This is a genomic window from Chromohalobacter moromii, from assembly GCF_023091865.1.
In the GTDB taxonomy this organism is placed as follows: Bacteria; Pseudomonadota; Gammaproteobacteria; order Pseudomonadales; family Halomonadaceae; genus Chromohalobacter; species Chromohalobacter moromii.
In genome coordinates this window covers 513,015-569,983 of the sequence record NZ_JAHXDI010000004.1, presented here as the reverse complement: position 1 = coordinate 569,983, position 56,969 = coordinate 513,015, and the positions used below count along the sequence as shown (strand labels likewise).

The 56,969-nt window shown below is 59.3% G+C and carries 57 protein-coding genes (1 of these 57 only partly in view); 38 read left to right on the top strand and 19 right to left on the bottom strand.

The genetic code is table 11. The features are described from left to right. Positions 1 to 399, bottom strand: partial view of a CAF17-like 4Fe-4S cluster assembly/insertion protein YgfZ gene (ygfZ, locus tag KZO83_RS15675; RefSeq protein WP_247621416.1) — the 5' portion only. Its footprint begins 648 nt before the window's first position; 399 of the gene's 1,047 nt are visible here — the first part of the coding sequence; its start codon is at positions 397 to 399; its stop codon lies beyond the left edge, outside the window. 157 nt (positions 400 to 556) lie between these two features. Between ygfZ and KZO83_RS15670 the strand changes: the two genes are divergently transcribed. The 6 genes from KZO83_RS15670 to KZO83_RS15645 all read left to right on the top strand — a co-directional run bounded on the left by KZO83_RS15670 (position 557) and on the right by KZO83_RS15645 (position 7,465). Beyond that, a complete protein-coding gene (locus KZO83_RS15670) occupies positions 557 to 748 on the top strand; it encodes a hypothetical protein (protein WP_178998629.1) in 192 nt (63 codons plus the stop codon). Between the two features lie 21 nt (positions 749 to 769). Further along, a complete protein-coding gene (locus KZO83_RS15665; RefSeq protein WP_247621415.1) occupies positions 770 to 1,171 on the top strand; it encodes an OsmC family protein in 402 nt (133 codons plus the stop codon). A gap of 54 nt (positions 1,172 to 1,225) precedes the next feature. Continuing rightward, positions 1,226 to 3,256 carry an excinuclease ABC subunit UvrB gene (uvrB, locus tag KZO83_RS15660; RefSeq protein WP_178998631.1) on the top strand — a complete coding sequence of 677 codons (2,031 nt, stop codon included), beginning with the start codon at positions 1,226 to 1,228 and terminating at the stop codon, positions 3,254 to 3,256. A 192-nt stretch (positions 3,257 to 3,448) separates the two neighbouring features. Continuing rightward, entirely contained in the window at positions 3,449 to 4,954 is a 1,506-nt protein-coding gene (locus KZO83_RS15655; protein ID WP_247621414.1) for a fumarate hydratase, read from the top strand. Between the two features lie 90 nt (positions 4,955 to 5,044). Further along, positions 5,045 to 6,469, top strand: coding sequence for a cardiolipin synthase (gene cls / locus KZO83_RS15650; RefSeq protein ID WP_247621413.1), 1,425 nt, complete (start codon positions 5,045 to 5,047; stop codon positions 6,467 to 6,469). A gap of 78 nt (positions 6,470 to 6,547) precedes the next feature. Further along, positions 6,548 to 7,465, top strand: coding sequence for a LysR substrate-binding domain-containing protein (locus KZO83_RS15645; protein WP_178998634.1), 918 nt, complete (start codon positions 6,548 to 6,550; stop codon positions 7,463 to 7,465). A gap of 20 nt (positions 7,466 to 7,485) precedes the next feature. Here the strand turns inward: KZO83_RS15645 and KZO83_RS15640 are convergent, their stop codons facing one another. Next, positions 7,486 to 8,589, bottom strand: a complete 1,104-nt coding sequence (locus KZO83_RS15640) for a bifunctional nicotinamide-nucleotide adenylyltransferase/Nudix hydroxylase (protein WP_247621412.1) — start codon at positions 8,587 to 8,589, stop codon at positions 7,486 to 7,488. A 140-nt stretch (positions 8,590 to 8,729) separates the two neighbouring features. Between KZO83_RS15640 and KZO83_RS15635 the strand changes: the two genes are divergently transcribed. Together KZO83_RS15635 and yccX are read left to right on the top strand one after the other, a co-directional pair. Then, positions 8,730 to 9,689, top strand: coding sequence for a YihY/virulence factor BrkB family protein (locus KZO83_RS15635; protein WP_418904317.1), 960 nt, complete (start codon positions 8,730 to 8,732; stop codon positions 9,687 to 9,689). Next, positions 9,682 to 9,954 (top strand): acylphosphatase, encoded by a 273-nt coding sequence (gene yccX / locus KZO83_RS15630; protein WP_247621410.1) that lies wholly within the window; start codon positions 9,682 to 9,684, stop codon positions 9,952 to 9,954. The genes KZO83_RS15635 and yccX overlap by 8 nt, the downstream gene beginning before the upstream one ends. Positions 9,955 to 10,007: 53 nt before the next feature. Here yccX and KZO83_RS15625 read toward each other — a convergent pair whose 3' ends face one another. Genes KZO83_RS15625 through KZO83_RS15615 form a run of 3 tightly spaced genes read right to left on the bottom strand, consistent with a single transcriptional unit; the run spans position 10,008 to position 12,896 of the window. Beyond that, entirely contained in the window at positions 10,008 to 10,952 is a 945-nt protein-coding gene (locus tag KZO83_RS15625; RefSeq protein WP_247621409.1) for a nucleoside hydrolase, read from the bottom strand. A gap of 53 nt (positions 10,953 to 11,005) precedes the next feature. Further along, complete coding sequence (locus tag KZO83_RS15620; RefSeq protein ID WP_247621408.1) at positions 11,006 to 11,926, bottom strand: ribokinase; 921 nt, start codon at positions 11,924 to 11,926, stop codon at positions 11,006 to 11,008. A gap of 28 nt (positions 11,927 to 11,954) precedes the next feature. Further along, positions 11,955 to 12,896: a D-2-hydroxyacid dehydrogenase gene (locus KZO83_RS15615; protein ID WP_247621407.1), complete on the bottom strand. Its 942-nt coding sequence runs from the start codon at positions 12,894 to 12,896 to the stop codon at positions 11,955 to 11,957. A gap of 214 nt (positions 12,897 to 13,110) precedes the next feature. On the opposite strand from KZO83_RS15615, the gene KZO83_RS15610 reads away from it, so the two are divergent. From KZO83_RS15610 to KZO83_RS15545, 14 genes are all read left to right on the top strand, one after another. Further along, the gene (locus KZO83_RS15610) at positions 13,111 to 13,368 is read left to right on the top strand and encodes an FmdB family zinc ribbon protein (protein ID WP_178998641.1); all 258 of its coding nucleotides are present in this window, start codon (positions 13,111 to 13,113) and stop codon (positions 13,366 to 13,368) included. 66 nt (positions 13,369 to 13,434) lie between these two features. After that, positions 13,435 to 15,219 carry an aspartate--tRNA ligase gene (aspS, locus tag KZO83_RS15605; RefSeq protein WP_247621406.1) on the top strand — a complete coding sequence of 595 codons (1,785 nt, stop codon included), beginning with the start codon at positions 13,435 to 13,437 and terminating at the stop codon, positions 15,217 to 15,219. 103 nt (positions 15,220 to 15,322) lie between these two features. Further along, positions 15,323 to 16,072: a YebC/PmpR family DNA-binding transcriptional regulator gene (locus tag KZO83_RS15600; protein WP_247621405.1), complete on the top strand. Its 750-nt coding sequence runs from the start codon at positions 15,323 to 15,325 to the stop codon at positions 16,070 to 16,072. A gap of 43 nt (positions 16,073 to 16,115) precedes the next feature. Continuing rightward, entirely contained in the window at positions 16,116 to 16,655 is a 540-nt protein-coding gene (gene ruvC / locus KZO83_RS15595) for a crossover junction endodeoxyribonuclease RuvC (protein WP_247621404.1), read from the top strand. Positions 16,656 to 16,735: 80 nt separating this feature from the next. Continuing rightward, entirely contained in the window at positions 16,736 to 17,350 is a 615-nt protein-coding gene (gene ruvA, locus KZO83_RS15590; RefSeq protein ID WP_040241095.1) for a Holliday junction branch migration protein RuvA, read from the top strand. A gap of 9 nt (positions 17,351 to 17,359) precedes the next feature. Continuing rightward, positions 17,360 to 18,415 carry a Holliday junction branch migration DNA helicase RuvB gene (gene ruvB / locus KZO83_RS15585; protein ID WP_178998646.1) on the top strand — a complete coding sequence of 352 codons (1,056 nt, stop codon included), beginning with the start codon at positions 17,360 to 17,362 and terminating at the stop codon, positions 18,413 to 18,415. Then, a complete protein-coding gene (gene ybgC, locus KZO83_RS15580) occupies positions 18,412 to 18,807 on the top strand; it encodes a tol-pal system-associated acyl-CoA thioesterase (RefSeq protein WP_178998647.1) in 396 nt (131 codons plus the stop codon). Before ruvB ends, ybgC begins: the two co-directional genes overlap by 4 nt. 51 nt (positions 18,808 to 18,858) lie before the next feature. Beyond that, the gene (gene tolQ, locus KZO83_RS15575; RefSeq protein WP_175575878.1) at positions 18,859 to 19,536 is read left to right on the top strand and encodes a protein TolQ; all 678 of its coding nucleotides are present in this window, start codon (positions 18,859 to 18,861) and stop codon (positions 19,534 to 19,536) included. A 10-nt stretch (positions 19,537 to 19,546) separates the two neighbouring features. After that, positions 19,547 to 19,987 (top strand): protein TolR, encoded by a 441-nt coding sequence (gene tolR, locus KZO83_RS15570; protein WP_075369320.1) that lies wholly within the window; start codon positions 19,547 to 19,549, stop codon positions 19,985 to 19,987. Positions 19,988 to 19,996: 9 nt separating this feature from the next. After that, positions 19,997 to 21,067 (top strand): cell envelope integrity protein TolA, encoded by a 1,071-nt coding sequence (gene tolA, locus KZO83_RS15565; protein ID WP_247621403.1) that lies wholly within the window; start codon positions 19,997 to 19,999, stop codon positions 21,065 to 21,067. Next, positions 21,067 to 22,353, top strand: coding sequence for a Tol-Pal system beta propeller repeat protein TolB (gene tolB / locus KZO83_RS15560; RefSeq protein ID WP_247621402.1), 1,287 nt, complete (start codon positions 21,067 to 21,069; stop codon positions 22,351 to 22,353). The genes tolA and tolB overlap by 1 nt, the downstream gene beginning before the upstream one ends. Before the next feature lie 41 nt (positions 22,354 to 22,394). Next, the gene (gene pal, locus KZO83_RS15555) at positions 22,395 to 22,928 is read left to right on the top strand and encodes a peptidoglycan-associated lipoprotein Pal (RefSeq protein WP_247621401.1); all 534 of its coding nucleotides are present in this window, start codon (positions 22,395 to 22,397) and stop codon (positions 22,926 to 22,928) included. Positions 22,929 to 22,946: 18 nt separating this feature from the next. After that, complete coding sequence (ybgF, locus tag KZO83_RS15550) at positions 22,947 to 23,744, top strand: tol-pal system protein YbgF (RefSeq protein WP_247621400.1); 798 nt, start codon at positions 22,947 to 22,949, stop codon at positions 23,742 to 23,744. Between the two features lie 24 nt (positions 23,745 to 23,768). Further along, on the top strand, positions 23,769 to 24,548 hold the full coding sequence (locus KZO83_RS15545; RefSeq protein WP_247621399.1) for a YciK family oxidoreductase: 780 nt from the start codon (positions 23,769 to 23,771) through the stop codon (positions 24,546 to 24,548). 9 nt (positions 24,549 to 24,557) lie between these two features. Here KZO83_RS15545 and KZO83_RS15540 read toward each other — a convergent pair whose 3' ends face one another. Continuing rightward, positions 24,558 to 25,247: an HAD-IA family hydrolase gene (locus KZO83_RS15540; protein WP_247621398.1), complete on the bottom strand. Its 690-nt coding sequence runs from the start codon at positions 25,245 to 25,247 to the stop codon at positions 24,558 to 24,560. Continuing rightward, positions 25,244 to 25,981: a bifunctional 2-polyprenyl-6-hydroxyphenol methylase/3-demethylubiquinol 3-O-methyltransferase UbiG gene (gene ubiG, locus KZO83_RS15535; protein WP_247621397.1), complete on the bottom strand. Its 738-nt coding sequence runs from the start codon at positions 25,979 to 25,981 to the stop codon at positions 25,244 to 25,246. The genes KZO83_RS15540 and ubiG overlap by 4 nt, the downstream gene beginning before the upstream one ends. A gap of 280 nt (positions 25,982 to 26,261) precedes the next feature. On the opposite strand from ubiG, the gene galU reads away from it, so the two are divergent. Both galU and KZO83_RS15525 read left to right on the top strand, forming a co-directional pair. Further along, the gene (gene galU, locus KZO83_RS15530; RefSeq protein ID WP_247621396.1) at positions 26,262 to 27,149 is read left to right on the top strand and encodes a UTP--glucose-1-phosphate uridylyltransferase GalU; all 888 of its coding nucleotides are present in this window, start codon (positions 26,262 to 26,264) and stop codon (positions 27,147 to 27,149) included. Between the two features lie 4 nt (positions 27,150 to 27,153). Continuing rightward, positions 27,154 to 28,446, top strand: a complete 1,293-nt coding sequence (locus KZO83_RS15525) for a nucleotide sugar dehydrogenase (RefSeq protein ID WP_247621395.1) — start codon at positions 27,154 to 27,156, stop codon at positions 28,444 to 28,446. A 46-nt stretch (positions 28,447 to 28,492) separates the two neighbouring features. Here the strand turns inward: KZO83_RS15525 and KZO83_RS15520 are convergent, their stop codons facing one another. Continuing rightward, positions 28,493 to 29,074, bottom strand: a complete 582-nt coding sequence (locus KZO83_RS15520) for a superoxide dismutase (protein WP_247621394.1) — start codon at positions 29,072 to 29,074, stop codon at positions 28,493 to 28,495. 238 nt (positions 29,075 to 29,312) lie between these two features. On the opposite strand from KZO83_RS15520, the gene KZO83_RS15515 reads away from it, so the two are divergent. The 3 genes from KZO83_RS15515 to tamB all read left to right on the top strand — a co-directional run bounded on the left by KZO83_RS15515 (position 29,313) and on the right by tamB (position 36,103). Next, entirely contained in the window at positions 29,313 to 30,137 is an 825-nt protein-coding gene (locus tag KZO83_RS15515) for a hypothetical protein (protein ID WP_247621393.1), read from the top strand. 135 nt (positions 30,138 to 30,272) lie between these two features. Further along, the gene (gene tamA / locus KZO83_RS15510; protein WP_247621392.1) at positions 30,273 to 32,099 is read left to right on the top strand and encodes an autotransporter assembly complex protein TamA; all 1,827 of its coding nucleotides are present in this window, start codon (positions 30,273 to 30,275) and stop codon (positions 32,097 to 32,099) included. Then, entirely contained in the window at positions 32,063 to 36,103 is a 4,041-nt protein-coding gene (gene tamB, locus KZO83_RS15505) for an autotransporter assembly complex protein TamB (RefSeq protein ID WP_247621391.1), read from the top strand. The genes tamA and tamB overlap by 37 nt, the downstream gene beginning before the upstream one ends. Here tamB and KZO83_RS15500 read toward each other — a convergent pair. Continuing rightward, a complete protein-coding gene (locus tag KZO83_RS15500; protein WP_178998826.1) occupies positions 36,072 to 36,551 on the bottom strand; it encodes a YchJ family protein in 480 nt (159 codons plus the stop codon). The two genes, tamB and KZO83_RS15500, sit on opposite strands and share 32 nt — an antisense overlap. 14 nt (positions 36,552 to 36,565) lie before the next feature. On the opposite strand from KZO83_RS15500, the gene msrA reads away from it, so the two are divergent. Then, positions 36,566 to 37,201 carry a peptide-methionine (S)-S-oxide reductase MsrA gene (gene msrA, locus KZO83_RS15495; protein ID WP_178998660.1) on the top strand — a complete coding sequence of 212 codons (636 nt, stop codon included), beginning with the start codon at positions 36,566 to 36,568 and terminating at the stop codon, positions 37,199 to 37,201. 24 nt (positions 37,202 to 37,225) lie between these two features. Here the strand turns inward: msrA and KZO83_RS15490 are convergent, their stop codons facing one another. From KZO83_RS15490 to can, 8 genes are all read right to left on the bottom strand, one after another. Continuing rightward, positions 37,226 to 38,254, bottom strand: coding sequence for a hydrolase (locus KZO83_RS15490; RefSeq protein WP_178998661.1), 1,029 nt, complete (start codon positions 38,252 to 38,254; stop codon positions 37,226 to 37,228). 84 nt (positions 38,255 to 38,338) lie between these two features. Beyond that, positions 38,339 to 39,256, bottom strand: a complete 918-nt coding sequence (locus KZO83_RS15485) for a LysR family transcriptional regulator (protein ID WP_247621390.1) — start codon at positions 39,254 to 39,256, stop codon at positions 38,339 to 38,341. 121 nt (positions 39,257 to 39,377) lie between these two features. Next, positions 39,378 to 40,442, bottom strand: coding sequence for an ABC transporter ATP-binding protein (locus KZO83_RS15480; protein ID WP_246921917.1), 1,065 nt, complete (start codon positions 40,440 to 40,442; stop codon positions 39,378 to 39,380). Then, on the bottom strand, positions 40,439 to 41,440 hold the full coding sequence (locus KZO83_RS15475) for an ABC transporter ATP-binding protein (protein ID WP_178998664.1): 1,002 nt from the start codon (positions 41,438 to 41,440) through the stop codon (positions 40,439 to 40,441). Before KZO83_RS15475 ends, KZO83_RS15480 begins: the two co-directional genes overlap by 4 nt. Before the next feature lie 5 nt (positions 41,441 to 41,445). After that, positions 41,446 to 42,387 carry an ABC transporter permease gene (locus tag KZO83_RS15470; protein WP_178998665.1) on the bottom strand — a complete coding sequence of 314 codons (942 nt, stop codon included), beginning with the start codon at positions 42,385 to 42,387 and terminating at the stop codon, positions 41,446 to 41,448. Beyond that, a complete protein-coding gene (locus tag KZO83_RS15465) occupies positions 42,384 to 43,433 on the bottom strand; it encodes an ABC transporter permease (protein WP_178998666.1) in 1,050 nt (349 codons plus the stop codon). The genes KZO83_RS15470 and KZO83_RS15465 overlap by 4 nt, the downstream gene beginning before the upstream one ends. 121 nt (positions 43,434 to 43,554) lie before the next feature. Next, the gene (locus tag KZO83_RS15460; protein WP_247621389.1) at positions 43,555 to 45,141 is read right to left on the bottom strand and encodes an ABC transporter substrate-binding protein; all 1,587 of its coding nucleotides are present in this window, start codon (positions 45,139 to 45,141) and stop codon (positions 43,555 to 43,557) included. A 148-nt stretch (positions 45,142 to 45,289) separates the two neighbouring features. Next, the gene (gene can, locus KZO83_RS15455) at positions 45,290 to 45,928 is read right to left on the bottom strand and encodes a carbonate dehydratase (protein ID WP_178998668.1); all 639 of its coding nucleotides are present in this window, start codon (positions 45,926 to 45,928) and stop codon (positions 45,290 to 45,292) included. 129 nt (positions 45,929 to 46,057) lie between these two features. On the opposite strand from can, the gene gorA reads away from it, so the two are divergent. The 10 genes from gorA to yidD all read left to right on the top strand — a co-directional run bounded on the left by gorA (position 46,058) and on the right by yidD (position 55,097). Further along, a complete protein-coding gene (gorA, locus tag KZO83_RS15450) occupies positions 46,058 to 47,422 on the top strand; it encodes a glutathione-disulfide reductase (RefSeq protein ID WP_082021266.1) in 1,365 nt (454 codons plus the stop codon). Positions 47,423 to 47,706: 284 nt separating this feature from the next. After that, positions 47,707 to 48,285, top strand: a complete 579-nt coding sequence (gene ectA / locus KZO83_RS15445) for a diaminobutyrate acetyltransferase (protein WP_040241148.1) — start codon at positions 47,707 to 47,709, stop codon at positions 48,283 to 48,285. 20 nt (positions 48,286 to 48,305) lie between these two features. Further along, on the top strand, positions 48,306 to 49,577 hold the full coding sequence (gene ectB / locus KZO83_RS15440) for a diaminobutyrate--2-oxoglutarate transaminase (RefSeq protein WP_040241149.1): 1,272 nt from the start codon (positions 48,306 to 48,308) through the stop codon (positions 49,575 to 49,577). Between the two features lie 114 nt (positions 49,578 to 49,691). Then, positions 49,692 to 50,087, top strand: coding sequence for an ectoine synthase (locus KZO83_RS15435; protein ID WP_040241151.1), 396 nt, complete (start codon positions 49,692 to 49,694; stop codon positions 50,085 to 50,087). Positions 50,088 to 50,415: 328 nt separating this feature from the next. Beyond that, positions 50,416 to 51,249, top strand: a complete 834-nt coding sequence (locus KZO83_RS15430) for an ATP-dependent zinc protease family protein (protein WP_246921925.1) — start codon at positions 50,416 to 50,418, stop codon at positions 51,247 to 51,249. Between the two features lie 78 nt (positions 51,250 to 51,327). Further along, a complete protein-coding gene (locus KZO83_RS15425; RefSeq protein WP_246921927.1) occupies positions 51,328 to 52,836 on the top strand; it encodes an inactive transglutaminase family protein in 1,509 nt (502 codons plus the stop codon). Position 52,837: 1 nt separating this feature from the next. Beyond that, on the top strand, positions 52,838 to 53,800 hold the full coding sequence (locus tag KZO83_RS15420) for an alpha-L-glutamate ligase-like protein (RefSeq protein ID WP_246921929.1): 963 nt from the start codon (positions 52,838 to 52,840) through the stop codon (positions 53,798 to 53,800). An 84-nt stretch (positions 53,801 to 53,884) separates the two neighbouring features. Then, a complete protein-coding gene (locus KZO83_RS15415; RefSeq protein WP_246922219.1) occupies positions 53,885 to 54,334 on the top strand; it encodes a transcriptional repressor in 450 nt (149 codons plus the stop codon). Positions 54,335 to 54,363: 29 nt separating this feature from the next. Next, a complete protein-coding gene (hisI, locus tag KZO83_RS15410; protein WP_178998675.1) occupies positions 54,364 to 54,804 on the top strand; it encodes a phosphoribosyl-AMP cyclohydrolase in 441 nt (146 codons plus the stop codon). A 5-nt stretch (positions 54,805 to 54,809) separates the two neighbouring features. Then, the gene (gene yidD / locus KZO83_RS15405) at positions 54,810 to 55,097 is read left to right on the top strand and encodes a membrane protein insertion efficiency factor YidD (RefSeq protein WP_178998676.1); all 288 of its coding nucleotides are present in this window, start codon (positions 54,810 to 54,812) and stop codon (positions 55,095 to 55,097) included. A gap of 38 nt (positions 55,098 to 55,135) precedes the next feature. Here the strand turns inward: yidD and KZO83_RS15400 are convergent, their stop codons facing one another. Together KZO83_RS15400 and KZO83_RS15395 are read right to left on the bottom strand one after the other, a co-directional pair. Beyond that, entirely contained in the window at positions 55,136 to 55,546 is a 411-nt protein-coding gene (locus KZO83_RS15400) for a SufE family protein (protein WP_178998677.1), read from the bottom strand. A 27-nt stretch (positions 55,547 to 55,573) separates the two neighbouring features. Next, complete coding sequence (locus KZO83_RS15395; RefSeq protein ID WP_247621388.1) at positions 55,574 to 56,794, bottom strand: tyrosine-type recombinase/integrase; 1,221 nt, start codon at positions 56,792 to 56,794, stop codon at positions 55,574 to 55,576. Positions 56,795 to 56,969: the final 175 nt, after the last annotated feature.

The window sequence follows — 56,969 nt, the reverse complement described above, 5'->3', positions numbered from 1 at the left end:
GGTCTCTGGCCGCGTGATCTCGACCTTGTAAAAGGGTGCGTATTTCGCGAGATGTGCGTGAAGCGGGTCGGCCACGCCAATATCCAGCAGGAGCCAATAGCGTGTCTCGTCCACACGCATCAATTGCCCGTTGGCCAGCACACGTCCCTTAGGAGAGCAAAATGCCGTCAAAGGCGCGAACTCGCCATTGGCAAGTGTCACCTGGGCGCTGGTTTGGCCCTGGAGAAAACGTTCGGCATCGAGACCGGCAATTTCCATGATCGAGTACTGCGGCAACGGCGCAATTGCCGTGGACGACAAAGGCACGCGAGCCTGGGACAGGACCTCGCCGAAGTGCCACTCATTCTCCGCTGCGCGCACTAGCCCTTGCGTTTCAAGATGCCTGATCCAATCGTTCATGGAATAACTCCGTATCGCGAACGCGACGGTCGCTCGACCGTATTCAAATGTCACACCTGAATATCAGGGCAGGCAAGGGATTTTCCAACCATCGCGGCACCGCCGTTGTGCCATGATAAACTTGCACTGGCAAACGAATGAACGAATGGAGACCCCCATGGCGCATGTAGCACTGACCTTCGAACAAGTCGACAGTGCCGAGGATGTCAATCGCATTACCACGGCTCTAATGGAGATGGACGGCGTCGAGGAGGCCGAAGTCGGTCGTCATGGTGCCGAAGTAGACGGGCGCGTGCGGCGCGAGGCATTGCTGCAAACCGTCCGGGCGCTGGGATACAAGGCACATTGATTGCCACATGGGAGAGGAGCTATGACAATCACGGTTATTACGCAGCGCGATGGCTCGCTTCGCCAACAGGCGACGGTAAGGGAGTTTTCAGCGTTGACTGTGGATGTCCCGCGAGAGGTGGGCGGGGATGAAAGCGCTCCTGATCCGCATGACTATTTCGACCTGTCGCTCGGCGCGTGTAAGGCCATGACGGCACTGATGTACGCCCGGCGCAAGCATTTGCCCGTGGAGGCGATCACTGCGACCGTCGAGCGCGACGCCAGCGAGGAGGCGCGAGGCCACTACCGGCTTACCGTGACTTTGGCGTTCGAGGGCATCAATGATCCTGAAACGCTGAACCGTCTGCTCGAGATTGCCGATCGCTGCCCGATACAGCGCCTGATGACCGTCAGCGACGTGGATATCACTACGCGCCCGGCCTGACCGCGAGTGCGGTCGAGGCTTGAACGGCCCTTACCTCGCCCTTATGTGAGACTCATGAGCAAACCCTTTCGTATTCAGTCGCAATTCCAGCCTGCGGGCGATCAGCCGACGGCGATCGAAGGCCTGATACATGGCTACAACGCCGGGCTTGCGCATCAAACGTTGCTCGGTGTCACCGGGTCGGGGAAAACGTTCACCATGGCCAATGTGGTAGAGCGGCTACAACGTCCGACCATCGTCATGGCTCCGAACAAGACGCTGGCTGCCCAGCTTTACGGCGAATTCAAGAGCTTCTTTCCTGATAACGCGGTCGAGTATTTCGTTTCGTATTACGATTATTATCAGCCGGAAGCCTATGTGCCGTCGTCGGACACCTTCATCGAGAAGGATGCCTCGGTCAACGATCATATCGAGCAGATGCGCCTCTCAGCGACCAAAGCGCTCCTGGAGCGTCGTGACTCGCTGATCGTAGTCTCCGTCTCGGCCATTTACGGCTTGGGGGACCCCGACCAATATCTGAAGATGCGCCTGCACTTCAACCGTGGCGAGCTGATCGATCAGCGCACCTTTTTGCGGCGTCTAGCTGAGCTTCAATATACGCGTAACGATATGGATTTTCGTCGCGGGACCTATCGAGTCCGGGGCGATGTCATCGACGTTTTTCCGGCGGATTCGGAAGACGAAGCGGTGAGAGTGGAGCTTTTCGACGATGAAATCGAGACCATCAGCCTGTTCGATCCGCTGACCGGCGAAGTGCGTGGCAAAGTGCCGCGCATGACGATTTATCCCAAAAGTCACTATGTGACGCCACGCGAGACGATTCTCGGCGCCGTGGACGACATCAAGGCCGAGCTGGCCGAGCGGTTGGACTGGTTGCGCAAGAACGACAAGCTCGTCGAGGCCCAGCGACTTGAGCAGCGTACGCTCTATGATATCGAAATGATGCTCGAACTGGGATATTGCAACGGCATAGAGAACTACTCACGCTATCTATCCGGTCGTGCGCCAGGCGAGGCCCCCCCGACGTTCTTTGATTACCTCCCGGACGACGCGCTGTTGTTCATCGATGAATCACACGTCAGCGTTCCCCAGGTGGGCGGCATGTATAAAGGGGACCGTTCGCGCAAGGAAACGTTGGTTGAATACGGGTTCCGGTTGCCATCTGCTCTGGACAACCGACCCATGAAGTTCGAGGAATGGGAGCGTATTTGTCCGCAGGCAACCTTCGTCTCTGCGACGCCGGGCAAGTATGAGGCCGAACATGCCGGCCAGGTCGTCGAACAGGTCGTGCGTCCCACCGGCTTGGTCGATCCCGAAATCGAAGTGCGGCCGGCAGGTACTCAGGTAGACGATCTGCTCTCCGAGATTCGGCTGCGTACTGAGGTGGGGGAGCGCGTGCTGGTCACCACGTTGACCAAGCGCATGGCCGAAGATCTCACCGAATATCTCGGTGAGCACGATATCCGCGTCCGCTACTTGCACTCGGATATCGATACCGTCGAGCGCATAGAAATCATCCGCGATCTGCGCCTGGGTAAATTCGATGTGCTCGTAGGCATCAACTTGCTGCGCGAAGGGCTGGATATACCGGAAGTCTCATTGGTGGCGATTCTCGATGCAGACAAGGAAGGCTTCCTGCGCGCCGAGCGATCGTTGATCCAGACTATCGGACGTGCGGCGCGTAACGCACACGGTAAGGCGATTCTCTACGGTGATCGGATAACGGATTCGATGCGTCGAGCGATGGACGAAACCGAGCGCCGTCGTGACAAGCAGATCGCGTTCAACGAAGAGCATGGCATCACGCCCAAGACGGTGACGAAGTCGGTTGCCGACATCATGGAAGGGGCTCAGACACCGGGTAAGAAAGTAGGACACAAGCGTCCCGACAAGCGTGTTGCTGAAGCTCCCGGCGATTACAGTGCCGAGCAGCTCAATCAGATGGATGCTGCGGGACTGACCCGGGAAATCGGCAAGCTCGAGGATGCCATGCATGAAGCTGCGCAGAACCTGGAATTCGAGGAAGCCACACGGCTACGTGATCAATTGCAATCCTTGAAAGCACGACTGCTTGAGTTGGGTTAAATGACAAGCTTGTATCTTATACCGTTATCTATCTAAGAAGCCTTTAACGCAAAGAAACATTCATTCAGATAGACTTTGGGCGATTACTCCAAGCGTAATCGCCCATTTTCGGTATAATCCTATGTTTGTGTTTCTCGCGATGCTTTCTTAAGGGCGCCTCGCGGGTGTTAGCCATAATAAGGAGTCTTTTTCATGACCGTGATACGCCAGGATGATGTAATCCAGAGCGTGGCCGATGCCTTGCAGTTTATTTCTTACTATCATCCCAAAGACTTCATCGACGCCATGCACGAGGCGTATCAACGTGAGGAAAACCCTGCCGCCCGCGATGCCATCGCACAGATCCTGATTAATTCTCGAATGTGTGCCGAAGGCCATCGGCCGATCTGCCAGGATACAGGCATCGTAACCGTATTCGTCGAGATCGGTATGGACGTCCGTTGGGAGGCAGACATGAGTCTCGACGATATGATCAACCAGGGCGTCCGCCAAGCCTACAAGCTCCCCGACAATGTACTGCGCGCTTCGGTGCTGGCCGATCCTGACGGCAAGCGGCAGAATACCGGCGATAATACGCCAGCCGTCATCCATCACAAGCTGGTCCCCGGTGATAAGGTCGAGGTCCACGTCGCAGCAAAAGGGGGCGGTAGCGAGGCCAAGTCTAAGTTCGCGATGCTCAATCCTTCCGACAATGTCGCCGAGTGGGTCCTGGAGCAGTTGCCCAAGATGGGAGCGGGTTGGTGCCCGCCAGGTATGCTGGGCATCGGCATCGGTGGCACCGCCGAAAAAGCCATGGAACTCGCCAAGGAAGCCTTGCTCGATCCCATCGATATTCAGGATCTCAAGGCACGTGGTGCCGAGAATCGTGCCGAAGAACTGCGTCTCGAGCTCTTCGAGCAAGTCAACCGGACCGGTATCGGCGCACAAGGGTTAGGTGGGCTGACCACTGTACTCGATATCAAGGTCAAAGATTATCCCACCCACGCTGCCAACAAGCCGGTCGCTATCATTCCCAATTGCGCGGCCACGCGGCATGTGCATTTCACGTTGGACGGTAGCGGTACAGCGTCACTGCCCGTTCCGACGCTGGAAGACTGGCCGCAAATCACGCGTGAAGCGGGTGACAATGTTAAGCGGGTAAATCTGGATACGGTCACGGCTGAAGAGGCGGCTTCCTGGCAGCCGGGCGATACGCTGCTACTCAATGGAAAGCTGCTGACAGGGCGTGATGCCGCGCACAAACGCATGGTCGATATGCTGGCCAAAGGCGAGTCTCTGCCGGTCGACCTGCGTGGGCGCTTCATCTATTACGTAGGGCCTGTCGATCCGGTTGGTGACGAAGTCGTCGGGCCTGCTGGCCCCACGACGGCTACGCGCATGGACAAATTCACACGGACTATGCTCGAGCAGACCGGTCTCCAGGGAATGGTTGGCAAAGCCGAGCGGGGACCGATGGCGATCGAGGCAATCCGTGACAACGGGGCCGTTTACCTGATGGCAGTGGGAGGTGCTGCGTACTTGGTGGCGCAAGCGATCAAGAAATCCCGCGTGGTCGCCTTCGAGGATCTCGGAATGGAAGCGATTTATGAGTTCGACGTCGAAGACATGCCAGTGACCGTTGCCGTCGATAGTCAAGGCGAGTCGGTCCACCAGATCGGTCCGGCGAAGTGGAAAGAGATTATCGCCGCGAGTGCATGATCATGCGATGATCGTCGCTTCAGGCCCCGTTCCACGCGGGGCCTGATTTTTAACCAGCGAGCGCTTCGAAGGTTTCAGGGAGGAACCGACATGACATCCGGACTGATCGGTATCCTGATCGTGACGATCCATGTGCTGGGCGTGTTGTCCGCCGTCATGGCATTGATGTCGAGTCGTACCTCGCAAGGGGCGGTTGCCTGGATCGTTACGCTTTTGACCTTTCCCTACCTGGCCGTTCCCATCTACTGGATCTTCGGACGTCCGCGTTTTTATGGTTACACCTCTGCGCGCGGCGAACGCGACACCGTACTACGTCAGGTCCTATTGCGTTTCAGGCCCCGGCTCGAGCCTTTCTTTTCTCGTCCCTCATTTGACACCACGCGCATTCAGGCCGTCGAGCGTCTGGCCATGATGCCCATGAGCACGGGCAATCGCGCCGAACTGCTCATCGATGGGGAAGAAACCTTCCAGAGCTTACTAGAGGGAATCGATGCCGCGCGCGAATACATCCTCGTGCAGTTTTTCATTTTCCGCGCCGATGAAATAGGCACCTTGTTCAAGCAGCACTTGATGCGTCGGGCAGAGCAGGGGATTCGGGTTTGCTTGCTTTACGACGAAATCGGCAGCCGCAGTCTACCCAATGACTACTTGCACGAGTTATCGCAAGCGGGCATCGAGGTCACGGCCTTCAACTCGTCGCGCGGCTGGCGTCACCGTTTCCAGATCAATTTCCGCAATCATCGCAAGATCGTGGTCGTCGACGGGCGTGAGGGGTGGACCGGTGGCTTCAATGTGGCCGATGAATATCTAGGGCGGGTGGCGCGTTACGGCCCCTGGCGCGATACTCATCTCAAGCTCACCGGACCGAGCGTCATGGGATTGCAGGAAGCCTTCTGGGAAGACTGGTACTGGGCCACTGAAGAGATCCTGTCCCTCAACTGGGAACCGTCGATTACCTGCGATGAGTGCCAGCACGTGGTGATCGTGCCTTCCGGGCCGGCTGATAACTGCGAGACGGCAAGCCTATTGATTCAACATGTCATCCACGGGGCCCATGAACGACTGTGGGTGACCAGTCCATACTTCGTCCCGGATCAGGGAGTGCAAGATGCCTTGAAGCTTGCCGCCTTGCGTGGTGTCGATGTACGCGTGATGATTCCCGAGCGTCCCGATCACTTACTGGTTTTCCTATCGGCTTTTTCCTTCTTGCCCGAGATGATTCGTCACGGCGTACGTATTTTTCGCTATCAGCCGGGGTTCCTGCACCAGAAAGTCGTCCTGGTCGACGACGAGACAGCGCTGGTCGGTTCGGTCAACCTCGATAACCGTTCGTTTCGGCTCAATTTCGAGATCACCGCGTATGTACCCGATGCTACGTTTGCCGGCCAGGTTGAGGGCATGCTACGTCGGGATTTTGCGGCATGCCGAGAGGTATCGCTGGATGAACTCAACAATCGCCCCATCTGGCGTAAACTCGTCTCGCGGGCGGCCTATCTGCTAGCCCCCATACAATGACATCCGTTGCGTATCGAGACGCGATGTTCGTATGCTCGCGGCTGTCGTACATTTATTGCGTGACCACCAGGAGTGCCGGTGAATCTTGAAACCAAGTGGCTCGAAGATTTCGTTGCCCTCGCCAATACACGCAGTTTTTCCGCGTCGGCGAGACAACGGCATGTCACCCAGCCTGCTTTTAGCCGACGCATCCGCTCCTTGGAACAAGCCGTGGGTGCCACCTTGGTCGATCGTTCCACGACGCCTATCGGGTTGACCCCGGAAGGGCAGTTATTCCTGGTCACGGCACGCAGTATGGTCGAGCAGTTGAGCGAATGCCTTGCCCATTTGCGCGGTCTGTCGATGGCCAACGAAGCACTCGATATCGTCGCCGCGCATTCGCTGGCGTTGACGTTTTTCCCGCGCTGGATTTCACGTTTACAAAAGGGCGTGGGTGAACTTCCGACGCGGCTGGTCGCCATGAACGTCGGGGATGCCATTCATGTGTTGCGCGAAGGCAACTGCGATCTGATGCTGGCCTATTACGATCCCTACGCTAGCATGCAGCTAGATGGCGAGGCTTTTCCTTCATTTTCCATCGGTCAGGTGAAAATGCTGCCGGTTTGCGTACCTAACGCCGATGGCACCCCACGCTTTGCACTGGACGATGAGGCGGGTATCCCGTTTCTCGCCTATACCCAGGGCGCCTTTCTGGGACGTAGCGTACGCATGCTGCTCAAGAACGATCCGCTACGCATGCGCCTCAAGACCGTCTATGAGACTGCCATGGCGGAAGGCCTCAAGGGTATGGCCCTGCAGGGGGTCGGTATGGCATGGATTCCCGATTTTTGCATACGAGAAGAACTCGCCGCAGGGCGCTTGATCCGCGCGGGAGATCCGCAGTGGGACATTCCACTCGAGATACGTCTTTACCGGTGTTCGCTGGTACACAAGCCCGGCGTCGAGAAGCTCTGGCGACAGATGATGAAGTTACCGCGCGACTTCCTGCAGGCATGAATAGGTGGCAGCGACTCGCGTCATGGCGTGGCCATGCCGGCCGGCAGGCCTAGAAAGTTCTGAATGATGAAGAAATGGTCCTCGAACAACGCCTCGGGGTCGAGGTCGGCCAGCGCTACCCAATGGGCTTGCTCGCCACTTCGCGAAGGCTTGAGCTGGGGGAGTTGCTGTTCAGGCCGCAGGGCAAAATAGAAAGCCTGCGCCAAGGTACGCCCGCGCCAGCTACGATGGGGGGCATCGAACAAGCGCTGGCCGCGTAGCGACCCTTTGAGCACGGCTTCGGGAATCTTGAGACGAACCCGCTCACGCAGCTCGCGCAAGCACGCATCCAGCAAGCGCTCCTGGGACTGAATGAAGCCTCCCGGCAAGGCGAGCAGCCCTTTACCGGGTGCCGCTCGACGCTCGACCAGCAGCACATGCCCGGACTGCACCACGACGGCATCGACGGTCACGAAAACCGGAGGATAGGGCGCCTGAGCCCAGGCCTTACGATACTGCTCGAACAGATGCTGTTCTTCCCACAATTGCGCGCATTCAGGCGTTTCGAGAAAGCGCCTTAGTGCGTCGCGGACCGGCGCCAAAAGACCGCTGCTTTCATCACGCGACAAGTAATCGCCTGCCAATGCCGGTTGGCCGAACAACGCCTCGCGAATTCGATGGGCCGAGACATCGCTGACCAATGGAACACTGACCGATTCCCATTGAGGGAAGAGTGTTAAGTAGTAACTCGATTGACCGCGACTGGCACCGATCAAGCCGATTCGGGGTAATCGGCCTTGTTGAGGAACGACCACATCGCGCACCCGACGCTGCACGTCGCGAACCCAGACATCGTCATTGTAGAGCGCATCCAATAGCGGCGTGATTTCGAGACGCCCGTTGTCATCGGCGTCGAAGCATTCGCGCAGCATGTCTCGGCGCTCCTCGAAGCGCCAGGGGTTGCGTAATGAGCGAGCCTGCCAGGCGGATCCCACCATGACGATCACCTGCCGTGCCTGCCGCAACGCTTCGCGTATGACGCTGATATGCCCTCGATGCGGCGGTTGGAAACGACCAATGAAGACCAGGCAATCGAAGGGATAGGGGGCATCGGAGGAAGCAGAGGGCATGATGGCGTTGGACATGAAGGCTCCGTCAGTAGGGCCGGGCCATTATGAGCAGCCACTCAAGGCTCTGCAATATAAGCAGTGGCCGGGGCATCTGCGCTATCCTGAGACCAAGCGTCGTTGTACCCATCATTCATCATTTCCGACAAGGGGTGTCTGTGATCAATCTTTCGCCGCGTTATTGGTACCGAATCGTCGTCAATGCCGCGACCTTATGGCTTGAGCACAATGCGTTCAGCTTCGCGGGCTCTCTAGCATTTTATACCCTGTTTTCACTGGCACCGACGATCATCATCGCCGTCACCGTGATTGGGTTGGTATTGGGAGAAGATGCCGCGCAAGGCCAGATCGTCGCGCAGTTGCAGGACACGATGGGGCAGGACGCTGCCATGGCGATTCAGCAAGCGGTGGCGCAGTCACGTATTGAAAGCTCTGGCATCTTGCCGACGTTGCTCGGCATCGGCGCGTTGGTCGTTGGGGCCACGACTGTCTTCGCGCAGATGCAATTCTCACTCAATACACTATGGGGCGTGACGGCGCGTCCCGATCGTAACGGGCTTTGGCTGTTCATCAAGAAACGTCTTCTGTCGCTGACCGTGGTGCTAGCGGTGGGCTTCATCCTCATGGTGTCATTGGTGCTGAGCGTGATGCTGCGCGCCTTTTTCCGATATGCCAGCGACTGGCTACCGGGTGTCAACGCGCTCTTGGGCAGCGCCGAATTCCTCGTCTCTCTGGCGGTGATTGCACTGTTTTTCGCCGCTATCTTCAAAGTGTTGCCGGATGTCGTGGTGAGTTGGCGAGATGTTATGGTCGGCGCGATCGTGACGGCAGTGCTGTTTGCGATCGGGCGCTACGCCATCGCCGCGTATCTAGCCTATACCGCCACGGCGTCGACATACGGCGCGGCGGGGTCGGTCGTTCTCGTATTGCTCTGGGTTTACTACAGTTCGCTGATTCTGTTGTATGGCGCTGCCTTTACCCGCACTCATCTTGAAGCGCGTGGCAAGCGTATCGTACCTCGCAACTCTGCAGTCTCGGTCAAGCGCGAATTCGTGGATTCGCCTGAATATTCCGCTACCCAAGCGACGTCCGCAAGCAGAGGAGAGGGCCATGCATGAATATTGTCTCAAGGCCTGGGTTACCGGCCGCGTGCAAGGCGTCGGATTTCGTGCCGCGTCACGCGAGCAAGCATTAAAGGAAGCGCTCACGGGGCATGCCAGGAACCTCAGCGACGGTCGCGTCGAAGTGCTGCTATGTGGCGAGCGATCGGCCGTCGACCGTGTCGTGCGCTGGTTGTGGCAAGGGCCACCGGCGTCGCGCGTTACGCATGTCGAGTGTGAAAAGGTCGACGCCACGCCCCCGAATACCTTCGAACTCAGTTAAAACTGCCCCCGAACCGCTCCGGTATGGGCCGGAAAGGCGGGGGGCAATTGCCCTCAGCGGGTCAGTGTTTCGACGATCCAGTCCACGACGGCTTCCCCCTCGGCGTTCATGCACACATCGACGAGCGGCGTGCGTGCCCAACGCGGATCGATGAAGGCACGCTCTTGCGGCGCAAACAGCGTCTGGCCTTCGGCGTCGCCCTCTGTGACGACATTCAAGTGCCCGCGTACAGTCGTGAAGAGTTCTGGACGCATCAACCATGCCAAGGCACAGCTGTCGTGCGGGCAACAACCATCGATATCCAGCGCCGTGCGGTAGAATGCGCGATAAAATGCATAGCTACCGGCCAGGACTTCGCCCAGCTTACCTTGGGCCGCGGCTATCTTGTCCATCTGCGCAGGGCCCAGCACGCAGCGGTGCGTCGCATCGAGCCCCACCAGGGTCAGTGGCCAGCCCGCCGTCAATACACGTGCGGCGGCATGCGGATCATTGAAGATATTGGCCTCAGCGACGGGCGTGACGTTGCCTCCCTCGCGAATCGACCCACCCATGACGACGACCTGCTTGACACGATCGATGATGCTCGGATCAAGCTGCAGCGCGGCAGCGAGATTGCCCAGCGGGCCCACAGCGACCAGCGTGACCTCGCCGGGGCGAGCATTGACCTGCTCGACGATGAACTGTGGTGCACTGATCGTTTCGGCGCGATGGCTCGGCGTTGGCAAGGGGTGGTTGCCCAGCCCGTTGTCGCCATGGATATGCGCCGGCGCCGGATGCTTGAGCTTGACCAGGGGAGCCGCCGCACCTTGCGCGACAGGGATGCGTTGGTCGGCGAGCTCCGCGAGCAATAGCGCATTGGTGGTGGCGGTCTCGATATCGACATTGCCGTAGGTCGTGGTCATGCCGAGAAGCTCGATCTCGGAATGCGCGAGGGCGATGGCAATGGCTTGGGCGTCGTCTACGCCAGGATCGGTATCGAAAATCAGAGGTGTGGTCATGAAAATCCTGTGTCAAAAACGGACAAGTAATCAGTAAACGGTGTCTAAGATGATCAGTGGCGCAAGACATCGCGTGCTGGCCAGTCACGAGAAGTCGCGGCTACCTCGCTGGCAAGCGGGATGCTTGGCGCTGCGCCGCTGCGTTGCACGCACAAGGCCGCGGCAGCGCTCGCTTCGTGCAGACAGGTTTCGATGGCAGCATTCCGCTGGCGTGCGGCCATGAAGTAACCGATGAAGGTATCGCCGGCTGCGGTCGTATCCACGGCGTCAACAGGAAAAGCAGGAAGCTCGAGGCGCTGGGCACCATATTGATAGCGTACACCGTCGCGTCCTAGCGTTAACACCAGCTCGACCTCGGGCAACCGTTGATAGAGAGCATCTATGAGTTCGGCGACCCCAGCGTGTTCGTCGAGCCCCGCTAGGGCCGCGGCCTCGCCACGATTGAGGAACAGTATCTGGCATAATTCGAGCGGCAACGCGTGCACATTGGCGCCTAGAGGCGCCGGATTGAAAGCGATCTGCATGCCATGGCGTGCGGCACGTGTCATGACGCTCTCGAGCGCATTGCACTCGTTTTGCAGCAAGAGCCAATCGTTCGGAGTTACCGAGGTCATTAGGGCGTCGAGATGACGTTCCTTGAAGCCATGGTTAGCCCCTGGGCTGAGGATAATGGCGTTCTCGGCGTGGTCGTCGACCTGAATGACGGCATGTCCGCTAGCGTCTGCAGTAAGTTCGATCAGGGATGTATTGACGCCCGCCTGGTTGAGGATTTCCAACACCCAGCGGTCGTTCTGAGACACACGCCCCCAATGCGTAACGTCACCGCCTGCACGCGCCATGGCGAGTGACTGATTGGCGCCTTTACCGCCCAGCACCTGCGTAAAACTCTGGCTGGACAATGTTTCGCCGGGCCGCACCAGATGACTGACGCGGTAGACATAATCGATATTGATGGAACCGTAGTTGTAAAGCATGCAAGCTCCCGGCTTTAAAGCTTATGTATTAAGCGCGCGAGGCGAGCCATTGATGCAGGTTGTCGCGCGTCAGGCTGACGACGTTGGCGCGAGCTTCCGGCGAGATCCAAGCGCTATGTGGGGTAACGATGAGGTTGAGTGGCTCATCCATGGCCTCGATGAGTTCATGCCCCTGACGTGGCGGCTCTTGAGGTAGGCTATCGACGCCGAGCCCGCCAATCGATCCGCTCCGAAGCGCCTCCAATGCTACCTTTTCATCTATGATACCGCCCCGTGCGCAATTGATCAGCAAGGCATCGGGCTTGAAACGAGTCAGCATTTCGGCGTCGACGAGATGCCGGGTCTGCTCGGTCAGCGGGCAGTGTAAGCTCAATACATCGAGCTCGCTCGCCAATGACGCTAGGGAAGGGCGCGAATCCTGCGCTTCATTGCCGGGGCGCGCGGCAAAAGTGACGCGCATGCCGAAGGCCTCGGCCAAGCGCGATACGGCGCGACCGAGCTCGCCATGACCGACGATAACGAGGTGCTTGTCGGCCAGTTGCAGAGTGCGATGATCGAGCAAGCAGAACAATGCACTTTCGTTCCAGCGGCCGGCGGCGACATCGCGCATGTAAAGCGGCAGGCGATTGGCGAGGGCAAGCATCAACATCAGGGCATGTTGAGCCACGCTCGCCGTGCCGTAGGCGGAGACATTACGCACCTCAATGCCGCGATCTCGAGCAGCTTGCATATCGATATTGTTGGTACCCGTCGCTAACACGCAAATCAATTTAAGCTCGGGCAGGGACGCGAGCAGGTCGCCGTCCAGTACCACCTTATTGGTGATGGCGATATCCGCATTGTCGAGACGCGATTGGCGCTCATCGATGGCGGTATGCGCATGAACTTCGAGGGTGTCGACCGCCGCGTGCAACGGCGAGAGATCAATATCGTCGCCGAGGCTGGCGGCATCGAGAATCACGGCTTTCATGCGACATCCTTTTTTAACGGAATAAAGTGAGTCTGGCATCGTGGCGGCAAGCTGCATGATATCGAGCCCCGATACGCTTGCCCGCTGGGTGGCGCAACGCGCTATAATGACCGGCTTTCGGAAAAGGCTTGGAAAGTGCGATCTCCGGCCCTATATCCCTGCCACCGCGCGAGCGTCGCGCGGGCGCTTCTTGATGACATGAATGGTGAGAACCATGCCCATCTACGAGTATGAGTGCAAGGCCTGCGGCCATCGCCTGGAAAAGCTGCAGAAAGTCAGCGCGGCAGCGCTGACCGATTGTCCGCGCTGCGAGCGCGCAGAATTATCACGCTTGATCTCCGCGGCGGGCTTTCGCCTGGCCGGCGGCGGATGGTATGAAACCGACTTCAAATCGGGGCAAAAACGCAATCTCGCGGGAGAGGCTTCCGCGCCCTCTACGTCTAGCGAGAACGGCAACAAGACGCCCGCCTGACGTGTTCGGCGCCGTTCGGACGGCGCCGAATCGCCCCACGAAATACGCAACGAAACAGGATAAGACATGCGCAGTCACTATTGCGGTCAATTGAACGAAACCCTGGTGGATCAGGAAGTCGCTCTCTGCGGCTGGGTACATCGTCGGCGCGATCACGGGGGAGTGATTTTCCTCGATTTGCGCGACCGCGATGGTATCGCCCAGGTCGTGGTCGATCCCGATACTCCCGAGGCCTTCGCCAATGCCGATCGTGCCCGCAACGAGTTTGTACTGCGCATTCGCGGACGCATTCGCCTGCGCCCCGAAGGTACCCAGAACCCCAACATGCCCACCGGCATGATCGAGGTGCTGGCATCAAACGTCGAAGTGCTCAACACGGCGGCCACACCCCCGTTCCAGCTCGACGAGCACGGCAAGGTCGGCGAGGAGACGCGTCTCAAGCACCGTTACATCGATCTACGTCGCCCGGAGATGATCGACAAGCTGCGGCTGCGTTCGCGGATCACGCATAGCGTGCGCGCGTATCTCGAAGCCCAAGGCTTCCTGGATATCGAGACACCGATCCTGACGCGTGCCACGCCGGAAGGGGCTCGCGATTATCTGGTGCCGAGCCGTACGCATCCGGGTGAGTTCTTTGCCCTGCCGCAGTCACCGCAGTTGTTCAAGCAGCTATTGATGGTGTCGGGCTTCGACCGTTACTACCAGATCGCCAAGTGCTTCCGTGACGAAGACCTGCGTGCCGATCGCCAGCCTGAGTTCACCCAGATTGACCTCGAGGCCTCGTTCGTCGAAGAGAGCGACATCATGTCCTTGACCGAAGACATGATCCGTCAGCTGTTCCGGGACGTGCTCGATGTCAGCCTGCCGGCATTTCCCAAGATGCCGTACAGCGAAGCGATGAACCGGTACGGTTCGGACAAGCCCGACCTGCGTATCCCGCTTGAGCTGGTCGATGTCAACGATCTGATGCGTGATGTCGACTTCAAGGTGTTCTCCGGTCCGGCCAAAGCCGATGACGGGCGTGTTGCAGCGCTCAAGGTCACCGGTGGCGCCAAGCTGTCGCGCAAGGAAATCGATGCCTACACCGATTTCGTCAACATCTACGGTGCCAAGGGGCTGGCCTGGATCAAGGTCAACGAGCGTGCCAAAGGCATCGAAGGCTTGCAGTCGCCGATCGTGAAGTTCATGGACGGCGTGGTCGACGAGCTGCTAAACCGTGTCGACGCCCAGGATGGCGACATCATCTTCTTCGGTGCCGACAAGGCACGTATCGTCAATGAGGCGCTGGGCGCTCTGCGCGTCAAGTTGGGCGAAGACCTCGATCTCTATACGCAGGAGTGGGCGCCGCTGTGGGTCGTCGACTTTCCTATGTTCGAAGCCGACGACACCGGTCGCCTGGCCGCCTTGCACCATCCGTTCACCGCGCCATCTAGCTCGCCGGAGGCATTCAAGGCGGATCCCGCCAATGCACTGTCGCGTGCCTACGACATGGTCCTGAACGGCACTGAGCTGGGGGGCGGCTCCATCCGTATTCACGATCAGGCGATGCAGCGGGCGGTCTTCGAGGTACTGGGTATCGGTGAAGAAGAAGCCGAGGAGAAGTTCGGCTTCCTGCTCGACGCCCTCCGGTTCGGCGCGCCGCCTCATGGTGGCCTGGCCTTCGGCCTCGACCGTCTGGTCATGCTGATGAGCGGGGCCAAGACGATCCGCGAAGTGATCGCCTTCCCCAAGACGCAGAGTGCCGCCTGCCTGATGACAGATGCGCCGGGCGAGGTCAGCGCCGAGCAGCTCAAAGAACTCAACATTCGCTTGCGTCAGAAGGCGCAGCAAGGTGGTAACGGCGAGGCCTGATACGCGCGCCGCTTGCCCACGTTCTTCTCGTTTTCCCGGCGTCGCCTCGGCGTCGGGTGTCCTGCAAACACGAACGCCTGTTTTTTCAAGGAGTGACGTCGATATGGCAGGCCATAGTAAATGGGCGAACATCAAACACCGTAAGGCCGCCCAAGATGCCAAACGCGGCAAGATTTTCAGCAAGCTCATTCGTGAGTTGACCGTTGCCTCCCGCCAGGGGGGTGGCGAAGTGGCGGATAATCCGCGCCTGCGTGCCGCCATCGATAAGGCGCTGGCCAACAACATGACCAAGGACACCATCCAGCGTGCCATCGAGCGTGGCGCCGGCAATACCGACGGCGACGAGATGGAGGAAACCATCTACGAGGGCTACGGCCCCGAAGGCGTCGCGGTGATGGTCGAATGCATGACCGACAACCGCAATCGCACGGTCTCTGAGGTGCGTCACGCCTTCAACAAGAACGGCGGTAATCTGGGTACGTCCGGGTCCGTCGCCTTCATGTTCCATAAGCAAGGAAGGTTGACGCTGCCGGAAGGTACCTCAGAGGAGGCCGCCATGGAGGCTACGCTAGCCGCCGAACCCGACGACATCATCACTCAGGACGATGGTACGCTCGAGATCGTGACGTCCGTGGAAGGCTTCGGTGAGGTCAAGGATGCACTGATCGAGGCGGGCATCGAGCCCTCCGCGAGCGATGTCGGGTCCTATCCCGATAACTACTCTCCCATCGACGACACCGATACGGCGCGCAAGGTCCTCAAGTTATTCGACATGCTCGAAGATCTTGACGACGTACAGAATGTCTATTCCAACGCCGATTTCTCCGATGCCGTTATGGCGGAACTCGAGTGAGTGGCGTGACGTGGGTAAGTAGCACCACGGAGATAGTGAGTCGATGATTCTCCTGGGAATCGATCCTGGCTCGCGCATCACCGGCTATGGCGTCGTCGATGTCGCCTCGGCGACGCCACGTTACGTCGCCAGCGGCTGCATCCGCATCAAGAGCGATCAGTTGCCCCAAAAGCTCGCCCAGGTGTATGCCGGCATCGGCGAGTTGATCGGCGTGCATCGTCCGCATGAAGTCGCCATCGAGCAGGTCTTCATGTCCAAGAATGCCGACTCCGCACTCAAGCTGGGACAGGCACGCGGCACGGCCATCGTCTGTGCCGCCAATCACGGCCTCGAGGTCTTCGAGTACGCGCCCACCCAGATCAAACAAGCCGTCACCGGTACCGGCGCGGCGACCAAGGATCAAGTACAACATATGGTAACGGCGATTCTGGGGCTCGACGGCACGCCACAGGCCGATGCCGCCGACGCACTGGCCATCGCTTTGACGCATGCCTATGCGCGCCAGGGCCGCTCGTTGTCAGCCGCGCGCGGGCGGCGGCGAAGCGGTTCCCGTCAGCGTTGGCGCGACTTTCGCCCCGACTGAGACGCCGCATGTCGGGTGCTGGTCAGTTGCGAGGCGGATCAGTATAGTGTCAACCCAGTCAATCGAAGGACTCGATGTGCATGATTGGACGCTTGCGTGGCACCCTGTTGGAAAAGCAACCGCCGTGGATCGTCGTCGATGTCGGCGGCGTCGGCTATGAGCTGGAGACCTCTATGACCACCTTGCTGGCATTGCCGGCGGTGGGAGAAGAGGTCCAGCTCCACACGCATATGGCGGTGCGCGAGGACGCGCATCTACTGTATGGCTTCGCACGCGGCGAGGAACGTCAATTGTTTCGCGCCCTGATCAAAGTCAACGGGGTAGGGCCCAAGCTCGCCCTGGCGATCCTCTCCGGCATGGATCAGGAAGCCTTCATCCGCTGCGTCATGGAAGACGACAGCAAGGCGCTGACACGCCTCCCCGGCGTTGGCAAGAAAACCGCCGACCGCTTGGTCGTGGAAATGCGTGACCGCTTTCCCCATTGGCAGCTCGAGCAGGAAAACGGACTGCATGCTCTTGAGTTGGGTGCCTCACCCGCGGCACCTGCGGCCGACCCTTTCGCCGATGCGGAATCGGCCCTCGTTGCCTTGGGCTACAAACCTACCGAAGCCTCGCGCATGCTGTCCGGGCTGGATGATAGCCTCTCTACGGAAGGCCTGATCAAAGCCGCCCTGACACGCAAGATGGCAGGTTAAGGACCGCGAATGATTGATACCGACCGTCTAATCGCGGCACAACCTCAGGGAAGCGAGGTGCATGTGGATCATGCCATCCGTCCGCAGCGGCTTACCGAATATATCGGTCAGCCTCGCGTACGCGAGCAGATGGATATCTTCATCAGCGCGGCCCGCCAGCGCAGCGATAGCCTCGATCATACCCTGATCTTCGGACCGCCTGGCCTTGGCAAGACCACGTTGGCCAACATCATCGCCGCCGAGATGGAGGTCGATATCAAATCGACCTCCGGCCCTGTGCTCGAGCGCGCCGGCGACCTCGCCGCCATGCTCACCAACTTGCAAGCCGGCGACGTTCTATTCATCGACGAGATACATCGCCTTCCCGCCTCGGTGGAAGAGGTGCTGTATCCGGCGATGGAGGATTATCAGCTCGACATCATGATCGGCGAGGGGCCCGCCGCGCGTTCCATCAAACTCGACCTGCCTGCCTTCACCCTGGTGGGTGCTACCACGCGTGCGGGGCTGCTCACATCGCCGCTGCGCGATCGTTTCGGTATCGTGCAACGGCTGGAATTCTATGCGGTCGACGAGTTGACCGAGATCGTAGTGCGTTCGGCGCATTTGTTGGGGGTCGAGGCCGACCGTGACGGCGCGGCCGAAATCGCCCGTCGTGCGCGCGGCACGCCACGCATCGCCAATCGTCTGCTGCGTCGCGTGCGTGACTTCGCCGAAGTACGTGGCGATGGTCGTCTGAACGAAGAAATAGCCGATCAAGCCCTCAACATGCTGCATGTCGACCGCCATGGCCTCGACCATATGGACCGACGCCTATTGATGGCGATGATCGAGAAGTTCGATGGCGGCCCGGTCGGCGTCGACAGCCTGGCGGCCGCGATCAGTGAGGAACGCGATACGATCGAGGATGTCCTAGAACCGTACCTGATCCAGCAGGGCTTCATGATGCGCACCGCGCGTGGACGTGTGGTCACACGTCTGGCTTATGAACACTTTGGCCTGACGCCGACCGATGCCATCGTCGCGGCGCCGTCGCTTGATGATAAGCGACAGGAGGGCGATGCATGAGCGATTTCACGCATACGGTCAAGGTCTACATCGAAGACACTGACGCCGGCGGCATCGTCTATTACGTCAACTATCTAAAATACATGGAGCGGGCACGCAGCGAGTGGCTAAACCATCACGGCCTGGCCCAGCGCGACTTGCTCGCACAGGGGATCCAACTGGTCGTGCATCACCTGGAATGCCGTTATGCCAAGCCCGCCCACCTCGACGACGAGCTGCACATCACGGTGGACGTCGTCGAATCCACTGCCTGCCGCGCGACCTTCGCCCAGACAGTGACACGTCGCGGGGAACGACTGTGCGAGGCCCAGGTGGACATCGTCTGCCTCGAGGCTTCTCGGCTTAAACCCGTGCGTTGGCCGGATGCACTGCAGCCACTAATGCACGGATAAACCAAGCGAAACGAACTCTCAAGCGACACGAGGACTGCCGTGAACGACTCCATGTCCATTCCGCACCTGATCATGAACGCCAGCCTGATCGTTCAACTGGTCATGCTCCTGCTCCTGGCTGCCTCAATAGCCTCATGGATCATCATCTTCCAACGCAGCATCGCGCTGCGCCGCGCCGAAAAGTCGTATCGGGATTTCGAGGACCGCTTCTGGTCCGGCGTCGATCTCAACGAACTCTATCGTGACCTGCCCGCCGAGCAGGAATCGCTAGGGGCGGAGCACGTTTTCCGCTCCGGTTTTCGCGAATTCAATCGTCTGATGCCCAAGACTCAAAGTACCGATGCAGTGCTCGAAGGCGTGCAACGGGGCCAGCGTGTCGCGCTGTCGCGAGAAGAAGATCGCCTGCAATTGCATCTCACTTTCCTCGCCACGGTCGCTTCGGCAAGCCCTTATATCGGCCTGTTCGGAACCGTATGGGGCATCATGGGGTCGTTCCAAAGCTTGTCGATGGCGCAACAGGCCACGTTGTCCACTGTCGCGCCCTGGATCGCTGAGGCGTTGGTCGCCACGGCCATGGGGTTGTTTGCAGCTATTCCTGCGGTGATCTTCTACAACCGACTATCCGCCCATGCGGGACGCTTGCTCGGCAAATACGAAAACTTCGCCGAGGAATTCCACGCCATCCTGCACCGTAATCTGCAGGGGCGCAGCGAACGCGAGGCATCCTGAGGGAGGAAGCATGTACGGATCCTATCATCATCGCCAGCGGCGCAAGCCGATGGGCGAGATCAATGTCGTGCCGTTCATCGATGTGATGCTGGTGCTGTTGGTGATCTTCATGATCACCGCCCCCATGCTCAGTCAGGGCGTCGATGTCGAACTGCCACAAGTGTCGTCCGACCCCATCGATACCGAGGAGCAAGAGCCACTGATCGTGTCGGTGGATCGTGAAGGGCAGTACTACATTTCCCTGGGAGACGAGGAAACCCCCGTCGCCCTTGATGAACTCGGGGAAAAGGTCAAGGCCATGCTGAGCCGCAACGCGGATACGCCGGTCATGGTGCGTGGTGATCGCAATGTCGCCTACGGTCAGATCGTGACATTGATGAGTACGCTGCAAGGTTCGGGAGTGGGTAACGTCGGACTTATCTCCGAACCCCCTTCCGGCGGTGAAGAGTGAGGCATCGACATGGCGAAACGTGAACGCCGTGTAGGCTATGGCTGGCCAGTGCTGCTGGCCATTGGCGTGCATATCGCGACGCTGATGCTCACCATCATCAAATGGCCTGAAAGCGAGCCCGACCCAACCTCTTCATCGGTGGTTCAGGCGGCGCTCGTCCGCGCTGAAACGGCGACGGACCAACCCCAGCAGACCGAAGATTCCGCACCGCCCGCTTCTCAGCCGGAAGAAGAGGACGCGCAGGAACCCGAAGAATCGGCACCTGCGGAATCGTCCGAAGAACCAGCGCCCGATAGCGACGCCGAGGTAACGGATAGCGCGGTGGAAGAAGCCAAAGCCGAAGCGCAACGCTTGCAGGAAGAAGCACAACGCGCAGCGGAGAAAAGGCGCCAAGCGGAAGCCGAAGCAGAGAAAAGGCGCCAAGCGGAAGCCGAAGCAGAGAAGAGGCGCCAGGCAGAAGCCGAAGCAGAGAAGAGGCGCCAGGCAGAAGCCGCGGCCGAGAAGAAGCGTCAGGCTGAGGCCGAACGAAAGCGTCAGGAAGAAGCCGAGGCCGAGAAGAAGCGCCAAGCAGAAGCCGCAGCCGAGAAAAAGCGTCAGGCAGAAGCCGAAGCCGAGCGGAAGCGCCAAGCAGAAGCCGCGGCCGAGAAGAAGCGTCAGGCAGAGGCCGAGGCCGAACGGAAACGTCAGCAAGCACTCGCCGAACGGGCGGCTCAGGCCAATAATTCATCACTGGACAGCATGATCAGTGATGAAGAACAATCCATCGCTAACGCCAAGCAAGCCAGCGAAGCCGCCAATGGCTTCAAGAACCTGGTTCGCCGATACGTTGAACAAAGCTGGAATGTACCTTCCAATGCGTCTTCGGAGTTACGCGCCATCGTGCGAATCCAATTACTGCCCACTGGCGAACTGGTAAGCGCCACGATCACACAAAGCAGTGGCAATTCCGCTTTCGATCATTCCGTGATCAGTGCCGTCGAGAAGGCGGCGCCATTCCGTGAGATGCGCGAACTCGACGCTTCGGTAAGAGGTCGGTTCCGTGAATTCAATCTGGACTTCAACCCAGAGGACATCCGCTGATGAAACGACTCAATCTTTGGACAGCCGCGCTGCTGCTGATGTTGTGTGCCGGGATGGCGCATGCCGAGCTGACCATCGAAATCACCAAGGGCAGCGATCAGGCCATTCCCATTGCCATCGTGCCAATGGAAGGCGGGGATGAACTACCGCAAGAGGTCTCGCGTATTGTCAGCAACGACCTGGAACGCAGCGGTCGTTTCGAGCCATTGTCGCAAAATTCGCTGATCTCTCGGCCCAGTAGCAGCGATGATGTTTATTATCAGGATTGGCAGCAGTTGGATAGCGACTACCTGGTAGTGGGCAAGGTCAAGAACCAGGGGGGGCAATACCGCATTCAGTATGAGCTTCTGGACGTCAATGGCGAAGACCGTATGCTCGGCGAGGTCGTCACCTCCAGCCGCGATCAGCTCCGCGACAGTGCGCACTATATCAGTGATCAGATCTTTGAAGAGATCACTGGCATTCGTGGTGCCTTCTCGACGAGCATCGCTTATGTCACGGCCAATGGCGTCGGTGACAACATCAAATATACTTTGAACATCGCCGATGCCGACGGGCACAACAATCAGGAAATCCTCTCCTCGGATGAGCCCATCATGTCGCCAGCGTGGTCGCCCGACGGTCGCAAGCTGGCCTATGTCTCGTTTGAGACGGGACGCCCGTCCATCTATGTCCAGAATCTTTCGACAGGACAGCGTGTCCAATTGACCTCTTTCGAGGGAATCAACGGCGCACCGGCGTGGTCACCAGATGGACGCAAGCTAGCGATGTCGCTTTCCAAGGATGGCCAGCCGGAGATCTACGTCATGGATCTCGGCTCGCGTGACCTCACGCGCCTGACGCATAGTGATGCGATCGACACCGAACCCGAGTGGGCACCGAACGGTCGCAGCCTGATTTTCACCTCCGACCGTAGTGGCAATCCGCAGATCTATCGTTACAACTTGGGCGATGAGCAGGCCCAGCGGATCACCTTCACCGGCAGCTATAATTCACGTGGTCGTTTCAACCCGGACGGTGATGCGATATTTATGGTGACCCGTGACGACGACGGCTTCCACATTGCTCGCCAGGATCTGGATACCGACCGCATGACGATCCTCACCGATTCCAATTGGGATGAATCTCCCAGTGTCGCACCGAATGGCACCATGGTAATCTTCGCCACGCAAGAAGGGACCCGCGGTGTATTGGGGGCTGTATCGGACGATGGCAGTGCTTCCTTCCGGCTGCCATCGCCGCAAGGGGACGTGCGCGAACCCGCATGGTCGCCCTTTTTAGACTAAACCGCGATAGTGTCATTCGACTTCCAAGCAAGGAGAAAACAATGCAATTCAAACCGTATGCCCAAGGCCTCACCGTCGCCATTTCACTCGCCGTTCTCGCGGGTTGCTCCAGCACTGGCGGCACCCAAGACGGCAGCATGGACGGTATGTCCGGAACAGGCGCCGGAGGCTCAGGTTCCGCCTCCAGCCAAGGCATGGAAAGTGGACAAGGCACCTCGGGCAGCGAGATGGGCGACCGCAATGCCATCCCCGCAGAGCGCACCATCTACTTCGCTTTCGACCGCGATACCATTCGTCCGGAATTCGAGTCTGTCCTCGAAGCGCATGCTCAATATCTCAAGAACCATCCCAACACCGATGTCGTTCTGGAAGGGCATGCCGATGAGCGTGGCACCCGCGAGTACAACCTGGGGTTGGGTGAGCGTCGTGCGCAAGCCGTCGAGCAATATCTCAGTGTGGAAGGTGTCTCATCCTCACAGGTCGAAATCGTCAGCTACGGCGAAGAGCGTCCTGCGGTACGCGGTCACGATGAAGAATCGTACGCCCAGAATCGCCGCGTCGTCTTTTCCTACTAAACGTCGCCGGAGTCAGGTATGAAACACGGTCTGAAAAGACTGTGCGGCGCGGGAGCCTTGGTGCTCCCGCTGTCCGTATGGGCTCAACCCTCGGTCGATGACTTGACCGACCAGTCCAGCAGCATCTATAGCCAGACCGCCGTACGTGAAGAATCGAGCGGTGGTGGCAATCTGGCCTTGTTCAATCAGTTGCAGGACAACCAGCGCGCGATCAAACAATTGCGCGGCCAGCTCGAGGAGCTGCGCTACCAGCTCGAACAGCAGAAGAAACTTTCGCAAGAACGTTTTCTGGATCTGGAAAAGCGCGTCGATGAGATGGCATCGCGCTCTGCCTCTTCTCGAGATTCTTCCGGCGTCGATAGCGATGCCGCCAAGTCGGTCTCCAGTGGCGCCGCCACCAACGAATCGCAAGCAGGTAGCGCTCAAGAGGGCACGTCTGGCGATCAGGGACGCGAAGATTATCAAGCGGCTTTCAAGAAGGTGCAGGCGCGTGAGTTCGATCAGGCCATCCAGGCCTTCGAAGACTTCATCGGCGCATATCCGAATTCCGATTTACGCCCCAACGCGCACTACTGGCTAGGCGAGTTGTATTCCGCGCAATCGCAATTGGACGCGGCCGCCGAGTCTTTCCAGACGGTCATCGATGACTATCCCGGCAGCAACAAGGTCGCGGATGCGCTCTACAAGCTGGGGTTGCTAAAGGCACGCCAAGGCCATCCCGATGAAAGCACGCAGCTCCTCGAGCGCGTTCGCGACGACTACCCTGATAGTAACGCGGCTGACATGGCCGAGGACTTCCTTAACCAGTCAGGCTGATTGATGCTGAACGAGGGGGGCGTCATGGAATGTCATATTGATTATCACCCACCAGCGAACCTGCTCGAGGGGCGTGTTGTCCTTGTGACTGGCGCGGGGTCAGGCATCGGGCGTGCCGCCGCGCGTTCTTTTGCCGAGCATGGCGCAACGCTGATACTGGTCGGACGTACGCTGACCAAGCTCGAAGCGGTCTACGATGAGATTGAAACCGCTGGCGGCCCGCAACCCGCGATTTTCCCGCTCAACTTCGAGGGGGCGACACTCAAGGAATATCGCGATCTAGCCGAGACACTACAACGCGAGTTCGGTCGTCTCGATGGTCTTCTTCACAACGCCGGTTTGCTCGGGGAGTTGACGTCTTTCGCGCACTACGACCCCGAACTCTGGGAACGGGTGATGCAGGTCAATGTCACCGGTCCGGTGTGGATGACGCAGGCGTTGCTGCCATTGCTCGAGGCATCCCGCGATGCGTCGGTGGTGCTGACCTCCTCGAGTGTGGGGCGTAAGGGACGCGCGCGCTGGGGCGCTTATTCGGTTTCGAAGTTCGCGACGGAAGGTTTCATGCAGGTGCTGGCCAATGAACTCGAGCCCACTTCGTCGATACGAGTGAACACCCTCAATCCTGGAGCGACGCGCACGGCCATGCGACAAGGAGCGTATCCTGACGAGGATCCGGCGACGCTACGCACGCCGTTGGATATCATGCCGACTTACTTATGGCTGATGGGCCCCGCCAGCCAGGGACGTACGGGGCAAGCCTTCGACGCCCAGCCGCCCAAGGGTGTGGCGACAGCTTCTGGGTAGGCGGTGTCGTCAGCCGGAGGGTACAGCCATGTCGCCTTCGCTAGGCCAAAGCGCTTGCGTCAAGCTTTCCGGCGTTTCGAACCAACGATCTACCGGCCAGGTATCGGGCGTTTCCGCGTCGCCGATATAACCATAACGTACCGCGATGGCGTGCATGCCTGCCGCCCGCGCCGCTTGCATGTCACGTAGATGGTCACCGATGTACCAGCAATCGGTGGGGGCGACGCCGAGACGTCGCGCCGCCTCGAGTAGCGGTGCGGGGTCGGGCTTCTTGAGCGGCAGGTCATCTGCAGCCAGCAATACGCCGTGCGTTAGATTCAGTGCTTCGACCAGCGGCGCAGCATAGGCACGCGGCTTGTTGGTCACGATCCCCCAGGGGCGATGTGCGTTATCCCAGGCTTTCAACAACGGCTCTAGCCCGGGGAATACGTGGCTGTATCGCGCCACGTCACGCCCGTAGGTCTCAAGCAGAAAGCGCCTTGCCTCGCCATGATCGGCATGCGTAGGTGCCAATCCCAGTGCCAGTTCTACCAAAGCGCTACCGCCGTTCGAGACCTGGGCGCGGATAGTCTCATAAGGCAATGGCGCAAGGCCGTGATGCGTTCGCAAGGCATTAGTCGCTTGCGCCAGATCGGGCGCCGTGTCGACGAGCGTGCCGTCGAGATCGAAAAGCAGCGCCGCCGGCCGGGCGTCACTCATTGCGCCTCTCCCTTGCCCGTCCATTCCGGCGTGCAGTGCATCATGTAATTCACGGACACATCGTTGGCCACTAGGCGATAGCGCTTGGTCACGGGGTTATAGGTCAATCCAGTCTGACGACGCACGCGTAAGCCGGCGTCACGGCACCAGGCCGACAACTCCGCCGGGCGAATGAACTTGTTGTAGGTGTGCGTCCCGCGGGGCAATAGCTGCAACACGTACTCGGCGCCTAGAATGGCGAACATATACGCCTTGGGATTGCGGTTGATGGTCGAGAAAAATAAGTGGCCGCCAGGTTTGACCAGCGTCGCGCATGCCCGCACGACCGCCGCAGGGTCCGGAACATGCTCGAGCATTTCCAGGCAGGTGACGACATCGAACTCACCAGGGTGCTGGGCGGCCATTTCCTCGGCGCTGATCTGCCGGTAATCGACCGTCACCTCGCTTTCCTGCTGGTGCAAGCGCGCGACAGCGAGCGGTGCTTCTCCCATGTCGATACCCGTGACGCGAGCGCCGCGATGGGCCATCGCCTCGCTAAGAATGCCGCCACCGCATCCCACATCGATGGCGGTCTTGCCCGCCAGATTGGCTTGCTCATCGATGAAGTTCAGGCGCAGCGGGTTAATCTCATGCAGTGGCTTGAACTCGCTTTCAGGATCCCACCAGCGGCTGGCGAGCGCTTCGAACTTGGCGATCTCGGCGTGATCAACGTTGTTACCGAACGTCTCGCTCATGGGGTTTCCTCTTGGAGAAATGATCGAACCGATGCTGCAGCATACGTATCGAAATCTATGTCGTTATGTGTCGTCGCGTGCCGGCACACTAATAATGCACATTCTACAATGTTACGCGTGGATGTTGAGGGGCGCATTTTGTCAATTTAGACAATGCAAGACAGTGCGAACCTCTTTGCCTGAATACCATCAAAGGAATGCCGAATCGTTGGCGCCGTCGCGCTTTTCACTATGGCATACTGCCGACACTCGACCCTAGAACGCTAAGGAAGGAATCCTCATGATCAAGAAGGCCGTACTCCCCGTCGCTGGACTCGGTACACGTTGCCTACCAGCCTCCAAGGCCATTCCCAAGGAAATGATCACTGTCGTCGACAAGCCGGTCATCCAGTACGTCGTCGAAGAGGCGGTGGCCGCCGGCATCAAGGAAATCGTGTTGGTGACGCACTCCAGCAAAAGCGCCATCGAAAACCATTTCGACAAGAACTTCGAGCTCGAAGCGATGCTCGAGGCCAAGGGCAAGGATGAATTGCTCGCGGAAGTGCGCAACATCGTCCCCGAGGATGTGAGCATCATCGCCGTGCGCCAGCCAGTCGCTCTAGGACTTGGACACGCCGTACTATGCGCGCAGTCGGTGATTGGTGACGACCCCTTTGCCGTACTACTTCCCGATGTGTTGGTAGATGCTGGCGAGTTATCGCAGAACGATCTGGCCGGCATGATCGAGGCTTATGACAAGAGCGGCCAGGCACAGATCATGGTCGAAAACGTGCCGCAAGAGATGACCCACAAGTATGGAATCGTCGCGCTCGAGGGCGAGGCACCGGCCCCCGGCGATAGTGCATCCCTGACAGGCATGGTCGAAAAACCCAAGGTGGAGGAGGCGCCGTCCAGCCTGGCGGTGATCGGGCGTTATTTGCTGCCGGCTGCCATCTTCCCGTTGCTGGCCGAAACCCAGCCCGGCGCGGGGAATGAGATCCAGCTTACCGATGCCCTCGAGACCCTGCGCCAGCAGCAAGGCGCCGAAGCTTATCGCATGCGCGGTAATACCTACGATTGCGGGCACCAACTGGGCTATCTGGAAGCGACACTGGCACTCGCCAAGCGCCATCCCCAGTATGGCGAAGGCTTCCGCTCCTTGTTGAGCCGTTACGCAAACGAGGGCTGATGCCATGCGCGTGAACGTGTATGGAAGCGAGCTATCGGCGGCCGTGGCAGCGGCAGCGCTTTCCTCGGTGGGGCACCAGGTCGATTGGTACCCGCATCCCGAGGTGCCCTGGCAACATCTGGAACACGCCGAATGGCTGCTTCGCGAACCGGGACTCAAGTCCCAGATCGATGCGGGTTGTCGCTCGGGTTTGCTACGCCTGACCGATACGCCCACGCGGGAAGATGTCGAGATTCATTGGCTAGCGCTGGCTCCGGACCAGCGTGAATCCGCTGAAGCCTATGTGGCCGATATTCCCGCGGCGCAAAGCACCCCGCTGGTGATCGTCAATAATTCGACGTTTCCGGTCGGCCACACCGAACGCCTCGAGGCGTTGCTTGGCCACACCGGCCAAGCGGCCGTTGCCTTACCAGACATGCTGGAAGAAGGTCGTGCCTGGGAGACCTTCACCCGCCCGGCACGCTGGTTGCTCGGAAGCGAAGATCGCCAGGCCACCGCTCAGGTGCGCGAGCTGCTACGTGCTTTCAACCGTCGCCAGGACGTGTTCCAGCTCATGCCGCGCCGCGCCGCGGAGCTCGCCAAGCTGGCGATCATCGGCATGTTGGCGACACGCATAAGCTATATGAACGAGTTGGCGGGCCTAGCCGACTCGCTGGATGTCGATGTCGAACATGTCCGCCTGGGCATGGGCGCCGATAGCCGTATCGGTTTCGAGTACTTATATCCTGGCTGTGGCTTTGGCGGTCCCAGCTTCTCGCGTGATCTCATGCGGCTGGCCGATGTCCAGCATGCTTCCGGTCGCGAGTCGTTGCTGCTCGAGCATGTCCTCGACATCAACGAGCAGAAAAAAGAGACGTTGTTCCGCAAATTCTGGCACCACTTCCATGGCCAGCTTTTCGAGCGACGCGTCGCCATCTGGGGAGCGGCGTTCAAGCCTGGCACCACCCGCATCGATCAAGCGCCGGTGCTCACCTTGATCGATGCGTTGTTGGCGCAGGGCGTCAACGTCAGCATTCACGATCCCGAGGCGTTACCGGCTCTGCGTGAGCTCTACGAGCAGCATCCTCGTGTACGCTTTTGCGATGATGATTTTTACGCCGCTTGTGAAGAAGCGGATGCTCTGATGCTGGTCACCGAGTGGAAATGCTACTGGAATCCCAATTGGCGCCGACTAAGCGAACTCATGACCACGCCATTGATCCTGGATGGTCGCAATATCTACGATCCCGATTATGTCGCGTCACGTGGCTTGATCTATCGTGGTATCGGTCGACGAGCGGATCCGCCCAACGCCTGAACGATGCACGCTCCGTCGAAGCGGAGCGTGCTATTTCGATGGCCAATCAATCATTGAAGTTCTGGGAGATGAAGTCCCAGTTGATGACGTTCCACACGGCGTCCAGGTATTTTGGACGCGCGTTGCGATAATCGATGTAATAGGCATGCTCCCAGACATCGATGGTCAACAGAGGCGTTTGGCCATGCGCGATGGGGCAGTCGGCATCGTCGGTGTTGCTGATGTCCACGCCGCCATCGGCGGTCTTGATCAACCAGGTCCAACCAGAGCCGAAATTACCCACCGCTTTGGCATTGAACGCTTCCTTGAACTGCTCGAAGGAACCGAACGTCGCTTTGATCGCATCGCCCAACGCGCCCTTAGGTTCGCCGCCACCCTGGGGGGAGAGGCAGTGCCAGTAGAAGGTATGGTTCCATACCTGAGCCGCTTGATTGAACATGGCACCGGAAGCCGATTGAATGATCTCTTCGAGTGATTTGTCGTCGTAAACGGTACCCTGGGTCAGCTCGTTGAGCTTGTTCACGTAGGCTTGATGGTGTTTACCGTAGTGATACTCCAGCGTTTCGGCGGAGATATGCGGTTCGAGCGCGTTTTTCTCATACGGCAAGGCAGGCAGTTCGAACGCCATGATGTGCTCCTTTTATCGTGATCGGCCAAGAAGTAACCCAGGACCACAGAGGCATCTCAGCGTGAAGCGTTTTACTATCGGGGTCACTCTATTCACTAAAAAACCTTACAATACCAAGTATCTGCGTTCTAAGCCGCGCCCGGTATCTTAGCACCGGCCCCGGTAAGCGCCAATTTCGCTACATTCGTGTGATACGCCAGGGCATTGATAAATAACGTAGTCGAGACGAGAGCCGAGCATGTCTGAACGATCGGAAGGAACACGCCAGGAACCACGTATCGTGCCCGAGCGCGATACCGACCCCATCGCCGAAGGGCGCCTCGACAGCCGTCCACGCCGTGCCAGCAGCGGGACACGGCGTCGACGCACACGCGTCTGGCCATTGTGGTGCCTGACGTTACTTCTCATCGTCGCTCTGGCGGGAATCACGAGTTTTTACTGGCAAGAACGACAAGCCTGGCAAACTCGGTTTTCCAACCTCGAAGCACGGCAAAACAGCTTGACCGACCGCCTCGACGCCACGGGCAGCTCGCTGGATGCCTCCGGCGATAGCTTACGCTCCGAACTGGACCGGCTGCGCTCCCAATTGGATGCCTCCCGCGCCGTAATCGGCAACCTGGAAAACAAGGTTAGCGAGCTGGAGGATGGCACGGGGGCGAGTAGCGCCCTGGAAGACTTGCGCGACAGGCAAGACACGCAACAAACGCTCATCGCCGCTCAACAGTCCTCACTCAAGGCCCTGGAAAGCACGGGCGAAGATGCGCGCGCCACCTTGTCGTCACGCTTGGAGTCGCTCTCCTCGCGCCAGGAAGAGCAGGGCAGTGGGCTGGAGACGCTGACACAACGTCTTGATGAGCTGGGCGACACACGTCAGGCCCGTGGCGAAACGCTTGACGACCTGCAAGAGAACCTCGACGATCTGAGCGCTCGGGTCGCGTCACTATCCGGCGATCACGATGAAGTCGCCAATGAGGTCGCTAGCATTCAGGATGATCTACGGGAACTTCGCCAGGGACAATTGGCTCTCAATGCCAATGTGGAAGCACTTTCCGCTTCTCAATAATGTCGCTGTCGACTAATCACGCGATCTCACGACAAGGATTGAGTCATTGGAAATCAGCCGAGATCAACGCCCGGGGTTTATCGCCCCTTCACTGGTGGACGTTGTCGATCCGCAACGCAGGGGAGGCTGACGTCGATGCGCCATTCCATGACACGGCGCATCCTGTGGGGAGCGGCATTGAGTGTCGTTACGTCCAGTGCTCACGCTCTAGACGCGTCCGTTGAGGGGCTTGAAGGCCCTGCCGCCGACAATGTCGTCACTTTTCTGCGCGCGGTCGATACCCAGGACATCAGCGAGGAACGTCTGGACAGCGAGGTCCGCGATCGAACCCAACGGGCGTTGCGAGCCTTCGGCTATTACTCACCTCAGATCGAGACGGCGTATCCCGACGGCACGTTCGATGCCGACGCCGTTATCACCATCGACCCTGGGCCTCAGACACACATCACTCAGCTCGACATGGGTATCGATGGCGAGGCCCACGAGGATAGCGCCTTTCAGCGCGCACTCGATCAGGTGGCGCTCAAGGAAGGCGATGCATTACGCCATGACCGTTACGAAAGCGCTAAGAGCCGCTTTTCCACATTGGCGCTCGAACGTGGCTATTTCGATGCCGGCTTTACTCAACGACGGATGGAAGTGCGCCCCTGGGAGGCCAGTGCCCGTATTTTCCTGAGGATGGATAGCGGGCCGCGTTATCATTTCGGCAACATTCGTTTTTCGGGAAGCCAGATCGAAGAGGCCCGCCTGCGCCGCATGCTGCCGTTTGAAGACGGCGATCCTTATCTGGCCGGACAACTGGCCGAGTACAACCAACGTCTGGGCGAAACCGACTGGTTTCGCGGCATCGCCGTACGCCCACGCATCGATAGCAGCGGGCGTGGCGCGAATAGCGGTCAGTGGTGGCAAGAAGCCACCGGGCGTAGGCCCCCTTTGGCGAGTGGTCCGGGGCTTGCCGCCGTGCGCCAACTTCATGGCCTTCAGAGCACCGACGTGCCGGTCGACGTCACTGTCATTCCCGCCGACCGCCATCAGTTCGAAACCGGGATCGGCTATGCCACCGATGTGGGGCCACGCATTCAATTCAGTTGGGACATGCCCTGGCTCAATGATCGTGGCCACAGCCTCTCGAATGCCTTGTACCTCTCGGGGCCAGAGCAGCGCTTCGACGGTGAGTATCTGATGCCACTGGCCAACCCACTGCGCGATAGCTACCGCCTTGGCTATGGTCTACGTAAACTCGACAACGAGGACACGCAGAGCCTAGAGAGTTCGGTCGAGCTGGCACGGCGCTGGAAATTCGACAACGACTGGGTCCAAGAACTCTATTTTCGTACCACATACGAGGATTTCACCCAGGCGGATCAGGACGAACAAGTCTTGCTGCTTTATCCAGGCATCAGTTGGACCCGTACTCGCACGCGGCAACCCAATTTCCCCATGTGGGGGGATCGGCAACGGCTGGCGTTGGAGGTCTCCGATCCCGCGTGGGGGTCGGACGCGCGCTTCTTTCGCACTACATTCGACTCACAATGGATTCGCTCGCTGGGGCAGGACAACCGATTCGTCGGCCGCGTGGGCGGTGGCGCAATGGCGACCGACACCTTCGATAAAATTCCTCCGTCACTGCGTTTCTTCGCCGGGGGCGATCAAAGCGTGCGCGGCTACGGCTACGAGAGCCTGTCTCCGGAAAACGACGACGGCGAGCTGCTCGGTGGCCAGCACATGCTGACCGCCAGCGCCGAGTATCAGCGGCGGGTTACCGGCAACTGGTGGGGCGCAACGTTCATCGACACCGGCAATGCCTTCGATGAATGGTGGCCCGAGGAACTCAAGACCGGTGCCGGTATCGGTGTGCGATGGATTTCACCCGTGGGCCCCGTACGTTTCGATATCGCCCATCCTTTCGACAATGAGGAGGACGCGTGGCGTCTGCACTTCGCCATCGGACCGGAATTTTGATCCGTGCACTGATTTACGTACCGCTGTGGCTCTTGGGACTGGTGTTGTTGTTGCTCGGGGTGGCCTTGTCACCCTGGGGGACCGCGTGGTTGGCGGACCAAGGCCAGTCACGCGGCTGGTACGAGGTCGAGACAGTAGAAGGCGCGCCGCTGGACACGCTGACGCTACGCGGCCTGCATCTCGATATCGGCTCTCTCACCCTCGATGTCGAGCGCTTGCATCTGAGCTGGGCCGACGATTGTCTGCTGGACGGCAAGCTCTGTCTTCAGGGGCTGCAAGTCGAGGGTGCGCACATCGTCGTGGCGTCCGGTGATGCTAACGACGATGCTCAGCCTGATGCAGCGTCAGGCGGGGGCATGCCCGCGCTCTGGTTTCCGTTTCCCATCGAGATACGCGCCCTCGGGCTCGAGGACGTACGCGTCGAGTTGGCCGATGGCACGCAGTTGCAATGGGATGATTTCACCACCGGCGCGCGCATCTCCGGCAACGACCTCACATTACTGCCCACCCGCCTGGAGGGGACACAACTCTACCTGCCGATGAGCGAAGGGCAGCGTCTAACCCAAGGGATGGCATCGCCGGCCATTCCGGCAGGTGCTATCGATGCAGCCTCACAGGCGGCGGGGAGCTCTGCCGAGGCCTCCGCAACCGATAAAGCATCTGCGGTCAATGATGCGTCTGCGGTGGGTAGCAGGACATCCGATACCGACGCCGAACAACAACGCTTGGCCTTGCCCGAGATCGACTTGCCTCTCGATATTCGCGCTCCGAGTCTAGTGATCGACGACTTCCAGTTGCGTGGTGCAACGTCCTACCATCTGATGCAAGCCACGCTGTCGCTTTCCACCGAAGGTAGCGATGTCGCCATTCATCGGCTGCACGTGCGCAGCGATGACGGTGAGGCGGAACTGGCCCTGCAGACGACTCTGAGCGGCGACTACCCCCTCCATGGCAACTTGGAAGCGCATATCGCGCGTGCTCCGTTGGCCGGTCAGCGGGCCGAGTTGACGTTGGATGGCTCCCTGGCCGATCTGGCGCTCGACCTCGACGCCAGTGGCCCCGTCACGGCTACGCTGAAAGGTACGGTCGATGCACTGGCGCCGACCTTGCCATTCTCCTTATCGCTCGATGCCAACGACATCACCTGGCCGCTGGCGGGCACGCTCACCGCGCCTGAGCTCGCTGTGCAGAGCCGCCTGGATGCCGCCGCAGTATCGGCATCGCAGCACGTGGGCGCAGGCAAGCCAGCCTATCGGCTCGACACCCTCCATCTCGACGCCGATGGCTCCCTGGAAGATTATCGTGTCGCACTCGACTTGACGGCGCGCGGGGACGGCCTTCCCGAAAGCCGGTTGACGCTCGATGGCCGTGGTGATGCGTCGCACTTCGCCTGGTCACCGCTCACGCTCCAGGCCGAAGGCGGCACCTTGAGCGGTCGTGGCCACGTGAACTGGACCTCGGCGCTATCGGTGGAAAGCGACCTCCAATTCGACAAGCTGCCCGTGGGCGCCTTCACCGAGGCCGTCGACGGGACGCTCAACGGCAAGGCACGCGTCGGCTTCGACATGCAGCCTCAAGGCTGGCGACTGCGCGTACCGCAGTTGGCCATCGACGGCACCTTGCAAGACAGACCCCTAAGCTTGAACGCCAAACTCAGTGGCAATAGCCAGATGCAATGGGCGATCGACCAGCTCGACCTTCGTCAAGGCGATAACCTCATCACCGCGGAAGGCAACATCGGGCAACGTTTGGACCTGCGCAGTCGTATCGAGGCGCCGCGACTCTCTACGCTTTGGCCCGGGCTCGGTGGCGCTTTGCAGGGCGATCTCAACGCCCAGGGCTCCCTCAAATCACCACGTCTCGACCTCGACATGACCGGCGAGGCGCTGCGCTATCAGACGCAACAGCTCCAGTCCCTGTCGCTGAAGGCGCAGAGCGAAGGGATCGACGACCCGCGTGTGAATGCCGGCGTGTCTATCGAAGGACTCGAGGCCGGTGGCCAACGTGTCGACGCGCTGAGCGCCGCGCTAGCAGGGCGTCTCTCGCAGCACACGCTGGAGCTCGATGCTCGGCTGGGCAGCGGCCTACCGCTCTCACGGGTGAGTCTTACGCTCGACGGCCAGTACGACGCAAACGCGCAGCGCTATCGTGGATCGCTGGCGCCTCTCGAGTTGGCGACCGAATACGGCAATATCGCGCTCGATGACGCACTGGAATTCGATGCCGATGTCGCCACTCAACGTGTGACACTTGCGCCGTTCTGCCTGGTTCGCCAGCAGGGCGGCGAGGCGTGTCTCGTCGATCGGGCTCGGCTCGCCGCCGATACCGGCGACGCATCACTGGCCTTGCGCGACATTCCCATGGACCTGCTTGCCGACAAACTACCATCAGGCTGGCACGTGGACGGCAAGACCCAGGGCGAGGCCAATCTGAGCTGGCAACAAGCAGGCCAACAGTGGCATGCCGAGGGGCAAATCGATAGCCAACTGGACGTCACCGGAGAAGATGCGCGTGGCAATCCCTGGAAACTGCCCGACAGCCGTCTTGCAGTGACGTTCGATGCCACGCCATCTCGCGCCGATACACGACTGACACTCGATCAGGGCGATACCGGGAAATTGGCCCTGACGCTGGGCATCGACGATCCGCTGGGTGAAGCCGCATTGGAAGGGCGCCTGCAAGTCGATGACATCGCCTTCGCCCCGTATCGTGCCCTCGTCGAAGGCTTGTCCGAGCTAGAAGGGGCACTTGCCGGCGATGTCACCTTCGCGGGGACGTTACGCCAGCCCGATCTCGATGGCGAGCTGACGGCCGAAGGTGTAAAAGCGCGTGGTGCAGTTCTTCCCATCGCGATACGCGATGCCCGTCTGGGCATCGACTTCGCTGGACAACGCGCTGACATCGACGGGTTCGTGGCCGGTGAGAAAGGCCAGCTCAACCTGGATGGCGAAGCCGACTGGCAGGATCCCTCTGCTTGGCAAGCACGTCTAGGCATCGAGGGGCAAGACGATCCGCTGGAGGTGAGCCTGCCAAACTTCGGGCGTTTACGTGTCGCCCCGGACCTACGTGTCAATGCCAATCCAGACCGCTTGCAAGTACGCGGCGATGTCAATGTGCCTTGGGCGCGCCTGGAGGTGGGCAAGATTCCGCCTTCCGCGGTGGCACCTAGCAGCGACGAGGTCATCATCACGCGTGAGGAGGACGCCGCCCAGCAAAAAGCTGCGGCCTCAGGCGAGCAGGGCGAAGCCACGGCCCAGGCGCTCTCAGACGCCGGTATGGCACTTGATATCAGCGTCATGCTGCATCTCGGCCCCGACATGAGCCTCGAAGCCTATGGCCTCGAGTCACAGTTAGAAGGCCAACTCGAAGTACGGCAGGGTAGTGGCCCCGTGCAGCTGTTCGGGGATGTCAACTTGGTCGACGGCAGTTATACCGCATTCGGACAGGACTTGATCATTCGCCAAGGACAGATTCTGTTCAGCGGGCCAGCGTCCCAGCCGCGTCTGCAGTTCGAGGCGATTCGCAATCCCGACACCATCGAGGATGACGTGACTGCTGGGTTACGTGTCACAGGCCGTGCGGAGAACCCGCAGCTGAGCATCTTCTCGGAACCTGCGATGTCGGAAAGCCGGGCCCTTTCCTATCTACTTAGAGGCCGGGCACCGGGAGACGATGGCGGCGATGGGGCGCTGACCTCAGCGCTGATCGGGCTCTCACTATCTCAGAGCGGCCGCGCCGTGGGCCAGCTCGGCCAGGCATTCGGGGTCGACGATTTAAGTCTCGACACCTCGGGCTCGGGCGAGGATAGTCAGGTCGTCGTCAGCGGCTATGTCTTCGATGACTTGAAAGTTGGCTACGGCGTTGGCATTTTCTCCCCCATCGCCGAGCTGACGCTGCGCTATCGTCTGATTCAGAACCTGTACCTGGAAGCGGTATCCGGCGCAGCTCAGGCAATCGATTTGATCTATACCTTCAGCCTCGGGCGCAGCAGCGCTTCGCCTTGAGGCCACTGCCGCAAGGACACGCGGCATTGCGGCCGATGTCGAGGCGACGCCACTGAGCGTCGCCGTCGACATAGAACCACTGATCGGCATGATTGGCGAACCGAAAGCGGCTGGTTTCGGTAAGGCGCTGAAAGCCATCGGTGTCGATGAAATCGGCACTGAACGTCACCGTGCCTGTCTCGCCTTGTTGGGTACTGTCATGGACGATCAACCTAAGCCAGCGTGCTATGTTCGTGGCCAGTGAGTCGCGGGTAGGGCATGTGGCGGGATCCCAGGTAGCGATCAACGCGTCGTACGCATCGCGCGCGAAAGCGCTATAGCGTGCTCGCATCAGCGCCTCGGGTGTCCGCGCGCGGCGCGGATCCTCATGAATGGGCGCGCAGCATTCATCGAAGCGCCGCGGCTGCCCGCAGGGGCAGGCGTCGAACGCTTTTTTACTCATCGTCATGCGAGATTTTCCCTATGTGGCCACAAGAATCGCTCGAGCTTCCCACGCCGGAAACGGCACTCGAGGGGCGTGATACGCCCATACGTATCAGCGGCACTCATTATGTCAACGGCCGCTCGATGTTGTCGCCATTCCCAGAAGGGCATGAGGAAATCGTGCTAGGGCTTGGCTGTTTCTGGGGTGCAGAGCGTCTGTTCTGGGAAATGCCAGGTGTTTACGTAACAGCCGTGGGGTACGCTGGCGGCTATACGCCCAACCCGACCTACGAGGAAACGTGTACTGGGCATACCGGACACGCCGAGGTGGTCCACGTCGTGTTCGATCCTACCGAAATCGGGCTGCCCGAATTGCTGCGTGCTTTCTGGGAGGCGCACGACCCGACGCAAGGCATGCGGCAAGGCAACGACATCGGCAGCCAGTATCGGAGCGTCATCTACACCACGGATGAGCTACAGCGCCCACTGGTCGACAAGAGCTGGCAAGAATACGACCAGGCCCTGCGCCAGCAGGACCGTGGCCACGTTACGACGGAAGTGGCACCGCTCGAAGCCTTCTACTATGCGGAAGAGTATCACCAGCAGTATTTGGCCAAAAATCCGGCGGGATATTGCGGCCTCAAGGGCACGGGAGTGGCCTGTCCGGTGACGTGAAGCACTAGATTTCTTGCTGGGTCATTAACCGTTGGGCCCCGCCGCCAGCGAGTGATGCGGGGCCAGATGCGCGGCCCAGCATTCCAATTGCCACGCAACACGCCGTGCCAACCAGGAGCCGAGTCGGCCCTGGCGTGACTCAACGAAGCCGACATGCCCACCCTGGCGGGCGATTTCTAGTCGCACGGCATCGGCCGGGGCCGGCAGCCGGGAGAACAGATCGGCGGGCATGAAGGGATCATCCGCGGCGTGTAGGAGCAGGGTCGGCAATTCTATGTCACCCAACAGCCGACCGGCGGACGCGCGCTGATAATAGTCACTGGCCGACTGAAAACCATGCAAGGGAGCTGTGACCGCGTTGTCGTATGCCCAGAACGTCTCCAGGCCCTCGAGCTGTCGCGCGCTGAGTGTGATCGGGAGGGGGCCGGCCGCCAACTTGGTGGTGACCTTGCGTTTGAGAGCGTGGAGCAGATGACGCTGATAGACACGAGAAAAACCGCGGTTGAGCGCATCGGCGCTGGCCGCCAGATCGAGTGGCGCACTGATGGCAATGGCCCCGGCGAGATCGAGGCCGTCACCGCCTTGCTCGGCGACTAACTTGACAAGCATGTTGCCTCCCAACGACACACCGGCCGCCACCTTGATGGCGCGTGGATAACGTAGCGCCAACTGCCCAATGACCCAATAGGCATCCGCCGTATCGCCCGAGTGATAGGCCCGGGCCAGCCGATTAGGCGCCTGACCACAGCCACGAAAGTGCATCAGTACCGCCCGCCAGCCCATCTCACTCGCCGCACGCATCAACTCGCGTGCATACGGGGAGTCGAATGAGCCTTCTAAGCCATGAAACAGTACGAACACCGGCGCGTCCGCTCGCGTGGGGGCCGGCAGGGCCCAGGCAAGCTCGACGAAGTCGCCATCGGGTAGGTTAATGATTTCCGTTTCTCGCGCCAGCGAGGGTAACGGGAGAAAGCGAGGCAACAGGGTCTGCACATGGCGATTACCCAAGCCTCTTGGCGCGCAAAAATCGGCGGAAAACAGCGTGCGTGACATCGGTGCGGCTCTTGCGAATCTATCTGTAGCTTAGGCACTTTTCAGACAATGCCTAACGTTTTGCGCTTGCTTGGCAGGTACTCATCAGGCATTGCCGTACGTTGCCTCGAGTTGTTGCCATAAACCGGGCAAACCGGGGTGACGTGAATCCTTGCGCGCGTACAAGCGCAGATCCAGCGGGACATCCCAACGCTCATCGCCAGCGCGCACCAGTTCGCCATTGGCCATCGGGGTGGTGACACTGCGCTGCGGCAGCCATCCAAGCCCGTAGCCTTGTACCACCAGCTCGCGAATATTGGTGGCCTGCACACTTTCATTGAGCGTATTCAGGTAGACGGCATCCGGCTGGCGGCCGAGATGCGCCTCGAGCGCGGCCGCCATCAACCCTCGTGGATGAAAGGCGATCAGCGGTTGAGGCTGGCGGCGCGTCCCCGGTAACGAGAAGCGTGAGCGCCCCTCGGCATCGGGGGCGCTGACCGGAACGAGCCGCTCTTCGCCTAGGCTTAGGTATTTAAGCTCGCTCATTTCCAGATCGAGGGCTATCCGCCCGCGTGGCCAGTACAATAGCGCTAAATCACATTCGCTGCGTTCCAGTCCATGTAGATAATCGCCGATCAGCCAGCTCGTAGCACGCAAATAGGGCGATATCGCCGGTGTAAGAGCATGCTGTTCGAGCCAGCCTGGCAAAAAATTCGACACCAAACTCTGTGGCGCGGCCAGTAGGATGCGCCTGGCCTCGTCGGTGGCAATCGACTGTAAACGGTCACGCGTCAATCGCACGCGCTCGGTGATCTGCTCGCAAAGCGCTAGAAACTCCTCGCCAGCCGGCGTCAGACTCAACGGCAACGTTTGGCGGTTGATCAAGGTAGTTCCCATTTCCTCCTCGAGCAGCTTGATACGCCGCGAGAAGGTCGGTTGGGTCACGTTCTGGGCATCGGCGGCCCGGGAAAAATGGCGTTCCCTGGCCAGCACGATGAAGTCTTCGAGCCAGCGAATTTCCATTTTCAGACGCCATCCATCATCGTTAACGCCGCACGCCAGCCGAAGCGTGCAGCGTCGCATGGCAACGCCCCGTCACGTACAGATGGACGGGGCGCTGCAAGTATGTTGCTCCACGATACGCTCAGATACGGCCTTCCTCGACCGCATGACACGCCACCTGGTTACCGTCGTCGGTGACGATGAGCTGCGGTACTTCCTGGCGGCAGCGCTCCATGGCATGCGGACATCGACCATGAAAGACACAGCCCGAGGGAAGGTGAACCGGCGTGGGGACTTCGCCGGAAAGGCGTACATGCTCGGGGCGGTCGTCTTCGAGGCGGGGAATCGCCGAGAGCAGCGCTTGCGTATAGGGATGCTTAGGCCTCGCGAACAGTGAGCGCGTATCGGCTAGTTCACACACCGTCCCCAGATACATGACCGCCACCCGCGTCCCAAAATGCTCGACCACGGCCAAGTCATGGGTAATGAAGAGATACGTCAGGTGGCGTTCGGCCTGTGCGTCCATCAGCAGGTTGAGCACCTGGGCCTGGATCGACACATCGAGCGCCGAGATCGGTTCGTCGGCGACGATGAACTCGGGGTCGACGGCCAACGCCCGGGCAATTGCGATCCGTTGGCGTTGACCGCCGGAAAACTCGTGCCCGAAGCGCTTGCCCCATTCCGGATCGATGCCCACCGACGCCATCACGTCGTCCACCTTGTCCTGGACCTGCGGTGTCGTCCAGTCCGGGTGATGAAAACGCAATGGTTCTTCCAGCGTCTGTTGGATCGTCATGCGTGGGTTAAGCGAGGCATACGGATTCTGAAAGATCATCTGCATGCGCTGACGATAAGGCAGTAGCCGTTTACCACGCATATTATCGATGCGCTGGCCGTCATACCTAATTTCCCCCGCGCTGGGAGACAGCAACCCCATGACCAGGCGCGCCACGGTGGATTTGCCACAGCCGGACTCCCCGACCACGCACAAAGCCTCGCCCCGGCGAACGGAGAGGTCCACGCCGTTGATGGCATGCACTTGTTCATTGCGCCGCACCAGACGACCTTTTTCGAAGTGCAACTGTTCGAGGAATCCGTCGGCCAACGGGAAATGCTTGTACATCCCGCGAATCTCCAGCAGGGACTCAGCCTCGGCGTGGTTCTGTGACGCAGTCACGGGTGATGCTTGGGCGGCAACGGCGTTCATGAGGCCTCCTTGGCGAGCATGTCACGCACCATGTGGCACGCGACGTCGCAATTGCCCGAGGTAACGAACTCGGGGACCTCTTCGAGGCAATCGCGGCGCGGCTGCCCCGAAGCGTCGTAACGATATTGGCAACGTGGATGAAATGCGCAACCGCTCGGCGTATTGGCAAGTGATGGCATCGAGCCAGGAATTTGGTTGAGCCGACTACCGGGCGTGGTCATCTGGGGCAGGGCATTGAGCAACCCCTGCGTATAGGGATGCTGGGCATCGTTGATGATTTCGCGCGTCGGTCCCTGCTCGATGACGCGTCCGGCGTACATGACCAACGTACGCTGAGTCATCTGGCTGACCACGCCCAAGTCATGAGTGATCAACACCAGTCCCACATTGTGCTTCTCACACAGCTCGCGCAGGAGCGTCATGATCTCGGCTTGAATCGTCACATCCAACGCCGTGGTTGGCTCGTCGGCGACGATGATATCCGGGTCCAGCAGGAGTGCGATCGCGATGATGATACGCTGGCGCATGCCCCCTGAGAGTTCGTGAGGATACTGATCCAGACGCGTTTCCGGCGATGGGATATAAACCTGCTTGAGCTTGTGCAGGGCGATGGCGCGCGCTTCACGTGTCGAGATACGTCGATGCGCCTTCAGACTCTCGACCATCTGCTCGCCAATGGAAAGCACGGGGTTGAGCGTCATCATCGGATCCTGAAAGATCATCGAGATGCGATTGCCGCGTACGCGACGCAGCTCGCGTGCCGACATTCGCGCCAGATCGTTACCTTCGAAACGAATGCTGCCACCGGCGATATACCCCGGCTTGGCGATAAGGTTGAGCAATGTGAACGCGGCCACCGATTTGCCCGCACCGGACTCACCGACAATGCCCAGACGCTCGCCGCGATCCAGCGTGAAGCTAACGTCGCGCAGGGCGCGCACCTCACCTTGGCGCAGGGCAAAGCGCACATCGAGATTGGAAACTTCGAGTAAAGCCATGTGCGTTACCCCTTGTAGAGCCGAGGATTCATGACGTCGCGCAACCAGTCGCCAAGCAAGTTGACTACCAGCACCAGCACCACGAGGACTGCGCCGGGGATCAGTGTGATCCACCAGGACCCGGACTGCAGATAATCAAAGCCGGACTTGATCAATGAGCCCAGAGAAGGCTGAGTTTCCGGCATGCCTAGGCCGAGGAAGGAAAGGGCGGCCTCGGAGATGATGGCGTTGGCGATCTGCACGGTCGAGATGACGAAGATCGGCGAAAGCGTGTTAGGCAGAATATGGCGGAACATGATCCGGCGGTCGCGATACCCCATGACGCGAGCGGCATCCACGTATTCCTTGGAACGCTCGGCCAGCACCGAAGCACGCACCGTGCGGGCGTATTGCGGCCATTCGGCAAGCCCGATGATCAACACCAGCAGCCAGACGGCGTAGTCGCTATATACGGCACCACCGAACACAGCCTTGATCAACGCCCCGACGATGATGGCGACCATCAATGTCGAGAACGACAGCTGAATGTCCGCCAGACGCATCAGAAACGCATCGATCCGGCCACCCAAGTAACCGGCCAACAGCCCCACAGTAACGCCGATCAGCGCCTGGAGCATCACTGCACCGAAGCCGATGATCAGCGAGACGCGCGCGCCATAAAGAATCGTCGACAGCAGGTCACGCCCCTGGGCATCGGTGCCCAAAGGGAAGAGGGCATCAGCGCCGTCGATCCATATGGGAGGAAGCTCGGAGTTAAGGATATTGATCTGGGTGAGATCGTAGGGGTTCATCGGTGCGAGCCACGGCGCGCAAACCGCCCCCAAGAGAATGCATAGGAAAATGGCCAGGCAGAATTGCGCGATCCAATCACGCTTGAAGCTGTAGACCAGATAAGAATTACGGAAACGCTTCCAGCGGGAAGGCGTTGTTGCAGTCGTTGTCGTCATGCCGGCTTCCCTGTCAGTTTCACTGTCGGATTGACCAGCCCGTAGATCAGATCAACCAGCGTGTTGGTGACCACGAAGATCAAACCGACGATCATCAAGTAGGTTACGATGAGCGGGATATCCGAGCGCTGGATGGCTTCGAGGAACATGAGCCCCATGCCCGGCCACTGGAAGACGGTCTCGGTTAGGATGGTGTAGGCCACCATAGTGCCGAGCTGAACGCCACCGACGGTAATGACCGGCAGCATGGTGTTTTTGAGTGCATGCACGAAGTAGATGCGCTTGAGCGAGATCCCTTTGGCCGTGGCGAACTTGACGTATTCCGACTGCAAGACCTCGAGCATTTCGGCACGTATCAGACGAATGAAAAGCGGCAGCATGATCGACGCCAACGAAACGGCGGGCAGCACCAGGTACGTCAGGCCATCGAGGGAGAAGAAGTTGCTATCCCAGGTACCGAAGAGGTGCGTCAAGTCGTTGCCGCGACCGTATGACGGCATTCCGCCCTCAGTGGACAATACACCGTTGAGCCACTGTCCCCATCCCGTATCCACCGGAAAGGGCGAGAAGTCGACGCCGATCGCGAAGAGTTGAATCAACATGATGGCCGTTAGGAAAACGGGGATCGAAATACCGATGATGGAGACGCTCATGAAAAAGCGTGACAGGGCCGATCGTGGGCGTATCGCACAGTAGACTCCGATAGGCACCGAAAACACCACGATGATCAGTGTCGCGGCAATCACCAGTTCCAGCGTCGCCGGTAAATGGCGCTGGATGACCTCTGTCGTCGGCTCGTTGAAAAAGTACGAGTAACCGAAATCGCCTTGCAGGGCATTGGTCGCGAAGCGACCGTACTGCACGAGGAAGGAGTCGTTGAGCCCCAGCTCTTCTCGCAGTTCGGCCCGCTGGCTCTCCGGCACGGACTGTCCCACCATCTGCTGGATGGGATCGCCCAGATTGCTCTGGATGGCGAAACTGATAACGCTGATGACGAACATGACCACGAAGGCATGCATCAGTCGCTTGATCAGAAAAGCGATCATGGATGGCGTGTCCTGTTAAACGGGCATCTCCGTCCCATGCCCTGAGTAGGCTGGGCCGGAGAAACATCGTGGATGGGAATAGAGCAATGCCGCCCGATGGCGGCATTGCATGGTCGCGCTCTTATTGCTCGACGACGAGATCCCCGAGGTACGGGAAGTTCATGACGTTCACCACGGGCTCGAGCTTGACGTTTTTCTTCGCCGCCCAAGCGAGATCCTGCCAATGCAACGGCATGAAGGCGGCGTCGTCATACAGCGCCTTCTCGACCGCCTGCAACATCTCGGCACGCTTGGCGCGGTCCGTCTCGACATTCGCCTGCGCCACTTTCTCGTCGAGCTCTGGGTTACAGTAGTTAGCCGCGTTGTACTGGCCGGCTCCCGTCTCGAGGTCCGGGCACTCGGTGAGATACTGGAACAAGTTGGCGGAATCCTCTGTATCGGCGTGCCAGCCGATCATCATGATATCCGCGGCGCGGTCGTCGAACTCTCCCCAATACTGAGCTTTGGGTAGCGTCTTGAGGTCCACGTCGACATTGATGCGCGACAACATCGTGGCCACCGCTTGGGCGATCTTGGCGTCGTTCACATAGCGGTTGTTGGGCGCCATCATGGAGACCGAGAAGCCATCTTCGTAGCCGGCTTCTTTCATTAGTTCCTTGGCTTTCTCAACGTCGTAGCGCGGTTCCAGGCTGTCGTTGTAACCGTCGTAGCCCTTGGGAGAGAGTTGCGCCGCGGGGGTCGCAAAGCCTTTCATCAACCGGTCGGCGATGGCCTGCTGATTCACTGCGTAGTTGAAGGCCTTGCGGACACGTGGATCCTCGAACGCTTCCACACGCTTCTGGTTGAGCTGCATGAGGATGATGCGGGTGCCCGACATGGTGGTCAGCTCAACATTCTTGTCGGCTCTGACACGGTCCAGATCATTGGGCGGTACGGGCGCTATGAAATCGACATCACCGGACAGCAATGCCGATACACGCGTGGCGTTCTCGCCGATCGGCGTCAGCACGAGACGGTCGACATTGCCCGGGGAGTCTTTGTCCCAGTAGTCATCAAAGCGTTCGAACTCGACTTTGACACCTTGCTGGCGGGACACGACCTCGTAGGGGCCAGTACCCGACGAGTGCCGTGATGCGAAGGAATCGCCATTCTTGACGATTTCATCCTTGGGATCGCCGTCTTCCGTCTCGCCAGAGTAGTACTCGCTATCCATGGGGAAGATATAGGTCGCGAGGTTGAGAACGAGCGGGTAGGGCTTATGCGTCTTTATTTCGACGGTGTGCTCGTCGATGGCGGTTGCCGAAGCGATGGGATCGAAGATCGCCTTGAAGTCGGCGCTACGCTTCAGACGGTTGATGGTCCAGACCACGTCCTTGGCAGTAAAGTCGTTACCAGTATGGAACTTGACGCCGTCACGCAGCGTGAAGCGCATCGTCTTGTCGTCGATGCGTTCCCAGTCCGCCGCCAGGCGCGGCTCGAACTTGACGTCTTTCGTCCAGCGTACGAGGGGGTCGTGCGTCAGATGCGAAAGCTGCAGGATGCCGCCGGAGAGCTGTTCATGGATGTCCAACGACACCGGGTCGGCATCATACGCCATGCGTAATGTCACGGGATCGCTATCGCTGGCCGAGTCTTGCGCCAGCGCAGGCAGTGGAAGCACGACGGAAGCGCCGAGCAACGAGGCCAGGAGAGTCTTCTTATCGATCATGTTGAAGCCCTATTGTGTATTGTTATGCGACGAGAATCGTCAGCTTCAACATAAAGAGCTTTGTGTGAAGACGACAATCGAAATCTTGATGGTCGCCATTCGTCAGATGAATAACAGCGTCCTGGTCGCTTCCAGCGCGTGGCCGATATCAGCGCTCGATGCGATCGAGGCGATGAATGTGCGAGGCTTCGTCGAGCTGCGATACCGTGCACTCAAGATCGGTCACACAGCCGTCGGACAAACCGTAGACCCACCCATGCACCGATAGTTTTTGTCCTCGCTGCCAAGCACGCTGCACGACCTTGGTACGACACAGGTTGGCGACTTGTGCCCGTACGTTGAGTTCGCACATTCGATCGACCTTCTCGTCGAGCGACAAGGGCTCCAGCGCCTCACGATTGATGCTGTAAATCTCGCGAACGCTGTGCAGCCAGTAATCGATCATGCCATTATCGCCATCGGCGATTGCGGCCCGCACGCCACCGCAACCATAGTGGCCAACCACCATGATGTGTTCGACCTGCAGCACATCGACCGCGAATTGCACCACCGATAGCGCATTCATGTCGTTGTGATACAGCAGATTGGCCACGTTGCGATGTACGAAAACCTCGCCCGGTGGCAAATCGATGATCTGGTTCGCCGGCACGCGGCTATCCGAGCACCCGATCCACAGATAGTCGGGATTCTGCTGATGCGACAAGCGCTCGAAGAAGTCCGGGTCACGCTCCCGTACGCTGGCGGCCCACTGGCGGTTCTGTTCCAACAGCTTCTTGATATCGCTCATGTAAATCTCTTCATGCAGGGGGTATCCAAGCAACTTTTACCTCCTGTGCTACCAAGCGTCAATCTAGCCCCTCCCTGCACGTTCGTCGGGCTGTTATCATCTGCATCATCGAAAAGTCAGGAGATCGACGTGGCTCAGTACGATTACGACCTATTTGTCATCGGCGCGGGCTCTGGTGGAGTACGCGCCGCACGCACGGCGGCTGCTACAGGGGCGCGCGTCGCCATTGCCGAGGACCGCTATCTAGGTGGCACCTGTGTGAATGTCGGGTGTGTGCCCAAGAAGCTTTATTCCTATGCGGCGCATTTCCATGATGCCTTCGAGGATAGTGCCGGCTTCGGTTGGACGCTGCCCGAGGCACCACGCTTTGACTGGGCCACGCTGCGTGACAACAAGATCGAGGAAATCAAACGCCTCAACGGCATCTACGGGCGCTTGCTCGAAGGTGCCGACGTCATGCTACTCAATGGCCGCGCCCGTATCACCGGGCCTCATAGCGTCGAGATCAACGGCGAGACGATCGCCGCCGAAAAGATCCTGGTAGCGACCGGCGGCTGGCCCTGGGTTCCCGATATCGAGGGTGCGGAATATGCCGTGGACTCCAATCGCGTCTTCGATCTGGACACCTTTCCCGAGCGCTTCCTGGTACTCGGCGGCGGTTATATCGCGGTCGAGTTCGCCAGCATCTTCAATGGACTCGGTAGCGACGCGCACTTGGTCTACCGCGGCGAGCTGTTCCTGCGCGGCTTCGACCGTGAAGTACGTGAGTTCACCCGCGACGAGATGCAGAAGAAGGGCGTCAACCTGCATTTCGAAACCACCATCGAGCGTATCGAGCCGGTCGGCGATGCCTACCGCGTGAGCCTGACCAACGGCGAAACACTGGAAGTAGACGTCGTGCTGGCGGCCACCGGACGCCGCCCGAACCTCACCGGACTGGGACTCGACGCGCTGGACATCGAACTCAATCCCAATGGCACGATCAAGGTTGACGAGCGTTATCAGACCTCAGAACCGTCGATCCTGGCGCTGGGCGACGTGACCGGTGGCCCCGAGCTCACGCCCGTGGCGCTTGCCGAAGCCATGCACCTCGTTCAGCACCATTACGGGGACGCAACGCCGGGGCCCTTGGATTACCAAGACATCGCCACAGCCGTGTTTTGTCACCCCAATATCGGCACCGTTGGCCTGAGCGAAGAAGAAGCGCGTGAGCAGTGCGAAGCTGGAGTGCGCATCTATCGCGCTGACTTCCGCCCCATGAAGCACACGCTCTCGGGTAGCCAGGAACGTTGCCTGATGAAGCTGGTCGTTGATGACGCAACCGATCGTGTGGTCGGCGCTCACATGGTGGGCGACGATGCCGGCGAACTCATACAGGGGATCGCCATCGCTGTGCGTGCACGCCTGACCAAGACCGACTTTGATGCCACGGTGGGTATACATCCCACTAGTGCTGAGGAGTTCGTCACAATGCGCTCCTTGTCACGTCGCTAGCGATGTGATGAAGTTTCGATTAGCAAACGGGCCACCTCGGTGGCCCGTTTGCGTTGATACCCGACCGCGAGGCATCGCTACTCAATGCATGCATACGACTCATGATTGACTAAACTGAGAGCAGTCGTGGTTACATAAGCTCAGGTTAGCGGCGCATTCCATATGCGCATTTCAGACTATAATGTGTGTTTATGTGATAGCGACATGACGATAATGGCTTATTTGATCAATGCATAAGCCGCTGTTATTATTGCGAACACATTCGCCATTAGCGAAAAATGGATATGACACCCACGACCGAGAACTTCACGCCTTCCGCCGATCTGGCGCGTCCTAGCGTCGCCGATACCGTGATTGGCAGTGCACAGAAGACTCTTTTCATCCGTAAGCCCACGACCGACGATGGGTGGGGAATCTACGAGCTCGTCAAGGCGTGCCCCCCCTTGGATGTCAACTCGGGATACGCCTATCTATTACTCGCGACGCAGTTTCGCGATACCTGTGCCGTCGCCACGGACGAAGAAGGGGAGATCGTCGGTTTCGTCTCCGGTTACGTGAAGCGCAATGCACCGGATACCTATTTCCTGTGGCAAGTGGCCGTGGGTGATAAAGCCCGCGGAACGGGTTTGGCACGGCGTCTCGTCGAAGCCGTACTGATGCGCTCCGGGATGAGCGGTGTCCGTCATCTCGAAACTACCATCACACCCGATAATGAGGCATCGTGGGGGCTGTTCAAGCGTCTTGCCGACCGTTGGCAGGCACCCTTGAATAGCCGTGAGTATTTCTCTACGGGGCAGCTGGGTGGCGAGCACGATCCGGAGAATCTCGTCCGAATCGGCCCGTTCGAGCCGCAACGAATTTGATCCGCTTAAAGAGGCAATCTATGCAGACCGAGATTCTCGAACGTATGGAATCTGAAGTTCGGACCTATTCGCGTTCGTTTCCTACCGTTTTCACCGAAGCCAAGGGTGCCCGTCTGCACTCTGAAGACGGTAAGCAGTACATCGACTTTCTCGCGGGCGCCGGTACGCTGAACTACGGGCACAACAATCCCCACATCAAGCAGGCGCTGGTGGATTACATCGCGTCCGACGGCATCGTTCATGGCCTCGATATGTGGAGCAAGGCCAAACGTGAATATCTGGAAACCCTGGAAGAGGTAATCCTCAAGCCGCGCGGACTGAACTACAAGGTTCAATTGCCGGGGCCGACGGGTACCAATGCCGTGGAAGCCGCCATCCGCATAGCGCGCAATGCCAAAGGGCGTCATAACATCGTCGCCTTCACCAATGGTTTCCATGGGGTCACCATGGGAGCGCTGGCCACCACCGGTAATCGTAAGTTCCGTGAAGCCACCGGCGGCATCCCGATGCAGGGCGGAAGCTTCATGCCCTTCGATGGCTACATGGGCGAAGATACCGACACTCTGGGCTATTTCGAAAAGCTGCTGGGCGACAACTCCAGCGGTCTCGATATTCCCGCCGCCGTGATCGTCGAAACGGTGCAGGGCGAGGGCGGCATCAATCCGGCCAGCATTCCGTGGCTACAACGCCTTGAGAAAATCTGCCGCGCCCATGACATCCTGCTGATCGTCGATGACATCCAGGCGGGTTGCGGTCGTACCGGCAAGTTCTTCAGCTTCGAGCATGCCGACATCCACCCAGATATCGTTACCAACTCCAAATCGCTATCAGGCTACGGACTACCGTTCGCTCACGTGCTGATGCGTCCAGAACTGGATATCTGGAAGCCTGGCCAATACAACGGCACGTTCCGTGGCTTCAGCCTTGCGCTCGTGACGGCGGCCGCCGCCATGCGCCACTTCTGGAGCGACGATACCTTCGAGCGTGATGTGCAACGCAAAGGCGGTGTCGTTGAAGAGCGCTTTCAGAAGATCGCCACCTTCATGACCGAGCAAGGGCATAAAGCTAGCGAGCGTGGCCGTGGCCTGATGCGTGGCCTGGATGTCGTCGACGGCGATATGGCCGACAAGATCACCGCTCAGGCCTTCAAGAACGGCCTGATCATCGAGACGTCGGGACACTCCGGGCAGGTCGTCAAATGCCTGTGCCCGCTGAGTATCTCCGACGAAGACCTCAATGAAGGTCTGGATATTCTTGAACGAAGCGTCAAGGAAGTCTTTAGTCAAGCCTGAACGTGCTTTTCGTTAGTCCACTAAGTTATTATCGTCACATGCATTACAGTGGACTTCGGATGTGGCCCGCGAGACCGCGGGCCCTTTATTGAGCCCCATGGAGGATTGCGCTACATGATCGTTCGTAACCTAGAAGAGTGCCGCAAGACCGAGCGCTTCGTTGAAGCCGAAAACGGGAACTGGGATAGCACGCGCCTGGTGCTGGCCGACGACAACGTTGGCTTCTCGTTCAACATTACCCGTATCCATCCGGGCACTGAGACCCACATTCATTACAAGCATCACTTCGAAGCCGTATTTTGCTACGAAGGTGAAGGTGAAGTCGAAACGCTGGCCGACGGCAAGATTCATCCCATCAAGGCCGGCGATATGTATCTGCTCGATCAGCACGATGAGCATTTGCTACGCGGCAAAGAAAAAGGCATGACCGTGGCATGCGTTTTCAATCCTGCGTTGACCGGGCGTGAAGTTCACCGTGAAGACGGCTCGTACGCACCGCTCGATGAATAAGCGCTAGCGGCTAGCACGACCGCAAAAACGCTGCCGGACCAGGCAGCGTTTTCTTTTGTATGAGTTTAGCGATGCAACTGGCGAAGATGTCGCTCGACACCATGATGGATAGCCAATGGATAACGATGGTGCTTGTCTCCGTATTGCCTATCCTTTTGGTTCGCATAATATATATTATGTTAAATTCTATATTTATCTTGTGCCAGTAATGGACATCCCAGCAACCAACTCCGTATGATCAAGCGCGATTTTGTTCAGGTGCCTGAGCCCCACGCCCTCTCGTTTCGTTTCAATGCGTTGCCAAGATGGCCCTAGACAGGAAAATGCTATGCGCTCCCGCTCGTTATTTATTTCCGCTTTGTGTGTTGGTGTACTGACACTCGCAGGCTGTGCCGTACCACAAGCGACACATCATACCGACGACTTGACCGAGACGGCTTTCAACCAACGTCTGGAGAGCCTAGAAAGTAATCTGGCGCTACGCTGCTCGACTCAAACCGAGCTATTACGCGTTCAAGCTGAGCGTGCGCAGCGCATCGGTGACAATGTGCGGGCTAATGGCAAGCTGCTGCGTCATTTACGCGCCGATGTCGAGAATATCGGCCAAGAACCTCGCGTAGTGACCACATGCCCCATCGAGCGCAGCGATACTGCCAGCAAGGAAATGCTGGGTCGCAATGAATGGGTTGGCTTCCCCACGGTCGGCACCTACCTTAAGGCTCGTGTGGACTCCGGTGCTAATACATCCTCGCTCTCGGCGCATGACGTGACGGAATTCGAACGCGATGGCGAAAGCTGGGTGCGTTTCAAGTTGGCACTCGAAGATGACGAGCCAGCCGTCGACGGTATACGTGATGACGCGATCGAGGCACCGGTGACACGCCGCGTCAAAATCATTCAAGCGTCGGGGACCGACAGTCGCCCCGTGATCAGCCTGCTGATGACTCTGGGCCCCCTCAAGCAGCGCGTCGAGTTCACGCTCAACGACCGCTCGCATCTCGATTACCCCGTCTTGCTGGGGCGGCGTTTCTTCATGGATATAGCGCTGATCGACGTCAGCCAGGCCTACATCCATCCGCGGCCGGAATTTCCCGGTGGCAAGAGCGCGTCAGAGGCGGAAAAGGATCAGCAAGACAACGATAGCGAGGAAGAAGCTCGCTGAGTCGGCGCCCCATGGCGCATCTCGATAACCTCAAGTGGACGGCGTCACGGCGCGCCGCTTTGTCGACAAGGATAATGCATGTCCCGAGTGCCCTTTTACCTCTTGGTCGGCGCCTTGCTGGTCATTGGTATCATCTTGACCATCTTCCGACATTTTCACTACGACGTTCCCTTCATGCCGGGCGAGCAACGGCAGATATGGGAAGTCGAGGCACAGGTCAACTTCGATGCCGAGAACGGCCCCGTCAGAATCGATCTTGCCCTGCCCTCCAACCAGCCAGGCTTTCGTCTGCTGACGGAAAACACCGCCTCTTCGGGGTTCGGACTATCATATCTGCGTGACGACAAGGCACGCCATGCGCAGTGGGCAATCCGGCAAGCCAATGGGCCCCAGCAGCTTTATTACTCAGCGCAGTTGCTGGTGACCGATGGCGAGGAAGAGTTTCTGGCCGAACCTCCAGCATTGCAACGCGATATCGGCTGGGAGCGGCCCTACGATACCGCTGCGAGAGAAGTCATCGACCAGGCACATGAGCGCTCGGCGGATGCCTTCACGTTCACGCGTGAGTTGATCAAGGAGTTCACCGATCAACGCCAGGGGGAAAACGCTCGACTTCTGCTCTCTCAATACGAGCGCCCTGTCTTGCTGACCCGCTTACTCAATCAAGCCAATGTTCACGCTCGGATCGTCAATGGGCTGAGGCTGGAAGACGGCCGTCGTCGACAGTCGCTGACCCCGTGGCTGCAAGTGTTCGAAAATGAGAAATGGGTACTGATCAATCCCCGGACGGGCGAGCAAGGCAAGCCGGATGATCTCTTGCTGTGGGAGCGTCACGGCAATGCCGTGCTCGAAGTCCAGGGGGGCAGCGACTCTCGCGTGAGTTTCTCCATGTTGCGTCATAACGAGCCGGCATCGGTTGCGGTGCGCAATCAGTTTGCCGACGACACCCTGCTGAACTTCTCTATTCACAGCTTGCCCATCGAAGAACAGGCCCTTTTCAAGACGATCCTTTTGATTCCCATTGGGGCGCTGGTCGTCGTGCTGCTGCGCGTTCTCGTGGGGCTCGAGACCTCCGGTACTTTCATGCCGGTGTTGATCGCTCTGGCCTTCATCCAAACGACCTTGATCACCGGATTGGTCGGTTTCCTGCTCGTCGTCGCCGTAGGCCTGGTGATTCGCAGCTATCTATCGCGACTCAATCTATTACTGGTGGCACGAGTGTCGGCGGTGATCATAACGGTCATCGCCATCATTTCGTTGTTCTCGGTCATGGCCTATCGCTTCGGCCTCAATGCGGGGCTGACCATCACCTTCTTCCCGATGATCATTCTCTCCTGGACCATCGAGCGGATGTCGATCCTATGGGAGGAAGAAGGCCCGAAAGAAGTCCTCAAGCAAGGATTCGGCAGCCTGCTGACTGCCGTGCTGGCCTATCTAGCCATGAACAATCCTTGGGTCCGCCACATTACCTTTAACTTCCTGGGCGTACAGCTGATTCTCATGGCCATGATTCTGCTGCTGGGGAATTATACCGGATACCGTTTGCTGGAATTGCGACGCTTCCAGCCCCTGGCGAAGGATGACTGATATGTGGGCGACTCCAGCCAGGTTGCAGGCCAAGGGCGTCATTGGAATGAACCGCCGCAACATACGCTACATCGGCCGTTATAACGATCGCCGGCTCTATCCTCTCGTCGACGACAAGCTGCAGACCAAGCTCCTGGCCAAGCGCCATGGAATTACTACGCCAGACTTGATCGGTACCGTGAGCACGCAATTCGACGTGAAGCACGTCGTCGAGATGGTGAAAGACGCACCAGGTTTCGTCATCAAACCCGCCAAGGGCAGTGGCGGCAAGGGCATTCTCGTCGTCGAACGCCAACAGGATGGTGGTTACGTCAAGCCCAGTGGTGCGCGCATCGAACGGGTGGACCTGGAACGTCACGTTTCCAATATCCTGTCCGGGCTTTATTCACTGGGCGGCACGCCCGATGTCGCGGTTATCGAGTCCTTGATCGCCTTCGACGAAGTCTTCGCCGCGTATACCTACGAAGGCGTGCCCGATATCCGCGTCATTATTTTTCGCGGGTATCCAGTCATGGCGATGATGCGCCTTTCCACGGCGGCGTCGGATGGTAAGGCAAACCTGCACCAGGGCGCCGTCGGCGTAGGGCTCGACATCACCACGGGTGCGGCCTTGCGAGGCGTGCAGTTCAATCGCCCGCGCGAAGACCATCCCGACACCGGCCACGGCCTGGCCTCCTTGTACGTTCCAGGTTGGGATGCCCTGCTCCACCTGGCAGCCAGCTGCTATGAAATGACCGGACTCGGTTACTTGGGCACCGACATGGTGCTCGATCGCCACCACGGCCCAATGCTCCTCGAACTCAACGCACGCCCGGGGCTAGCCATTCAGATGGCCAACGGCGAAGGGTTAAGGCGGCGACTGGACCTGATCGAGAAGCAAGCCGAGACACGCTCGGTCGAAGCACGCGTCGCTTTCGCACAGCGGCATTTCGCGCGCGAGGGAGAGCTGGCCAGTTCCGCATGACCGGAGCGGAAGGCCGGGCACGTCTGGCCCCGCCCGGGGCAACGGCGTAGAATGCCCCGCACTACCGAGAACGATGGTGTTGCGATGCTCGACTCCCATGCGCTACTGACTCAGGCGGAACGCCAGTGCCACAAGCACGGTGCGCGCTTCACTCCGATACGGCGACGTGTCTTGGAGATGATTGCCACCTCGCCAGGCGGTCTCAAAGCCTATGATCTGCTTGACCGTCTCGCTACGGAGCATGCCTCGGCGCGCCCCCCGACCGTCTACCGCGCGCTGGAGTTTCTCATTGAGCAAGGCCTAGTGCATCGTATCGAGTCGCTCAACGCTTACGTTGCCTGTCCCTGCCCCGAGCATGCGCATGGCTTCCAACTACTGATATGTCGTTCGTGCGGTCGGGTCGAAGAATTGCACCTCGACGATGTCAACGAGCAACTGACCCAGGTAGCTCATCAACAAGGCTACCGGATCGAGCGGCAAACTATCGAACTGCTGGGCCTATGTGCGTCCTGCATTGAGCAAGCGTCCGCTTAACTCACCCTATAACGCCAAGACGACATGCCATGACCGATCTCTTCAAGCAACTCGAGCCGGCCCCGCAAGGCACGCGCGAACCGACAAACACCCTGCTCGACGCCGCGCGTTGGAACGAGGATGGACTGATGCCCGCCATTGCGCAGCAACATGAGAGTGGCGAGGTACTGATGATGGCATGGATGAATCGCGCCGCGCTGGAGGAAACGCTCGCCACCGGGCGTGTCTGCTACTGGTCGCGCTCACGCGGCAAACCGTGGCGCAAAGGTGAATCTTCCGGGCAGGTTCAGAAGTTGGTGGCGGCGCATCTCGATTGCGACGGTGACACTCTGTTGCTGAGCGTCGATCAGCAAGGACCTGCATGCCACACCGGGCGGCGTAGCTGCTTCTATGTTGCATTAGGCGAGGAAACAGCGGAAGTTGGCAGCGCGCCACTGATGGATCCCGCCGAGCTATACGGCCAGCGCTAGCCGCCATGCGTCGCCTTCTTCGCAAATGCCTTGCCGGTCTCATGATCGGCTTGCTGCGTGGTTACCAGTACGTCATCAGCCCCCTACTCGGCCCGCGCTGTCGTTTCTGGCCCAGTTGCTCGCAATACGCCGTGGAGGCCATCCAGATTCATGGTCCTCTAAGAGGTGGTTGGCTGGCACTCAAGCGGATTCTGAAATGCCATCCCGGCCACCCCGGCGGTGTCGATCCGGTGCCGCCCGGGCCAGGTGACTGTGACGCTCACGCCGACCACGGGCGCCCCGATACGCACTGAAAGCCTTCCACTTTTCAGGCCACCACAAGTCAGCCAATCTATGCGGCTTGTTTGGCCACCGCATAGATACGATCAAGCATGGCATGCAGCCCATTGCTGCGTGTCGGCGACAAATGTTTGTCTAAGCCAAGCTCGCCCAGGAAGTCCGGCGGCGTCGCCTGAATCTCACTGGGCGGCCGGTCGTTGTAGATCCGCAGCAGAACGGCAATCAGCCCCGAGACGATGGCGGCATCGGAGGTGGCATCGAAATGCAGCCGGCCATCCTCCAGGCGGTCGTGAATCCAGACATTGGACTGACAGCCCTGAATCTTGGTGTCGTCACTTTTCAACGATTCCGGGAATGTCGGCAATTGCTTGCCCATGTCGATGATGTACTGGTAGCGGTCCATCCAGTTGTCGAATATGGCGAACTCATCTGCCAGTTCGGCTTGTGCTTCGCGTGCTGTCATGCGCCCTCCTCGCAAATCGATTGCCCATTATAACGCGCCATCGCCATGTGTGTCGGGGGCCGCGAGCCGGTGATGTGCCAGTTGACGATGCCACTCTTCAGCCTCGGCGTGCAGATAGCGCGCGGTGGTGTCCAGGCGTGCATGACGGGCGGTACGTGCCAGATAGCGCAACTCCACGCCGGCCTGCGCCTGATGTGTCAATGCTGTGTGGCGCAACCAATGGGGCGTGGCTCGTTGTAGCGGGGCGCGCTTGGCGTCCGGCAGATCATCAAGGGCTTGGTAGCCCTCACGAAATGTTTCGCGAATCAGCCGATAAAGCTGGTTGTCCCCTAGCCCACGCCGGCCATCCAGTGCACGCAGCAGCGGCGTGGTGTCGTCGGGCTCAGGCTGTGGCGACATGCCCAGCGTCATCCGCCAATCCGCGAGCAGCGTCATCATGTCCGGCGGCACCGGCACCTCGGCAAGCTTGTCGCCCTTCCCCACGACCCGCCACCACCAGCGTCCTTCACGCTGGATGAAGTCACCCATGCGTGCCTGGGCCACTTCGCCAAGGCGCGGTGCCAGCAGATACGCAAAGCCAAACAAAAACCGACGCCGCGCCCAACGATAATAGGCGCCGTCGCCCGCCCGCGGAGATGGCGGCACTTGCAGCCATGCCCAGAAGCGCTGCCACAGCGTCCTTTCGAGATAACGCTCGATACGTTCGTTGCGATTGTCCATGCGACGACGTTTGTCGCGCATCAGGCGAAACGGATTGTGCTCGAGCCACCCCGCCTCGACCAGCCAAGCGAACATACCCTGCAAAATGACCAGTGCCTGGCGCCGACTGGCCGCCGAGAGCGGCTGACGAAACGGTCGCCAATCCAAGGCAGCGCGAGGCCGTGACGGCCCAACCCAGCGCGAGGCCGGCTGCGGATCGGCCAGAAAGCGCTCATAGGCATCCAGCGTGTCGCGCCGCACCTCGGCCAACGCTTCATCACGCCGCTGCAGCCACAGCAACAGTCGCTCGGCTTCCTTGCGATACGCGCGCCATGTCTGAGGGCTCGACTGAAATTCACTCAGCCAGGATGCGACGGCTTCCACATCGGTACGAGCCGAGATATGTGCCTCACGCTCCGTGACGCGTTTCTCCAACCCCCCTGGCGGTTGTGACGCCACCGTGGCAGCACTGGTTTCGAGCGCGACGATTGCTTCGAGCGGCCCTTCCAGTTCCTGCTCTTGCTGCTCCTGCCCCCGCTCGTCTTGCATGACGGCTCATGCCCTCTCTGCTTCCAATGTCGAGCAGTGTCCGTCGTTACGTTCAAAAATTCAAGATAATACGCGTAATCTTGAATTTTCTCTAATTTCATAACGTAATTTTACGTATTACGTTTAATGTAATATTGGCCAATTCCTGGTAACGGGGTATGCTGTGAGGAGTAAT

Coding starts and splice junctions, on each gene's coding strand:
- KZO83_RS15400 (WP_178998677.1), bottom strand. CDS start 55,546: ATGACAGCACGCGAAGCACAAGCCGAACTGGCAGATGAGTTCGCCATA.
- KZO83_RS15520 (WP_247621394.1), bottom strand. CDS start 29,074: ATGGCGTTCGAACTGCCTGCCTTGCCGTATGAGAAAAACGCGCTCGAA.
- ectB (WP_040241149.1), top strand. CDS start 48,306: ATGCAGACCGAGATTCTCGAACGTATGGAATCTGAAGTTCGGACCTAT.
- KZO83_RS15420 (WP_246921929.1), top strand. CDS start 52,838: ATGTGGGCGACTCCAGCCAGGTTGCAGGCCAAGGGCGTCATTGGAATG.
- KZO83_RS15615 (WP_247621407.1), bottom strand. CDS start 12,896: ATGAAAGCCGTGATTCTCGATGCCGCCAGCCTCGGCGACGATATTGAT.
- KZO83_RS15395 (WP_247621388.1), bottom strand. CDS start 56,794: ATGCAAGACGAGCGGGGGCAGGAGCAGCAAGAGCAGGAACTGGAAGGG.
- KZO83_RS15425 (WP_246921927.1), top strand. CDS start 51,328: ATGTCCCGAGTGCCCTTTTACCTCTTGGTCGGCGCCTTGCTGGTCATT.
- KZO83_RS15655 (WP_247621414.1), top strand. CDS start 3,449: ATGACCGTGATACGCCAGGATGATGTAATCCAGAGCGTGGCCGATGCC.
- KZO83_RS15515 (WP_247621393.1), top strand. CDS start 29,313: ATGTCTGAACGATCGGAAGGAACACGCCAGGAACCACGTATCGTGCCC.
- KZO83_RS15540 (WP_247621398.1), bottom strand. CDS start 25,247: ATGAGTGACGCCCGGCCGGCGGCGCTGCTTTTCGATCTCGACGGCACG.
- aspS (WP_247621406.1), top strand. CDS start 13,435: ATGCGCAGTCACTATTGCGGTCAATTGAACGAAACCCTGGTGGATCAG.
- ybgF (WP_247621400.1), top strand. CDS start 22,947: ATGAAACACGGTCTGAAAAGACTGTGCGGCGCGGGAGCCTTGGTGCTC.
- KZO83_RS15625 (WP_247621409.1), bottom strand. CDS start 10,952: ATGACCACACCTCTGATTTTCGATACCGATCCTGGCGTAGACGACGCC.
- KZO83_RS15525 (WP_247621395.1), top strand. CDS start 27,154: ATGCGCGTGAACGTGTATGGAAGCGAGCTATCGGCGGCCGTGGCAGCG.
- hisI (WP_178998675.1), top strand. CDS start 54,364: ATGACCGATCTCTTCAAGCAACTCGAGCCGGCCCCGCAAGGCACGCGC.
- tolQ (WP_175575878.1), top strand. CDS start 18,859: ATGTCCATTCCGCACCTGATCATGAACGCCAGCCTGATCGTTCAACTG.
- KZO83_RS15620 (WP_247621408.1), bottom strand. CDS start 11,926: ATGCTTTACAACTACGGTTCCATCAATATCGATTATGTCTACCGCGTC.
- cls (WP_247621413.1), top strand. CDS start 5,045: ATGACATCCGGACTGATCGGTATCCTGATCGTGACGATCCATGTGCTG.
- tolB (WP_247621402.1), top strand. CDS start 21,067: ATGAAACGACTCAATCTTTGGACAGCCGCGCTGCTGCTGATGTTGTGT.
- yidD (WP_178998676.1), top strand. CDS start 54,810: ATGCGTCGCCTTCTTCGCAAATGCCTTGCCGGTCTCATGATCGGCTTG.
- KZO83_RS15640 (WP_247621412.1), bottom strand. CDS start 8,589: ATGTCCAACGCCATCATGCCCTCTGCTTCCTCCGATGCCCCCTATCCC.
- KZO83_RS15490 (WP_178998661.1), bottom strand. CDS start 38,254: ATGTCACGCACGCTGTTTTCCGCCGATTTTTGCGCGCCAAGAGGCTTG.
- KZO83_RS15670 (WP_178998629.1), top strand. CDS start 557: ATGGCGCATGTAGCACTGACCTTCGAACAAGTCGACAGTGCCGAGGAT.
- KZO83_RS15475 (WP_178998664.1), bottom strand. CDS start 41,440: ATGGCTTTACTCGAAGTTTCCAATCTCGATGTGCGCTTTGCCCTGCGC.
- KZO83_RS15485 (WP_247621390.1), bottom strand. CDS start 39,256: ATGGAAATTCGCTGGCTCGAAGACTTCATCGTGCTGGCCAGGGAACGC.
- pal (WP_247621401.1), top strand. CDS start 22,395: ATGCAATTCAAACCGTATGCCCAAGGCCTCACCGTCGCCATTTCACTC.
- KZO83_RS15500 (WP_178998826.1), bottom strand. CDS start 36,551: ATGACGATGAGTAAAAAAGCGTTCGACGCCTGCCCCTGCGGGCAGCCG.
- tolA (WP_247621403.1), top strand. CDS start 19,997: ATGGCGAAACGTGAACGCCGTGTAGGCTATGGCTGGCCAGTGCTGCTG.
- yccX (WP_247621410.1), top strand. CDS start 9,682: ATGCATGAATATTGTCTCAAGGCCTGGGTTACCGGCCGCGTGCAAGGC.
- ubiG (WP_247621397.1), bottom strand. CDS start 25,981: ATGAGCGAGACGTTCGGTAACAACGTTGATCACGCCGAGATCGCCAAG.
- uvrB (WP_178998631.1), top strand. CDS start 1,226: ATGAGCAAACCCTTTCGTATTCAGTCGCAATTCCAGCCTGCGGGCGAT.
- KZO83_RS15465 (WP_178998666.1), bottom strand. CDS start 43,433: ATGATCGCTTTTCTGATCAAGCGACTGATGCATGCCTTCGTGGTCATG.
- tamA (WP_247621392.1), top strand. CDS start 30,273: ATGCGCCATTCCATGACACGGCGCATCCTGTGGGGAGCGGCATTGAGT.
- ruvB (WP_178998646.1), top strand. CDS start 17,360: ATGATTGATACCGACCGTCTAATCGCGGCACAACCTCAGGGAAGCGAG.
- KZO83_RS15415 (WP_246922219.1), top strand. CDS start 53,885: ATGCTCGACTCCCATGCGCTACTGACTCAGGCGGAACGCCAGTGCCAC.
- can (WP_178998668.1), bottom strand. CDS start 45,928: ATGAGCGATATCAAGAAGCTGTTGGAACAGAACCGCCAGTGGGCCGCC.
- msrA (WP_178998660.1), top strand. CDS start 36,566: ATGTGGCCACAAGAATCGCTCGAGCTTCCCACGCCGGAAACGGCACTC.
- tolR (WP_075369320.1), top strand. CDS start 19,547: ATGTACGGATCCTATCATCATCGCCAGCGGCGCAAGCCGATGGGCGAG.
- KZO83_RS15610 (WP_178998641.1), top strand. CDS start 13,111: ATGCCCATCTACGAGTATGAGTGCAAGGCCTGCGGCCATCGCCTGGAA.
- KZO83_RS15600 (WP_247621405.1), top strand. CDS start 15,323: ATGGCAGGCCATAGTAAATGGGCGAACATCAAACACCGTAAGGCCGCC.
- galU (WP_247621396.1), top strand. CDS start 26,262: ATGATCAAGAAGGCCGTACTCCCCGTCGCTGGACTCGGTACACGTTGC.
- KZO83_RS15480 (WP_246921917.1), bottom strand. CDS start 40,442: ATGAACGCCGTTGCCGCCCAAGCATCACCCGTGACTGCGTCACAGAAC.
- ybgC (WP_178998647.1), top strand. CDS start 18,412: ATGAGCGATTTCACGCATACGGTCAAGGTCTACATCGAAGACACTGAC.
- ruvC (WP_247621404.1), top strand. CDS start 16,116: ATGATTCTCCTGGGAATCGATCCTGGCTCGCGCATCACCGGCTATGGC.
- KZO83_RS15430 (WP_246921925.1), top strand. CDS start 50,416: ATGCGCTCCCGCTCGTTATTTATTTCCGCTTTGTGTGTTGGTGTACTG.
- KZO83_RS15460 (WP_247621389.1), bottom strand. CDS start 45,141: ATGATCGATAAGAAGACTCTCCTGGCCTCGTTGCTCGGCGCTTCCGTC.
- ectA (WP_040241148.1), top strand. CDS start 47,707: ATGACACCCACGACCGAGAACTTCACGCCTTCCGCCGATCTGGCGCGT.
- KZO83_RS15665 (WP_247621415.1), top strand. CDS start 770: ATGACAATCACGGTTATTACGCAGCGCGATGGCTCGCTTCGCCAACAG.
- ruvA (WP_040241095.1), top strand. CDS start 16,736: ATGATTGGACGCTTGCGTGGCACCCTGTTGGAAAAGCAACCGCCGTGG.
- KZO83_RS15435 (WP_040241151.1), top strand. CDS start 49,692: ATGATCGTTCGTAACCTAGAAGAGTGCCGCAAGACCGAGCGCTTCGTT.
- KZO83_RS15545 (WP_247621399.1), top strand. CDS start 23,769: ATGGAATGTCATATTGATTATCACCCACCAGCGAACCTGCTCGAGGGG.
- KZO83_RS15470 (WP_178998665.1), bottom strand. CDS start 42,387: ATGACGACAACGACTGCAACAACGCCTTCCCGCTGGAAGCGTTTCCGT.